The 46,620-nt window shown below is 65.3% G+C and carries 37 protein-coding genes, 1 pseudogene and 1 riboswitch; of the genes and pseudogenes, 27 read left to right on the forward strand and 11 right to left on the reverse strand.

What is annotated here, in order from left to right; genetic code table 11:
* The 5 genes and pseudogenes from FNA46_RS26200 to FNA46_RS21855 form a co-directional block, all read left to right on the forward strand.
* A pseudogene (locus FNA46_RS26200) lies at positions 1–218 on the forward strand (ABC transporter substrate-binding protein); the annotation flags it as partial.
* Positions 219–280: 62 nt separating this feature from the next.
* Positions 281–1,792, forward strand: coding sequence for a polygalacturonase PglA (gene pglA, locus FNA46_RS21840; RefSeq protein WP_246103281.1), 1,512 nt, complete (start codon positions 281–283; stop codon positions 1,790–1,792).
* Positions 1,789–2,910 (forward strand): glycoside hydrolase family 88/105 protein, encoded by a 1,122-nt coding sequence (locus FNA46_RS21845; RefSeq protein WP_143127332.1) that lies wholly within the window; start codon positions 1,789–1,791, stop codon positions 2,908–2,910. The genes pglA and FNA46_RS21845 overlap by 4 nt, the downstream gene beginning before the upstream one ends.
* A 78-nt stretch (positions 2,911–2,988) precedes the next feature.
* Positions 2,989–3,237, forward strand: a complete 249-nt coding sequence (locus FNA46_RS21850; RefSeq protein WP_143127333.1) for a plasmid stabilization protein — start codon at positions 2,989–2,991, stop codon at positions 3,235–3,237.
* Positions 3,234–3,647: a type II toxin-antitoxin system VapC family toxin gene (locus FNA46_RS21855; protein ID WP_143127334.1), complete on the forward strand. Its 414-nt coding sequence runs from the start codon at positions 3,234–3,236 to the stop codon at positions 3,645–3,647. Before FNA46_RS21850 ends, FNA46_RS21855 begins: the two co-directional genes overlap by 4 nt.
* A gap of 117 nt (positions 3,648–3,764) precedes the next feature.
* Here the strand turns inward: FNA46_RS21855 and FNA46_RS21860 are convergent, their stop codons facing one another.
* Together FNA46_RS21860 and FNA46_RS21865 are read right to left on the reverse strand one after the other, a co-directional pair.
* Positions 3,765–7,235, reverse strand: coding sequence for an ATP-binding protein (locus FNA46_RS21860; protein ID WP_143127335.1), 3,471 nt, complete (start codon positions 7,233–7,235; stop codon positions 3,765–3,767).
* Complete coding sequence (locus FNA46_RS21865) at positions 7,235–8,503, reverse strand: metallophosphoesterase family protein (protein WP_143127336.1); 1,269 nt, start codon at positions 8,501–8,503, stop codon at positions 7,235–7,237. The genes FNA46_RS21860 and FNA46_RS21865 overlap by 1 nt, the downstream gene beginning before the upstream one ends.
* A gap of 105 nt (positions 8,504–8,608) precedes the next feature.
* Positions 8,609–8,711, forward strand: a riboswitch (TPP riboswitch).
* A 156-nt stretch (positions 8,712–8,867) separates the two neighbouring features.
* Between FNA46_RS21865 and FNA46_RS21870 the strand changes: the two genes are divergently transcribed.
* From FNA46_RS21870 to FNA46_RS21910, 9 genes are all read left to right on the forward strand, one after another.
* On the forward strand, positions 8,868–9,656 hold the full coding sequence (locus tag FNA46_RS21870) for an ABC transporter permease (RefSeq protein WP_143127337.1): 789 nt from the start codon (positions 8,868–8,870) through the stop codon (positions 9,654–9,656).
* A complete protein-coding gene (locus FNA46_RS21875) occupies positions 9,653–10,597 on the forward strand; it encodes an ABC transporter substrate-binding protein (protein WP_143127338.1) in 945 nt (314 codons plus the stop codon). Before FNA46_RS21870 ends, FNA46_RS21875 begins: the two co-directional genes overlap by 4 nt.
* Positions 10,594–11,340 carry a hydroxyethylthiazole kinase gene (locus FNA46_RS21880; RefSeq protein WP_143127339.1) on the forward strand — a complete coding sequence of 249 codons (747 nt, stop codon included), beginning with the start codon at positions 10,594–10,596 and terminating at the stop codon, positions 11,338–11,340. The genes FNA46_RS21875 and FNA46_RS21880 overlap by 4 nt, the downstream gene beginning before the upstream one ends.
* On the forward strand, positions 11,327–11,989 hold the full coding sequence (gene thiE / locus FNA46_RS21885; RefSeq protein ID WP_143127340.1) for a thiamine phosphate synthase: 663 nt from the start codon (positions 11,327–11,329) through the stop codon (positions 11,987–11,989). The genes FNA46_RS21880 and thiE overlap by 14 nt, the downstream gene beginning before the upstream one ends.
* Entirely contained in the window at positions 11,986–12,786 is an 801-nt protein-coding gene (gene thiD / locus FNA46_RS21890; protein ID WP_143127341.1) for a bifunctional hydroxymethylpyrimidine kinase/phosphomethylpyrimidine kinase, read from the forward strand. The genes thiE and thiD overlap by 4 nt, the downstream gene beginning before the upstream one ends.
* Positions 12,783–14,561 carry a TRAP transporter large permease subunit gene (locus FNA46_RS21895; RefSeq protein WP_143127342.1) on the forward strand — a complete coding sequence of 593 codons (1,779 nt, stop codon included), beginning with the start codon at positions 12,783–12,785 and terminating at the stop codon, positions 14,559–14,561. The genes thiD and FNA46_RS21895 overlap by 4 nt, the downstream gene beginning before the upstream one ends.
* Before the next feature lie 11 nt (positions 14,562–14,572).
* Positions 14,573–15,559, forward strand: a complete 987-nt coding sequence (locus tag FNA46_RS21900; RefSeq protein WP_143127343.1) for a TRAP transporter substrate-binding protein — start codon at positions 14,573–14,575, stop codon at positions 15,557–15,559.
* A 44-nt stretch (positions 15,560–15,603) separates the two neighbouring features.
* On the forward strand, positions 15,604–16,164 hold the full coding sequence (gene recX, locus FNA46_RS21905) for a recombination regulator RecX (protein ID WP_143127344.1): 561 nt from the start codon (positions 15,604–15,606) through the stop codon (positions 16,162–16,164).
* Positions 16,165–16,359: 195 nt separating this feature from the next.
* Positions 16,360–19,380 carry a DNA translocase FtsK gene (locus FNA46_RS21910; RefSeq protein ID WP_143127345.1) on the forward strand — a complete coding sequence of 1,007 codons (3,021 nt, stop codon included), beginning with the start codon at positions 16,360–16,362 and terminating at the stop codon, positions 19,378–19,380.
* Between the two features lie 3 nt (positions 19,381–19,383).
* Here the strand turns inward: FNA46_RS21910 and FNA46_RS21915 are convergent, their stop codons facing one another.
* The 6 genes from FNA46_RS21915 to FNA46_RS21940 all read right to left on the reverse strand — a co-directional run bounded on the left by FNA46_RS21915 (position 19,384) and on the right by FNA46_RS21940 (position 24,577).
* Positions 19,384–20,736 (reverse strand): LLM class flavin-dependent oxidoreductase, encoded by a 1,353-nt coding sequence (locus FNA46_RS21915; protein WP_143127346.1) that lies wholly within the window; start codon positions 20,734–20,736, stop codon positions 19,384–19,386.
* Positions 20,737–20,748: 12 nt separating this feature from the next.
* Complete coding sequence (hutC, locus tag FNA46_RS21920) at positions 20,749–21,537, reverse strand: histidine utilization transcriptional repressor HutC (protein WP_143127347.1); 789 nt, start codon at positions 21,535–21,537, stop codon at positions 20,749–20,751.
* Positions 21,538–21,541: 4 nt separating this feature from the next.
* Entirely contained in the window at positions 21,542–22,333 is a 792-nt protein-coding gene (locus FNA46_RS21925; protein ID WP_143127348.1) for an amino acid ABC transporter ATP-binding protein, read from the reverse strand.
* Positions 22,330–22,998, reverse strand: coding sequence for an amino acid ABC transporter permease (locus FNA46_RS21930; RefSeq protein WP_143127349.1), 669 nt, complete (start codon positions 22,996–22,998; stop codon positions 22,330–22,332). The genes FNA46_RS21925 and FNA46_RS21930 overlap by 4 nt, the downstream gene beginning before the upstream one ends.
* Complete coding sequence (locus FNA46_RS21935) at positions 22,995–23,636, reverse strand: amino acid ABC transporter permease (protein ID WP_143127350.1); 642 nt, start codon at positions 23,634–23,636, stop codon at positions 22,995–22,997. The genes FNA46_RS21930 and FNA46_RS21935 overlap by 4 nt, the downstream gene beginning before the upstream one ends.
* Before the next feature lie 116 nt (positions 23,637–23,752).
* Positions 23,753–24,577 carry a transporter substrate-binding domain-containing protein gene (locus FNA46_RS21940; RefSeq protein ID WP_143127363.1) on the reverse strand — a complete coding sequence of 275 codons (825 nt, stop codon included), beginning with the start codon at positions 24,575–24,577 and terminating at the stop codon, positions 23,753–23,755.
* A 256-nt stretch (positions 24,578–24,833) separates the two neighbouring features.
* Between FNA46_RS21940 and FNA46_RS21945 the strand changes: the two genes are divergently transcribed.
* The 3 genes from FNA46_RS21945 (at position 24,834) to FNA46_RS21955 (ending at position 30,075) form a co-directional block, all read left to right on the forward strand.
* Positions 24,834–26,615: an ABC transporter ATP-binding protein gene (locus FNA46_RS21945; RefSeq protein ID WP_143127351.1), complete on the forward strand. Its 1,782-nt coding sequence runs from the start codon at positions 24,834–24,836 to the stop codon at positions 26,613–26,615.
* 238 nt (positions 26,616–26,853) lie between these two features.
* Complete coding sequence (locus tag FNA46_RS21950) at positions 26,854–29,574, forward strand: ABC transporter transmembrane domain-containing protein (RefSeq protein WP_143127352.1); 2,721 nt, start codon at positions 26,854–26,856, stop codon at positions 29,572–29,574.
* Positions 29,575–29,607: 33 nt separating this feature from the next.
* Complete coding sequence (locus tag FNA46_RS21955; RefSeq protein WP_246103287.1) at positions 29,608–30,075, forward strand: cyclic nucleotide-binding domain-containing protein; 468 nt, start codon at positions 29,608–29,610, stop codon at positions 30,073–30,075.
* Between the two features lie 20 nt (positions 30,076–30,095).
* On the opposite strand, the gene FNA46_RS21960 is transcribed toward FNA46_RS21955, so the two are convergent.
* Positions 30,096–30,578, reverse strand: coding sequence for a class I SAM-dependent methyltransferase (locus FNA46_RS21960; RefSeq protein ID WP_143127353.1), 483 nt, complete (start codon positions 30,576–30,578; stop codon positions 30,096–30,098).
* A gap of 90 nt (positions 30,579–30,668) precedes the next feature.
* Positions 30,669–32,012 carry a nucleotide sugar dehydrogenase gene (locus FNA46_RS21965; RefSeq protein WP_143127354.1) on the reverse strand — a complete coding sequence of 448 codons (1,344 nt, stop codon included), beginning with the start codon at positions 32,010–32,012 and terminating at the stop codon, positions 30,669–30,671.
* A gap of 187 nt (positions 32,013–32,199) precedes the next feature.
* On the opposite strand from FNA46_RS21965, the gene FNA46_RS21970 reads away from it, so the two are divergent.
* Positions 32,200–33,288 carry a glycosyltransferase family 4 protein gene (locus FNA46_RS21970; protein WP_143127365.1) on the forward strand — a complete coding sequence of 363 codons (1,089 nt, stop codon included), beginning with the start codon at positions 32,200–32,202 and terminating at the stop codon, positions 33,286–33,288.
* The gene (locus FNA46_RS21975) at positions 33,285–34,016 is read left to right on the forward strand and encodes a polysaccharide deacetylase family protein (protein ID WP_143127355.1); all 732 of its coding nucleotides are present in this window, start codon (positions 33,285–33,287) and stop codon (positions 34,014–34,016) included. Before FNA46_RS21970 ends, FNA46_RS21975 begins: the two co-directional genes overlap by 4 nt.
* A 4-nt stretch (positions 34,017–34,020) precedes the next feature.
* On the opposite strand, the gene FNA46_RS21980 is transcribed toward FNA46_RS21975, so the two are convergent.
* On the reverse strand, positions 34,021–35,001 hold the full coding sequence (locus FNA46_RS21980) for a glycosyltransferase family 32 protein (protein WP_246103289.1): 981 nt from the start codon (positions 34,999–35,001) through the stop codon (positions 34,021–34,023).
* Positions 35,002–35,265: 264 nt separating this feature from the next.
* Here FNA46_RS21980 and FNA46_RS21985 point away from each other — a divergent pair, with 264 nt between their 5' ends.
* From FNA46_RS21985 to FNA46_RS22020, 8 genes are all read left to right on the forward strand, one after another.
* A complete protein-coding gene (locus tag FNA46_RS21985; RefSeq protein WP_143127356.1) occupies positions 35,266–37,158 on the forward strand; it encodes an ABC transporter ATP-binding protein in 1,893 nt (630 codons plus the stop codon).
* On the forward strand, positions 37,155–39,059 hold the full coding sequence (locus FNA46_RS21990) for an ABC transporter substrate-binding protein (RefSeq protein ID WP_143127357.1): 1,905 nt from the start codon (positions 37,155–37,157) through the stop codon (positions 39,057–39,059). Before FNA46_RS21985 ends, FNA46_RS21990 begins: the two co-directional genes overlap by 4 nt.
* Before the next feature lies 1 nt (position 39,060).
* A complete protein-coding gene (locus FNA46_RS21995) occupies positions 39,061–40,059 on the forward strand; it encodes an ABC transporter permease (RefSeq protein ID WP_143127358.1) in 999 nt (332 codons plus the stop codon).
* On the forward strand, positions 40,056–41,228 hold the full coding sequence (locus FNA46_RS22000) for an ABC transporter permease (protein WP_143127359.1): 1,173 nt from the start codon (positions 40,056–40,058) through the stop codon (positions 41,226–41,228). The genes FNA46_RS21995 and FNA46_RS22000 overlap by 4 nt, the downstream gene beginning before the upstream one ends.
* A gap of 63 nt (positions 41,229–41,291) precedes the next feature.
* Positions 41,292–42,500: a glycosyltransferase family protein gene (locus FNA46_RS22005; protein WP_143127360.1), complete on the forward strand. Its 1,209-nt coding sequence runs from the start codon at positions 41,292–41,294 to the stop codon at positions 42,498–42,500.
* Between the two features lie 7 nt (positions 42,501–42,507).
* Entirely contained in the window at positions 42,508–43,746 is a 1,239-nt protein-coding gene (locus FNA46_RS22010; protein WP_143127361.1) for a glycosyltransferase, read from the forward strand.
* A gap of 14 nt (positions 43,747–43,760) precedes the next feature.
* The gene (locus FNA46_RS22015) at positions 43,761–44,924 is read left to right on the forward strand and encodes a glycosyltransferase family protein (protein ID WP_425468793.1); all 1,164 of its coding nucleotides are present in this window, start codon (positions 43,761–43,763) and stop codon (positions 44,922–44,924) included.
* A gap of 156 nt (positions 44,925–45,080) precedes the next feature.
* Positions 45,081–46,538 carry a sensor domain-containing diguanylate cyclase gene (locus tag FNA46_RS22020; protein WP_185969954.1) on the forward strand — a complete coding sequence of 486 codons (1,458 nt, stop codon included), beginning with the start codon at positions 45,081–45,083 and terminating at the stop codon, positions 46,536–46,538.
* The last annotated feature ends 82 nt before the right edge of the window (positions 46,539–46,620 follow it).

Below are 46,620 nucleotides of genomic sequence, written 5' to 3' on the forward strand. Positions count from 1 at the left end.
TGCTGGCCGATGCCGGCAAGATCGAGGCGCCGATCGCCGCCGCCCATGACCTCATCGTCAAGGGCACCGGCCCGACCGTCTCGCCGCTCAACGAGCATCCGGAAATCCGCGCCGTCTTCCTCGATACGCTGGAAGAGTATGGCTACGAGCAGATCAGCGCCAAGGATGCCGCCGAGCAGATCATCGAAGGCGTCAACGGCGTGCTGAAAAAGTTCTGATGCGACCGGGCGGTCCCCGCAACGCCGGGGACCGCCCTCCCATGACACAAGGAATGACCGGCATGCCCACGCTTGCGCTTCTGGCGGCAACCCCGCGCACGGCGACCTTCAGCCTCGATGCAGCCGAGAACCATTTTGCGCTGACCACCGCAAAGACCTGGCGTCTCGACGACGCAGCGGGAGAGCGCGTGGCCGAGGGGCAGACCGACCGGGTGGTGACGACCCTGCACGGCCTCCTGCCGGGGCAGACCTACCGGCTGGAGGTGGCCGGTGCGCGCCTTGGCTTCACCACGGCGGCGGAAAGCGCCCTCATCGACATTACCGATTGCGGAGCGAGCCCCACGGCCGACGATAATGCGGCGGCGATCCAGGCCGCCATCGACCGGCTGCCGCCGCAGGGCACGCTGAAGATCCCGCGCGGACGCTTTCAGAGCGGACCGATCTTCCTCAAGAGCGACATGACCCTGCTTCTGGAGGACGGGGCGGTGCTGTCTGGCCATCCGGATCGCGCCCGCTATCCGGTGCTTGCGGCCCGCCATGCCGATCACCGCGTGCTCGGCACCTGGGAAGGGGTGGCGGAGCCCTGCTTCGCAAGCCTGGTGACGGCGCTCGACTGCACCGGTTTGACGATCACCGGCGCCGGCACCATCGATGGCGGCGGCGATCGCGGCGACTGGTGGAGCTGGCCCAAGGAAACGCGCTATGGGGCGCGCCGGCCGCGCACCCTGTTTCTCTCGCACGGACAAAATGTCCGCCTGACCGGCATCACCGTGCGCAACTCGCCCTCCTGGACCATTCATCCGGTGTTCTGCAGCGACGTTCTGGCGGCAGATCTCGTCATCGAGAACGATCCTCTCTCGCCCAATACCGACGGCCTGAACCCGGAATGCAGCCGGGATGTGCGCCTCAGCGGCCTGTCTTTCTCCGTCGGCGATGACTGCATCGCCATCAAGGCGGGCAAACGCGATCCGAAGGGCGGGCTGGACCAGCCCTGCGAGCGCATTGTCGTGGAAAACTGCCGCATGCAGCGCGGCCATGGCGGTATCGTGATCGGCAGCGAGATGAGCGGCTCGGTGCGCGATGTGACAGTGCGCCGCTGCGAACTGCGTGAAACCGACCGCGGCCTGCGCGTGAAGACGCGGCGGGGCCGGGGCGGCCGCGTGGAAAGGATCGCGCTGGAAGGCTGCGTGATGGACCGGGTGGCGACACCGCTCGTCATCAACAGCTTCTATTTCTGCGATGCCGACGGCCGCTCCGACTATGTGCAATCCCGCGAGCCGCTACCGGTGACGGATGCCACGCCTGTTGTCACCGACATCACCATCCGTGATGTGGTGGCGGAAAATGTCGCGGTGGCCGCGGCGGCCTTCTACGGCCTGCCGGAAGCGCCGATCACCGGCATCACCATCGAGAATTACCGGGTCGGCTTCGATCCGGAGGCGCAGGCGGATGTACCGGACATGGCCTGCGGTTTCGCGCCGCTGCGTCACGCCGAGATCATCCTCGAGCATGCGAGCCTCACCCGCCCCGCCGGCCTTCATCTTTCCCGTCCGACACAGAGTATTGCCGTATGACCGTGAGCCTGACCGACTATTTCGATGCCTATGCCCGTGACTATGCCTATTACAAGTCGGGCAGCTGGTGCTACGAGGACGGCTGCCTCTATCGCGGCCTGATCGCGCTGCATGAGGCAACCGGTGAACGGCACTGGTTCGAGCACCTGACGCGGCTCGTCAACGGGCAGGTGGATGCGGCCGGGTCCATCGCCGGCTATACGATCACCGAATACAATATCGACAATGTGCTGCCGGGACGGGCGCTGGTCTATCTGGCGCAAAAGACCGGTGAGACGCGCTATCGCACGGCGGTGGACCATCTGGTCAGGCAGTTCCAGACCCATCCGCGCATTGGCGCGGGGCCGCATTGGCACAAGCTGCGCTATCCGCATCAGGTCTGGCTCGACGGGCTCTATATGGCGCTGCCGTTCAAGCTGGAATATGCAGGGCTTTCCGGGCAGGCGGATCTTGCCCACCAGGCGCTCTCCGAAATGCTGACGGCGCTTGATCTCACCTTCGACGCGGCGAGCGGGCTCTACCGTCACGGCTATGACGAGGAACGCCTGCAGGCCTGGGCGGATCCGGTGACCGGGCTTTCGCCGGCGCATTGGGCCCGCTCCATCGGCTGGCTCGCCATGGCCATGGTCGACATGGTGGAGACGCTGCCGGCCGGTGCCGGTCGCGACGATCTTGCTGGACGACTCGCTGCACTGCTGTCGGTGCTTGCGAAGCTGCGCACCGTGGACGGGCGCTGGCTGCAGGTCATCGACCAGCCGGAGCTTGCCGGCAACTATGCCGAAAGCTCGGCCACCGCCATGTTCGCCTATGCGTTCCTCAAGGCTGCGCGCCTTGGCATTCGGGACGCGGCGGGCCGGATCGGCGCCGAAGCGGTGATCAGCCTGACCCGGCATGCGCTGGCCCCTGATGCCAATGGCCGCACAGTGCTGCAGCAGATATGCTGCGTGGCGGGCCTTGGCGGTTTCGACGGTCACTATCGCGACGGAACGCCCGGTTATTATCTGTCGGAAACACTGCGCGACGACGACATCAAGGGCGTGGCACCGCTGATGATGGCGCATGCGGAGAGCGAGATCGCCCGCCGCGCGGCAAACCAGCGGGACGACGCGGTGGCCTGATCAGCCATCTGGCTGGCATCTGCCATCTTGATGGCTCGTGCCGGTTCCCCTATAGTGAGGGCCAGAAGGAGCAACCCGATGGCCGAACCGCAACTCTCTGTCCGCAGCGCCAAGGCGCGTGACCTGGCGCACCGGCTCGCCCGCCGCGAGAACCGGTCGATTGCCGATATCGTCGAACGGGCGCTCGAATCCTACGAGATCCGCGAGGCGGGCCGCGAGCCGGCGCGTGCCTTCTATGCCCGTCTGACCGACCAGTCCGGCACGGAGATCGATCTGGACGCGATCATCCGCGCCGGGCGCGCCCCGCATGCGGGGATCGATCTTTGATCTTCATCGATACCAATGTCCTCTCCGAGACGCTGAAGAAGGCACCGTCGGAGGCGGTGATCGCGTGGCTGGTGCGCCATGATGCGGAAATCGCGCTGTCTTCGGTGGTGATCGGCGAGATTGCCTACGGTATCGCCAAGATCCGGCCGGACCAGCGGGCCGAGCGACTGGAACAGGGGCTGACCGACTGGCGCCGGCGTTTTGCCGACCGCATCTTTGCTTTTACCGAGGAGACGGCGCTGATCTACGGCCTCCTGATGGGCGAGGCTGCACGGCAGGGCCGGGGTATGTCGGCCCCCGACGGCATGATTGCGGCGATTGCACGCGCACATGGCGGGCGGCTTGCCACCCGCAACACCGGCGATTTCCTCACCTGCGGGCTCGATCTCGTCAATCCCTGGGATTTCTAGAGCCTTTCCGGTGAAAACCAGATCACCTGAAATGCTCTATCTCTTTGTTTTCACGCAGTCCGGACGCAAAACCGCTGACGCACTTTTGGCTCGGACGTGGTCTAAGCCGCCACCCCGTCACAGGGTGTGGATGCGCACCTCCGGCACCACGGCCTGGGCAATCTCGCAGAGATGACGGTGGTGGGTCAGGTAGATCACCTGGCCGAGCTGCGCCATCTGGCCGAAAAGCCGGAACACCTCTTCCGAGCGCAATTCATCGAAGGTTTCCATGATGTCATCGGCGATGAAAGGCACCGGCGCGCGCACGGCGGCCAGTTCCTCATAGCCGGCAAGCCGCAGCGCCAGATAGAGCTGGTAGCGCGTGCCGGTCGACATCACCTCGGAGAGCCGCGACGCCCCGTCACGCGCCACCCCGATCAGTACCTCGCGATCCTTGTCCGGCAGGGCGGCAAGGCCGGAATAATCGCCACGGGTGATCTGGCGAAAGGCCTCGGAGGCGCGCTTCATCATCGAGCTGCGGTGGCGTTCGCGGTAGAGCGACAGCGCGCTTTCCGCCGCCAGCGTGCCGGCCCGCAGTTTCAGATAGGACAGCGCGCGCTCCTCGATATCGAGGAGAAGCGTGGAGCGGCGCGCCTCAAGCTTGGCGACGGCATCGTCGCCGCCGACCGCGTCGACCCGGTCCCGGGCGCGCGTCAGCTCCGCAAACAGCATGCGGCTGCGTTCGGCAAGATTGTCGATCCGCTCGGAAAGCTCGTCTGCTTCGCGCGCCACGGCATCGGCATCTGCTTCCGCCAGCAGCGCATCCGCTTCAGGCAGCGTTGCGACCTTCAGTTCGCCGAGCAGGTTCGCCCTGAGTTCGCCGAGCCGTCGCTCCAGATGGTCGCGTTCGGCGGCCCGCTGCAACTGCAGGCTGGCCTCGACCAGCGTCTCCACGCCGAAGAAGTCGAGCAGGTCCTGCCGGCGGGTGCGATGGGCGTCGATTGCACGCTGCAGGTCGGCACGCTCGGCCTGCGCATGCCGCAGATCCTCGGCCTTGGCGCTCTCACGGTCCCGCTCGCGCTCCGCCTCCGCCTTGCGGGCAGCCAGCTGGCCGGCGAGATCGCGTGGCGACAGCCCCTCGTCCGGCCAGTGCAAGGTGTCGCGCAGGGCATCCACCTCTACGGCAAAGGCCTGCATGTCGCGCTCCATCTGCTGGATGCGCTGGAACAGCTGCTCGCGTTCGCGCAGGATCGCCGGCAGGTCGGCGAGCGCATCGAGAATGGCACGCACGGCGGCCGGATCGGTTTCGTGGCCGAACCAGGTGCGGGCAAGTGCGGCGCTCCAATCGGCCGACCAGCGGGCCTCGGCAGCCTCGGCCTCGGCCAGATCGCGCTGCCGTTCCGACAGGTCGCGGCGCAGATCCGCCAGCCGGTTGTCCATCCCCCTGCGCTCGGCAAGCGTGGTCTGCAACTCCGCCAGCCGGTCGGCGGCCCCGTCGATCAGCAGGCGCGGATCGGCACCGTCCTCGACGGGCCAGCCAAGCTCCTCCAGAACGATGCGCAGTCGATCCAGCGCCTCGTCCAGATCATCCTTGCAGGCCCTCCTGCGGGCTTCGGCCTGCCGCAGCGTTTCGGTTAACGAGAGCGCTTCGCTGCGTCTCAGCCGCCACTCGTCCAGCCGGGAGAGCAGGCTTGCCATCTCCACCGTCGCAGAAACCGGGAAGGGGAAGGCGCCCTCCACCGACCGCCGGAGCGCATCCATCTCCGCCGCAGCCTCGTCCACCAGCGCCTCTTCGCGCGCAAGACCGACGCGGCAAAGCTCCGCCTCCTGCTGCAGTTGCCGCAGTTCCGCCAGATCGCTGGCGCGGGCAAGGCGGGCCTCCGCCAGCCGGTCATCCAGCCCGAGCTTCTCCTCGAACTGTTCGGCGCTCTCGCCATCGAGGCGGGCCCGATGAACCTGCCAGGCAGCATCACGGGCTGCGCGCGCAGCGGTGGCCGCGGCATCGTCGATGGCCGGACCGGCACCCTGCACCGCCTTCAGCCGGGCCGTGACCTCCGCCAGACGGGTGGCCAGCTCCCGCTGGCGCTCGCGGCTCCGCTCGGCGCGCCGCTCGATCTCGGCGGCGCGCTGGCGCCAGCTGTCGATCTGCCGGGCATCGGCGCCATCCTGTCCTGCCAGTTCCTCTACATCGCCCTGCCAGGGCTGCAGCCTGTCGAGCGCGCGCTGCAGGTTTTCGGCAACCTCCCGGCTGGAACGGCTTTCGGATCGAAGCCGCGTCTGCAACTCGCCCTTCTGCAAGGCGGCGACCGCACTGTCCAGCCGGCGCATCAGGGCGGCGGAGGGTGTCGTGCCACCGCCTTGCTGGTCCAGCCTTGCCTCCAGATCGCCAAGCGCAAGACGCACCCGCTCCATCTCGCGCGCGGCATTTACCCGGGTTGCCGCAATGCCGGACCGGGTTTCGATAAGGTCGCGCAAGGTTCCGGACAGGGCTGCGGGCAGGACAAGGCCTGCGGCATCGGTGCCGGCCGGCTGGCCGAGTGCGGAGAGCGCCCGTCCCAGAGCGGCATCCTGCTCGGACAGCGCCAGGCGACGCTTGGGCAGGTCGTTTTCCGCCGTCTGGTAGCGGGCACGGCCGTCATCGAGGGCGGCAATGCGGGCAGAGAGCGAAAGAACGGCCGCATCCGGCGTGATGGCGGCAAGGTCCTGCTCCAGCCGGGAGATCGCGGCATCAAGGCCATCGCTTCTGGTCTGCAGCCGGGTTTCGTCGCGCATCAGCTCCGGCAGAAGTGCCGCCCATTCCCGCGGCGGCCGGGGCAGATCGGCATGGGCATCCGCCTCGGCCGAGAGGCGCGCCAGTTCACGCGACAAAGGCAGGGCGCGCTGCAGCGAGACCAGATGCGCCTGCCGGGTTCGCGCGGCGGAAAGCTCGGCCAGTACCTCGGCATAGGCCTTGTCCGCCTGTGCCTGCGTGGCGACGAGGCCCGCATAGGCCGAGGCATAGGTATCGATCGCCTCGCGTTCGGTCTTCAGGGCGGCCAATTGCTGCTTCAGTTCGGCAAGCGCGGTGTTGCGGGCCCGCTTGCGATGAAACTGGTGCGCCTCCTCGCTGGCTGCGGCAAGAACCCGGCTGATATCGGCAAGCCCCGAGCTTGCGGAGAACAGCATCTCGCCCAGATCGCCCTTGCTTTCCAGGATCGCTGCCCCGCCATCGCGCAGCGAGCGGTCGTCCAGCGAGAACATGGTGCGATAGGACTCGCGGCTGATGCCGCCAAGCGCAGACGACAGCAAGGCCTCGTTGACCGGCTGGCCACGCGGATCGACCAGCGCCTGGCTGCGCTGCTTCAACCGCACCAGCGGGTGCTCGGCACCGTCGAATTCCAGCACGGCCCCCACCTGCATGGCGTTGTAGGCATGCAGGAAATTGTAGCCGCTGCGCTCCGGTATGCCGAACAGCAGGTCGAGATAGGCGGAAAAGGCGGTGGACTTGCCCGCCTCGTTGAGGCCGTAGACGATGTGCAGGTCCGGCGCACCGGAAATCGCCGGACCGAAATCGATCGCCTGATCGGTAAACTTGCCGTAGCGGGTAAGGTCGAGACGCCGGAGACGCATCAGCCTTCCTCCCCGGTGGCTGCCGCAAGACGGGCAACGAGATCCTCGCTGCCTTCACGGATCACCGTGTCCACGAAGGCATCGAAGGCAGCGGCATCATGGCCGGCCAGCCGGCGTGCCTCGGGCGGCAGGTCGTCCAGCAGGCCCTGCACCAGATCGCGCACCTCCTGGCGAAAGGCGTGGGCGGGCAGCACCTCCTCGCGCATCAGCACGCCCAGTTCCTGCACCGGATCGCCGGATACGGCCTGACCTGGCAAGGACGGGGTAACGACGGCAAGCTCCAGCTTCTCCACCCAGGTGCGGCCGGTCCGCTCCGCCCGCTGCTCGGCTTCGGCGAGCAGCAGATCGAGGTCGCGCCGAAGTCGGAAAGCGAGCCCGCTTTCCCCCGTCAGCCGCAGTCGCGCCACCAGATGGTCGGAGCGCGTGCGGGCCCGTTCGGTCTCGAGCGCCTGCCCGATCCGGTCCATCAGGCCGCGCCAGTCGGCCGCCGCCGACACGTCCACCGTCACCCGGGCGAACTGGGCAAGGCTGGTCAGCCGCTCCTCCACGGACACCGCGCCATCCTCGCCGATGGTGACCAGCGACACCGTCTTTTCGCCGGCCTCGTTGATGTCGCGCCCCTGCGGCATGCCGGGCATGATCACCATGCGCTCGCCGGCATGATGGGTGCGCTGGTGGATGTGGCCAAGCCCCCAGTAGTGGAAGCCGTGCGCATGCAGGTCTGCGACGGAGCAGGGCGCGTAGGGATCGTGACCAGGCGCGCCGGCGAGGCTGGTATGCATCAGCCCGATATTGACCGCGCCGCCGATCGGCGCCTTGTATTTCGGCAGCAGGCTGTCCGGCGCCTGGGGCCTTGCAAAGCTGATGCCATGAATGGCGACGGCAAGCCCGCCGCGCTTCAGTTCCACCGCCTCGGCCCGGCCGCCGAACACCTTTACCGACGGCGGCAGCACCAGTTCCTGGGTGATCTTCGAGAGCGCATCATGGTTGCCGCGGATCTTGAAGACGGCAATGCCGGCCTCGTGCAGCCGCTGCATCTGGGTTGCCAGAAACCGTGCGGTCTTCATCGAGGTCTGGTCGCCGTCATAGAGATCGCCGGCGATCATCAGCGCATCGACCTGCTCCTCCAGGCACAGATCGACGATGCGCACCAGCGCCTGGCGCGTGGCATCGCCCACCAGCGCGGCAAGCTCCGGATTGCGCAGCGACAGCGAGCGAAGCGGGGAATCGAGGTGAAGATCGGCGGTGTGAACGAACCTGAAAGCCATGGGCCAAGGTCTACCGCCCCGGCACGCGACTGGCAACGTCTTGCACAGCCCTGCAAATCGTCCCGCACAGGCAATTGACATTCGGGGCGAATTCCACAAAGCTTGGGCTATTCCGAGGGGGGCATCGTACGATGCTGAGATGGCGGTGAGCCGGACCCTTGAACCTGATCCGGGTCATGCCGGCGTAGGAACGGAAAACGCGAAAAGCCCGCCCTTGCGGCCCATCTCGCCATTTCTCTTCTCCGCTTCACCTGGGTCTCCCTGCTGTCCGGCTCTGGAGATCGCGATGTCATTCCTGCTTCACCCCCTGAGGGGTCACCCCAGCCTCCGCATCAGGTCCGGTCTGCCGACGGGCTGATTGCTGATGTCGATGGCCCGCACGGGCTCGGCACTCCTCGTCCTGCTGCTTTTGTGGCAGGGCGTCGTCACGCTGTTCGAGCCGCCCCGCTATCTGCTGCCCGCGCCCGAAGCCGTGCTGCAGGTTTTTCTGCGCCAGCCGGCTTTCCTGCTGCACCATACACTGGTGACCGCCGGCGAAATCCTCGTCGGCCTCGTGCTCGGCAGCCTGCTGGGGGCGGCAACTGCGCTGGCGATCGCCGCCTGGCCGAGGCTTGGCGGGCTTGTCTGGCCGCTGGTTCTGATCCTGCAGGCACTGCCGGTCTTCGTGCTGGCCCCGGTTCTCGTCCTCTGGCTGGGCTTCGGGCTCGCCTCGAAGGTGGCGATGACGGTGATCATCATCTTCTTTCCCGTCGCCTCCGCCTTTGCCGACGGGCTGAACCGCACCGATCCCGTGCTGCTCGATGCGGCGGCGCTGACGCCGGCCAGCCATTTTCAGGTGCTCCTGAAGCTGCGCCTGCCGCTGGCGCTGCCGGCGCTCATCTCCGGGCTTCGGGTGGCCGCCCCGCTTGCGCCGCTCGGCGCCGTCGTCGGCGAATGGGTGGGGGCGGCGGCCGGCCTCGGCTTCATCATGATGCAGGCAAATGCCCGCCTGCAAACCGACATCCTGTTTGCGGCCGTGGCGGTGCTCGCCCTCTTCACCCTTCTCCTGCGGCTTGCCGTCGATCGTCTGACGGCCGGCCTCGTGCCCTGGGCACCGGAGAAGACCGACATCTCCTCCCATCACGTCTCCCTCAGAAGGAAAACCAACGGATGAAACGATCGATCCGCGCGCTCACAACGGCGCTTCTGCTGGCGCTCGCTCCCGCCTCCTCGCAGGCTGCCGACAAGCTCAGCGTTCTCCTCGAATGGTTCGTCAATCCCGACCATGCGCCGATGGTGATTGCCGCCCAGAAGGGCTATTTCGCCGAGGAAGGGCTGGATGTGGAGCTGATCGCGCCCTCCGATGCCTCGGCGGTGCCGCGTCTGGTCGCCACCCGGCAGGCCGATATCGGCATCCACTACCAGCCCAATCTCTACCTCGACCATGCCGCCGGCCTGCCGCTGATGCGTTTCGGAACGCTGGTCGAGACGCCGCTCAACACCGTGACCGTGCTGGCGGACGGCCCGATCAAGAGCCTGAAGGACCTGAAGGGCAAGAAGATCGGCTTTTCCGTCGCGGGCTTCGAAGAGGCGATGCTGAAGCGCATGCTGGCCTCCGAAGGCGTGGAACTGACCGATGCCGAGCTGATCAACGTCAACTTCTCGCTCTCGCCCTCGCTGATCGGCGGCAAGGTGGATGCAACGGTCGGCAGCTTCCGCAATTTCGAGCTGACCCAGATGAAGCTCGAAGGGCATCCTGGGCTTGCCTTCTTTCCCGAGGAGCATGGCGTTCCGGCCTATGACGAGCTGATCTTCGTCACCCGCCCGGATCTTGTGACGGACAGCCGGCTGCCGCGCTTCCTGCATGCGGTGGAGAAGGCCGCCATCTTCATCACCAACCATCCGCAGGAGGGCTGGGACCTGTTCGTGAAGGCCTATCCGAACCTCAATGACGAGCTCAACCACACGGCCTTCCTCGACACGCTGCCGCGCTTTGCCAAGCGCCCCGCAGCGCTCGATCGCGCCCGCTACGCCCGCTTCGGCGCCTTCATGGCCGACAGCAAGCTGATCCCCTCGGCTCCGGCCGTCGAAGACATTGCGGTGGAGCTGAAATGAACGAGAGCGTTTCCCGCCCGACCGCCGCGGATGCGGCCGAGCTTCTGGCACGGGTGCGCGCAAGGCGGCCGCGCGTGCATTGCCTGATGAATTCGGTGGTGCAGAAGTTCACGGCCGACGGCATCACCGCCGTCGGCGCCATTCCCTCGATGACATCGTCGCTGGACGAGATCGCCGACTTCGTGGCCCGCGCCGACGTGCTGACCGTCAATCTCGGCACGCTGGATGCCGAGCGCCGTCACGTCATCCGCATCGCCGTCGACATGGCGAATGCCGGCGGCAAGCCCTGGATCCTCGATCCCGTGCATTGCGATTACTCGCCGGGCCGGCTCGCCTTTGCCCGCGATCTGATCGCGCTCGGCCCCACCGTCGTGCGCGGCAACCGGGCGGAAATGGCCCTGATCGGCGAGGTGCGCGCCAGCCTCGCCATCGAGACCGGACCGGTCGACCATCTCAGCGATGGAAGCGTCCAGGTCACCGTCGAGAACGGCCATGTCTGGATGGCGGGCGTCACAGGCACGGGCTGCCTGTCGGGCGGCGTCATTGCGGCGTTTCTGGCGGTCGAGGGCAATGCGCTGAAGGCGGCGGCGGCGGCGCTTGCGACGACCGGCGTTGCGGCGGAGCTTGCCGCGCCCGAGGCGCGCGGCCCCGGCAGCTTCGGCATCGCCTTCCTCGACACGCTCGCCTCGCTCAGCGCCGATGACCTCCTGAAACACGCAAGGATCCGCCATGCGACCGCTTGATTACCGTCTGATTGCCATCGTCGATGCCGCGCTTGCCGATGTGGCGCCGCTGCCGGATCTGGCGGCCCGCGCCGCCCGCGCCGGCGCAACCCTCATCCAGTATCGCGACAAGACAGCCTCGACACGCCTGATGATCGAACGCGCCGGCGCGATCCGGGCAGCGCTCGCCGACACCGGCATTGCCTTCGTCGTCAACGACCGGGTGGATGTGGCGCTGGCGGCCGGCGCCGACGGCGTGCATCTCGGCGCAGAGGACATGGAGGCCGAGCAGGCGCGCGCGCTTCTCGGCCCCCGCGCGATCATCGGCCTGACCGTGAAGACACCGGAGGATGCGACCCGCGCCGGCACGGCACCCGTCGATTATGCCTGCATCGGCGGAGTGTTCGAGACGCTCTCCAAGGTCAACCCGAACCCGCCGGTCGGTCTCGACGGACTGAAGGCGCTGCGCCGGCAGATCCGCGCTATCAACCCCGCGCTTCCCGTCGGCGCCATTGCCGGCATCACGCTGACGCGCATCCCCGACGTGATCGCCGCAGGCGCCGATGGCGTGGCGGCGATTTCCGCGCTGTTTCGCGCCGATGACATCGAGGCCGCCATCCGCGGCTTCCGCACCACCATCGACCACGGCCTGAAGGAGAGACAGGCATGACTGCGATTGCTCTCACCATTGCCGGATCCGACAGCGGCGCCGGCGCCGGCATCCAGGCCGACATCAAGACCTTTTCCGCGCTCGGCGCCTATGCCGCAAGCGTGCTGACGGCGGTGACGGCCCAGAACACCCGCGGCGTGACGGCCGTCGAGGACATCTCGCCCTCCATCATCGCCGCGCAGCTCGATGCGGTGCTCGGCGATCTCGCCGTCGATGCGGTGAAGATCGGCATGGTGTCGCGGGCCGAAACCATCGGCGTGATCGCCGGGCGTCTCGCGCCCTTTGCCGGCCCGATCGTGGTCGATCCGGTGATGGTGGCCACCTCCGGCGACCGCCTGCTGCGCGAGGATGCAATGGCGGCGCTGGTGGGAGAGCTGCTGCCGCTCGCCCATGTGGTCACGCCGAATCTTGCGGAGGCAGCCCTTCTGACCGGCCGCCCCATGGCGGCGACGCCGGAGGAGATGATCGGTCAGGCCCGCATCATCCTCGGTTTCGGGGCGAAGGCCGTGCTGATGAAGGGCGGGCACGGAACGGGCGAGACGAGTACCGATCTGCTGGTGACGGACACCGATGTCTCGGAATTTGCAGCGCCCCGCATCGACACCCGCAATGACCATGGCACCGGCTGCACGCTGGCCGCCGCCGTTACCGCCCATCTCGCAAGGGGCCTGACACTGACGGAGGCCTGCCGGGCGGCGAAGATCTATCTGCATGCGGCGCTTACGGCCGGTCGCGCCCTGCGTGTCGGGCAGGGCAGGGGGCCGGTGCATCATTTTCACGCCTGGTGGACCGCATGATCCGGTATTGCCTCGGCGGGCTGGAGAAGCTCCTCGGCACGCTGGCCGCGCTGCTGCTCTTTGCGCTGATGGCGCTGGTGCTGGTCAACGTCACGCTGCGCTACGTCTTCCAGGCAGGCTTCATCGGGGCAGAGGACCTGGGCATCTGGCTGAATCTGGCGCTGATTTCGGTTGCCGCACCCTTGTCGCTGACGGGGCCGCTGTCGATGCGCTTTGATGTGGGGCGTCGGCTGCTGGGAAAAAATGCCGGCGCGGCCGTCGATATCCTCGCCGACGCCATCAGCATGGTGGCGGCGCTGGCCCTGATCGGCGGCGCTGCGGCAACCATCGGCATGCTCGGCGGCACCTCGCCGACGCTCGGCCTGCCGGAATGGGTGCGCTATGCCTTCGTCACCACCGGAGGCGGGCTGCTGCTTCTGATGCTCGGTCTCCGGCGGCTCTCCGAGGGCAGGGCGGCCGGCCTCGGCCTCTCGCTCGCCCTCGGGCTTGCGCTCCAGTTTGCCGCCGCCCGTTTCGATCTTGGCGGCGACTGGCCGCCCAGCCTTTGGCTGGCGCTGATGGCGGGTCTCGGCCTCATCTGCGCCGCGCCGCTGGCGCATGCCTTCCTTGCCGCCGCCTCGCTGGCGCGCCTGTTCGGCAGCAGCCTGCCGGAACCGGCGCTGGTGGCGGCTGCGGTCAACGGCATGTCGAAATTCCTGCTGCTCGCCATTCCCTTCTTCCTGCTGGCCGGCGGGTTGCTGACGGCATCCGGCGCCGCCGACCGGCTGGTGCGCTTTGCCGCAACCCTCGTCGGCCACCGGCGCGCCGGCCTTGCCCAGACCGTGCTGCTGACCAGCGTGATCTTTTCCGGCGCGTCCGGATCCTCGGTCGCCAATGCCGCCTTCGGCGCCGCGACCTTCCAGCCGCAGCTGGTGCGCAACGGCTATCCGCCGGCGCAGGCCGGCGCGATCATTGCCGCGGCCTCCGTGCTCGACAACGTCATACCGCCCTCGATCGCCTTCCTGCTGCTGGCCGCCGCCACCAATCTGTCCGTCGGTTCGCTGCTCTCCGGCGGCTTCGTGGCGGGCGGGCTGATGGCGCTGTGTCTTGCCGTCGCCATTCACCTCTCGGTGCGGGCGCGTCCGGAAGGACGTCCCGCCACGGCGGCAGAGCGCGGCAGGGCCGCCCTTTCGGCGCTGCCCGCCTTCGGTCTCGGCATCATCGTCGTCGTCGGCATCCGCTTCGGCGTGGTCACGACCACGGAGGCGGCGGCGCTGGCGGCCGGCTACACGCTGTGCCTTGCGCTTGGCGCACGGCTCGACCGCCGGCACCTGCTGGCAAGCTTTCGACAGACGGCAACAGAGGCCGGCGCCATCGGCCTTTTGATCGGCTCGGCCGGCCCCTTCGCCTTCCTGCTGGCGGTGGACGATGTCGGCAACCTGATTGCCGGGGCGGTGCATTCCTTCGGAAGCAGCCCTTGGCTCGTGCTTCTGATGGCCAATCTGGTGCTACTTCTGGCCGGACTGGTGCTGGATATCGGCGCGGCGATCCTGCTGCTCGGCCCGATCCTGCTGCCGGTCGCGACAGCGGCCGGGATCGATCCGATCCATTTCGGGGTCATTCTGGTGGTCAACCTGATGATCCACGGGCTGACGCCGCCGCTCGGCATGCTGATCTTCGTCGTCTCCGGCGTCACCGGCGTTCAGGCGGCGCAGCTGTTCCGGGCCGTGCTGCCCTATCTGTTTGCGCTCCTGGTCGCGCTGCTCATCCTCTCCCTTGCAACCCTGATGTTCTGACGAGGTTTCCGATGGTGCTCCTCTCCCGCCGTTCCCTGCTTGCCGCCTCGGCCATTCTGGCAGCGCCCGCCCTGTGGCGGCCGGCAGAGGCCCGCACCACCACCATCACGGTGGCCTCGCTGCTTGGCGAGGACAAGCCGGAAACCCTGATCTGGCGCCGCATCGCCGAACAGGTGGAACAGGCACTGCCCGGCCGCTTCCGCTTCAACATCGTTGCCAATGGCGCGCTCGGTGGCGAAAAGGAGGTGGCGGAAGCCACGAGGCTCGGCTCCGTCCAGGCCAGCCTCTCCACGGTCTCGGCGCTGACCGGCTGGGTGCCGGACCTGCAGGTGCTCGATCTTCCGTTCCTGTATCGCGATGCCGATCATGTGCGCCGCGTGGTGACGGGAGCGGTCGGCGCGGACCTGACGGCAAAGCTTGCCGCGCAGAATTTCATCGCCTGCAGCTTCATCGATTACGGCGCCCGCCATCTCTTGACCAAAGAGCCGGTGACGCGCCCGGACCAGCTGGCCGGCAAGCGCATCCGGGTGATCCAGAGCCCGCTGCACACCAGGCTGTGGAGCGCCTATGGCGCGGCCCCGGTCGGCATCCCGATCACCGAAACCTATAATGCGCTCTCCACCGGCGTCGTCGATGCGATGGATCTCACCAAATCCGCCTATGCCGGTTTCAAGCTGTATGAGGTCGTGCCCTATCTGACGCAGACCGGCCATATCCGCGCCTCGGGCGTCGTCTTCTTCGCCGCCTCCTTCTGGCAGGGGCTGTCCGATCAAGACCGCGCCGTGCTGCGTCAGGCGGCCGAGGCGGGCGCCCAGACCTTCAACCGTCTGATCGCCGAGGACGAGGCGCGCTCGATGGAGGTCGCACGGGCGCATGGCGGTCAGGTGCTGGCGCCGGAGGTCCCGGAAGCCTGGCAGGCGGGAGCCAGAACCGTCTGGCAGGATGTCGCCGTGCAGGTCGGCGGCATGGCGCGCATCGAAACCATCCGCAGCGCCTGAGCCGCCTCTGGCGGGCAGGGCGGTTTCGGGTTACCAGAACGACGATGACCGACGAGACCGACCCGCCCGATTCCGCGCCCCCGACGGCCCGCATGCTGAGCTGGGCCCGCAATTCCGCCGCCTACCGGCTGTCGAAGCGGATGATGACCGAACGGCAGCTGGCGGATGCGATACGCCGCAGGGCGCGCGAAAAGTTCGAGGGCATCAGCGAGACACAATTGCAGGCGCTGGCAGACAGCGCCGTCGCCTTCGGCCTCGACATGAAGGCGCTGGACGATCAGGCCTATGCCGAGATCCGCACCCGCTCTGCCGGACGGGCCGGCAAGTCGAAGCGGGCGATTGCCCAGACGCTGGTGCAGAAGGGCGTCGATCGTACGATCGTCGCCGAGGCGGTGCAGGCGACGGACGATCTGGCGGCAGGCGTCGCCTATGCCCGCCGCCGCGCCTTCGGCCCCTTCCGCCGGGCCGACCTCGATGAGAAGCAGAAGGCAAAGGAAATCTCCGCCTTCGCCAGACAGGGTTTCGGCTACGAGATCGGTGCCCGGATCGTCGCCATGGAGCGCGAGGAGGCCGACGAGATCCTTTCCGGCCAGCCCTTCGGGTGAGAACGCATCCTCAACCTTGTCACGGCGCCGTGAATTTTTATTTTTTCCAAAACTTTTCAAAAGGATAAATATCGACAACACCGGTGGAAACAGGCTCCACAGGGACCGCGTCGCAGCTCTCGTCCGTTCCGGCGAAAGGAGCCATTAACCTTTATTTTCTATTCATACACTGCCATCTAGTACGCGGTCGGTGTCATGCATTTTTACAGAACGAACTTCCCCAAATCCGAGTCCACGCAGTCCGAGGACGGGTCGTACGATCCGGCAGGCACTGCGGAGGATCGCAGGACGCCGGCGGTCGACCCGACGCAGGTCGTGGAGGAGCAGGCACCCTGGCAGGCCGCCTTCCGTCTGGCCCCGAATGTTCGCTTCACCCGCACGCCGGAAGCCGTGATCGCCCGTCCGCGAACGCGCGATCCGATCGCCCCCGTTGCGCCCGAAGAACGGATGCCCGCCGCCAATGGCCGTCTGATGGAGCCGGTCGAGATGGCCGGCAGCGTGCGTTCCGGCGAGGAAACGCTGGCACCCGAACTGCTGGTCAATGCCCTGCAGGGCGTAGCGTCTGCCATGCAGCAGCCGGCCACACCACCGGCCCCGAAGGTAAAGCCCGAACCTTCGCCGCGCGCGCTCATTTTCAAGCGGCCGAAGAAGCCGGACCCTGTCGCGGAAACGCCGGTGCCCGACATGCCGCAACCGGCTGCCGCGCAGGCGGAACCGCAGGCAATGGCGAACACTGTTTCTCCGGCGCCGGTCGAGACGGCTGCCCCGGCAGCCGCAGGCATGAACGGCGCGGCAACCGCAAGCCCCGTGCTGCAGGCCGCAGGCTTGGCACCCATTTTTGCCGAATCCGCCTCGGTCGTCTCCGTCATTTCAGCCGTTTCCGTGCCGCTGACGGCCACCGTGCCGGCTGGCCCCGCCGTGGAACCGCTTGCCACTGCAGAGCCGGTCGCGGCCGCCTTGCCTGAAAACCCCATGACCGCAACCGTGAAGCCAGCCCTGCCGGAACAGGACATGCCGGCTGCCGAGACCGCATCGGCAATGGCCTCCGCGCCGGTCACTCCCAAACTGTGGCTGTCCGATTTCGCTTTCTTCGAAGCAGGCTTCGACGGCGAGATGCCGCTGTCGCCGGCCACGCCCGCCCGCAAGCCCGCGGCCGCCGTGATCGTTCCGCAGGCGGTACTGCCGCGCCGTCCGGCCGAGGTCGTGCGCCTGCAACATCCGCTGGTGCCGAACAGCGTGACGGCGCTTTACCGCGAAGTCCGCCCCGGCACCCGCTATCCGCGACCGGTCGCGAGCGCCCTGATGCCGAAAATGGTGATGCCGAGCCTTCAGCCGGCGGCGGCCGTCGCGGCAGCTGTCTCCGCACCGGTCCCGGCACCGGTCGAAACGCCCGTGTCGATGATCGCTCCCGTCGCCGCCGAACCGCTGCCCGCGGCCGCACCGGAACCGGTGGTGCCCGTCATGTCGCCGGTCGCTCCCGTCCTCGAAACGCCGGCCTGCGCGCCCGAAGCACCGGCACCGGCTATCGAGCCGCAGCCGGTCGCCCTGGCGGCAGAGCCGGTTGCGCCCATCGCACCGGCGCAGACCGTGCGCACCATCGTGCCGATGTCGCGCCGTCGTCCCGAAGGTCTTCCGGGCCTTTCCGGCGCCCTGAGCGTGCGCGACAGCGACGACGCCTACGAATTCCCGCCGATCTCGCTGCTGCAGGAGCCCTATGGCCAGCAGGCCGAAGCCATGCAGCCGGACATGCTGCAGCAGAGCGCGGGCCTTCTCGAAAGCATTCTCGAAGATTTCGGCGTCAAGGGCGAGATCATCGACGTGCGCCCCGGCCCGGTGGTAACGCTTTACGAATTCGAGCCGGCACCGGGGGTCAAGTCCTCGCGCGTCATCGGCCTGGCAGACGATATCGCCCGCTCCATGTCGGCGCTCTCCGCCCGTGTTGCGGTGGTTCCCGGCCGCAATGTGATCGGCATCGAACTGCCGAATGCGGTCCGCGAAATGGTGTTCTTCCGCGAACTCATCGAATGCGAGGATTACTGGGAAACCAAGCATCGCCTGCCGCTTTGCCTCGGCAAGACGATCGGCGGCGAACCTGTCATCGCGGAACTTGCCAAGATGCCGCATCTTCTCGTCGCCGGCACCACCGGTTCCGGCAAGTCGGTCGCCATCAACACCATGATCCTGTCGCTGCTCTACCGGTTGCGCCCGGAAGAATGCCGGCTGATCATGATCGATCCGAAGATGCTGGAACTGTCCGTCTATGACGGCATCCCGCATCTGCTGACCCCTGTCGTGACCGATCCCAAGAAGGCCGTGCTGGCGCTGAAATGGGCCGTGCGCGAGATGGAAGACCGCTACCGCAAGATGTCGCGGCTTGGCGTGCGCAATATCGACGGCTATAACGCCCGCGCAGCGCAAGCCCGCGAAAAGGGCGAGACGATCACCGTCAGCGTCCAGACCGGCTTCGACCGCAACACCGGGGAAATTGTCTACGAGGATCAGGAACTCGACCTCTCGCCCATGCCCTATATCGTCGTCGTCGTCGACGAGATGGCCGACCTGATGATGGTGGCCGGCAAGGAGATCGAAGGGGCGATCCAGCGTCTGGCGCAGATGGCACGTGCCGCCGGCATCCACCTGATCATGGCGACCCAGCGTCCGTCCGTCGATGTCATCACCGGCACGATCAAGGCGAACTTCCCGACGCGCATCTCTTTCCAGGTGACGTCGAAGATCGACAGCCGCACCATTCTCGGCGAGCAGGGCGCCGAACATCTGCTCGGCCAGGGCGACATGCTGCATATGGCCGGCGGCGGCCGCATCATGCGCGTCCACGGCCCCTTCGTCTCGGATGCCGAGGTGGAGCATGTCGTCACGCATCTGAAGGCGCAGGGACGCCCGGATTACCTCGGCAATGTGACCGAGGACGAGAGCGATGCCGAGGACGAGGCGGAAAGCGACGCCGCCGTGTTCGACCGCACCCCGATGGGGGCAGCCGACGACAGCGACGACCTTTACGAAAAGGCCGTCAAGGTGGTGATGAAGGATCGCAAGTGCTCGACCTCCTACATCCAGCGGCGGCTCTCGATCGGCTATAACCGTGCCGCCTCCCTGGTGGAGCGGATGGAGCAGGAAGGCCTTGTCGGCCCGGCAAACCATGTCGGCAAGCGCGAGATCATCTCGGGCAAGGGCACAGGCGGCCAGGGCGACGAGTGATCGTCACCCCGGCTGCCGGGCCGCCGCATAACGGTTTGCCGGCAGCGACAGGCCGAGGTTTTCGCGCAGCGTGGACCCTTCGTAGTCGTCGCGGAACAGGCCGCGACGGCGCAGTTCCGGCACCACGAGCCGGATAAAATCGGCAAGGCTTGCCGGCAGCGTCGGGCACATCAGGATGAAACCGTCGGCGGCGCCCGCCTCGAACCATTCCTCCATGAAATCGGCAATCTCCGTCGGCGTGCCGGTGATGCCGTTGCCGGTGCTCTTTTCCGCGTAATGGCGGATGAGGTGGCCAAGCGTGTGGCCCTTGCGGATGTAATCGGTCAGTTCCTCGAACAGCGCCTTGGAGCCCTTCGGCTCGGCCGGCAGCCGCTCCATCGGGAAGGGTTCGTCAAGCGCTGCGCCGGAGAGATCGGTCTCGAGGAATTCGCCCAGCATCCAGCGGCCGACATCCGGGTGCAGGTTGTCGATCAGGAAATTCACCTTGGCCTGTGCCTCGGCCTTCGTCTCGCCGACATTGATGACGACGCCCGGCATCATCTTGAGGTCGCTCGTCTGGCGGCCGAACTTCGCCATGCGGCCCTTGACGTTCTCGGCAAAGGCCTTGTTGCGCTCCAGGCTGGAGGCAAGGCTGAAGACGATCTCGGCGGTGCGGGCGGCAAGCTCCATACCCGGTTCGGATCCGCCGGCCTGCGCAATCACCGGACGCCCCTGCGGCGAGGCGGCGATGTTAAGCGGCCCGCGCACCTGGAAATGTGTGCCCTTGTGGTTCAGCGTGTGCAGCTTGTCCTTGTCGTAGTAGAGCCCGGAGGCCTTGTCGAGGATCAGGGCATCGGGCTCGTAGCTGTCCCAGAGACCGAAAACGACATCGACGAATTCCGCGCCGCGTTCATAGCGCCAGCTGTGCGGCGGCAGCCCGTCGAAATTGTAGTTGTAGCCGGTCTCGTCATGGTCGGAGGTCACCACGTTCCAGCAGGCGCGGCCGCCGCTCAGGTGATCGATCGAGGCAAAGATGCGGGCGAGATTGAAGGGCTCGTAGAAACTGGTGGACGCCGTGGCGACGAAGCCGATCCTCTCCGTCAGCACCGAGAGCGCCGAAATCAGCGACAGAGGTTCGAAGCGGTTCATCTTGGTCGGCGAGCGCGACAGGGCCTCCGGATCGCCGATGGCAGCCGCCGGCGAATCCGCCAGGAACATGAAGTCGAATTTTGCCGCCTCCGACATCTTCGCCACGTTCAGCAGGTGGTCGATGCGGTTGGCGCCGTTGACGTCCACATCCGGATGGCGCCAGGCAGCCGGGTTGAAACCGAAGGTATAGACGAAGGTGCCGAGTTTCAGCTTGTCGGGGCGCGCCATGGCGGCTTCCTTTCAGGAGGGTTCGATCGGGAACTGGCGGCCCTGCACGGGCGTGAAACGGGCGGTCAGCGCGTGCTGGCTGCCGGGATAGGTAAGCCGCACCCTGGTCACCGTTTCCTCCAGCCGCCAGGTCTGCCGCTCGACGACCAGCACAGGGGCCGCGCGAAAAAGGCCAAGCGCGGCGGCAGCACTGGCGGTGGCGGCATCGGCTGAGATGCGGTGCTCGGCTGCACTCCATGGCACATGCTTCAGCAGCCATTGGCCAGGCGCCAGCGCCTCGAAGGCCTCTGCCTCGGCCTCCGGTGCAATGGCAAGGTTGATGATGCGCTCTTCCAGGCAGAACGGTTCCTCGCCGGCGAAATGCAGGACCGAGACCGCCAGCACCTTGCCGCGCGCCGGGAGTGTGGAGAGCGCCTGTTCGGACTTGCTTGGACGGCGCACCGTGCGGGAGAGCACCCTGTGGCAATAGGCAAGGTTGAGAGCACGCACCTCCTCGCCGATATCGTAAATCTCCAGAATGGCGCTCTGCCCGTCCTGCGGCATCACCACGCTGCCGGTCTTGCGCCGCCGCAGCACCAGTCCGGCGCGGGCAAGCTCGGTCAGCACCTTGTTGACCGTCATTCGCGAGCAGCCATAGGTGTCGGTCAGCGCCTGTTCGGAGGGAATGCGATGCCCGGGCGGCCAGCGGCCGGAGAGAATATTGCCCTCGATGTCACGGCGAATGCGCTGGTGCAGGGAGAGCGGTCGTCTGACATGCGCGACGTCCCCCTGCGGACCTGACGTGCTTGCATCGCCGGCCATGACATCAGGCCAGCATGGAAGCACCCCGATCCAGATAGGTATCGAGGAACTGTTCGAGACGCGGATGGCGCGGCTTGGCAAAAATCTCCGAGGGGGCGCCGGTAAACAGCAGCCTGCCCTGATCAAGGAAACTGATCTGGTGACCGACAGTCGCGGCAAAGCCGATCTCGTGGCTGACGACGACCATGGTCATGCCTTCGGCGGCAAGTTCGCGCATCACGTTCAGCACTTCGCCGGTCAGTTCCGGATCGAGCGCCGAGGTCGGCTCGTCGAACAGCATGATCTTCGGGGAGAGCGCCAGCGCGCGCGCAATTGCCACACGCTGCTGCTGGCCGCCGGAGAGCTGCGAGGGATAGTGCCCGGCGCGGTTGGCGAGGCCGACCTTTGCGAGTTGCACCATGGCGCGCTCCTCGGCCTCGGCCTTCGGCACCTTGTGCACGGTCTTCAGCGCTTCCGAGACATTGCCGAGCGCCGTCATGTGCGGCCAGAGATTGAACTGCTGGAAGACCATGCCGATTTGTGCGCGTACCGCACGGATCTGGCCGGCCGGCAACCGCTCACGCTCGCCCTTCGCATTCTCGAAGAAGCCGAGCGCCTCGCCGTTGACGGTGATCATGCCCTCGCTCGCCTCTTCCAGGAAGGCGAGGCAGCGCAGCAGCGTGCTCTTGCCGGAGCCGGAGGGGCCGATCAGGCAGGACACCTTGCCTTCCGGGACGTCGAGATCGATGTCCTGCAGCACGGTCGCGGTGCCGAAACGCTTGACGAGGCTGCGAACGGAAATGGCGGGAAGCGTCATGATGCGGCAAACCTGAAGGTGGACAGACGGGTTTCGGCGAGGCGTCCGAGGCGGGCGGCGGCCTCGACGATCACCCAGTAGATGACGGCAAGCAGGAAGATCGCTTCAAGGAAGGCATATTCCTGGGAGCCGATGGCGCTGACGGTGGTCGTCAGTTCCGGCACGGTGATGATCGACAGCACGGCCGATTCCTTGAGCAGGATCACCGCGAGATTGACCGAGGGCGGCAGCACGATCAGCGCCATTTCCGGCAGGAGGATGCGGCGGATGATCTGCAGGCGCGAGAGGCCAAGGCACTCGCCGGCCTCCACATGGCCATGCGGCACGGAGGCATAGCCGGCACGAAAGATTTCCGAATAGTAGGCAGCTGCATAGACACTGAGGCCGAGCAGGCCGCAAGGCACCGGGTCGAGCGAGAGGCCGACGAAGGGGCCGCCGTAATAGACGAGGAAGATCTGGATCAGAAAGGGCGTGCCGCGCAGCACCTCCACGACGAAGCCCAGCGGCAGGTCGACCGCACGACCGCCATAGCGGCGCAGCGTCGCCACGATGAAGCCGATGAGGATGCCGAGCAGCATGCCGGCAATCCACAGCGCGAGCGTGACGCCGGTGCCGCTGATGATCTCCGGCAGGTGCTTCAGGATGACATTGGGATCGAAGATCATTTGGCCGCTCCCGGCAGGGACCGTTCACCGAACCGGCCGGCCAGCGCGACGGCCCAGCAGATGACGAGATAGATCAGCGCGGCCGAGGAAAAGATCTCGATCGGCATGTAGGTGGAGGAGGCAAGGTCCTGCGCCATGCGGGTGATCTCCACGATGCCGACGACGGAGACCAGCGAGGAGGATTTCAGGATCATGATCGCCTCGTTGACCAGCGCTGGGAAGGTGAGGCGCAGCGCGATCGGCACCTTGACCCGCACGAACACCTGCCTCGGCGAAAAGCCCACCATGTCGGCGGCCTCGATCAGGCCCTTCGGCACGCTTTCGAAACCGCCGCGCAGGTTTTCTGCCTGATAGGCCGCGGTGCAGAGCGACATGCCGATGATCGCGGCGACGATGCTCGGCACGTTTAGGCCGATGAAGGGCAGGAGGTTGTAGATGAGCAGCAGCTGCACCAGAAGCGGCACGCCGCGAAAGAAGCTGATGAAGAATTCCGCGGGCTTGCGGTAGAGCGCCTTGCCGGACAGCAGCGCGGCAGAAAGACCGAGCGCGATCAGGAAACCGATCGCGATGGAGATGGCACTGATGCCGATCGTCCAGACAGAGGCCTGGACCAGCAGGGAAAACAGCTTGAACGACATGGCTTGATCCGTCGCGGCGGAAGAGGGCCGGACACACAAGCCCGGCCGGGCAGGGGATGACGCCGGTACGCATGCCGCCTGCCTCAATGGGACAGGCGGCAAGCGCATCGGGCGGATCAGATGGCCGGATCCTTCACGGCATCCGGTGTGTCGAACTTGGTGCCGAACCACTTGTCCTGCAGCTTGCCCATGCGGCCGTCACCCTTCATCTTGATGAGGGCGGCGTCGATCGCATCCATCAGCGAGGCATAGTCGGCATCCTTGCGGCCAACGAAACCGAAATAGGTCTTCTTGCCGAAAGGCGGCAGTACCACTTCGAACATGCCGGCGCGCTGCTTGGCGACGAAGGCGATGTTCGGAAGCGAATTGGCGACAGCCACGATGCGGCCGGCTGCCATGTCGGCATAGGCGTCGTTGAAGGCCGGATATTCGCGGATGTCCACCTTGGAGGGCAACGTGGCCGAGAATTCCGTCAGCTGGGCCAGCTGTGCAGTGGCCTTGCCGACGCCGACGGCCTTGCCGGCAATGTCTTCCGGCTTGCTGATCGGAGCGCCGGCCTTCTTGAGGATGGCAACGGTCGCCTCGGCGATCGGCGCGGTGAAGCGGTAGCGCTCCATGCGGGCCTTGGTGATGGTGGCGGGGCCGGCGACGACCTCGAACTTGCCGGCCTCAAGACCCGGAAGAACGCCTTCCCACGGCAGCGTGACCCATTCGATCTTCACGCCGAGTTCCTTGCCCACTTCGTCGAACAGGTCGACGTTGAGGCCCACATGCGCACCCGCATCGATGAAATCGAAGGGGGCAAAGGCGGTTTCCGTGCCGACCTTCAGCACGCCGGCGGCCTTGACCTTGGCCAGCACGTCTTCCGCATGGGCGGCAAGCGAAGTGCCGAGCAACATGGCGGCACCGACGACCGCCTTGAGGAAAAATCTCTTCTGCATCATGATGACTCCCGTTCCAGATCCGGACTGCGTGCTGTTCCCCACAGGTCGCCGGTGTTCCGGCTTCTTTTGACTATACAAATAGAGCCAGCCGCGAACCCGCTGTCAATCGGGTTGTTCAATTTTTTTGCATGCATAATTTGTCAGCAATTGCGGCGTGTGGGAACTTTGCGCTCCGCGGGTTTGCAAATGCCATCCGGGACGTCTATTCCAGTGCGCGTATCTCCAGTTTAAGCCACCTCTCCGGACCTTCGCCATGCCCCAGATCCTTCGGCGCTTTGCCGCCTACTATCGCCCGCATACGCGCCTGTTCCTGCTGGATTTCTGCTGTGCGGTGGCTTCCGGCCTGCTGGAGCTTGCCTTCCCGCTGGCGGTGACTCTGTTCATCGACCGCCTGCTGCCGACGGGACAGTTCGGCATGATCGCGCTCGCGGCCGTCGGCCTTCTCCTGATCTATCTTGTGAATGCCGGCCTGCAGGTGATCGTTACCTACTGGGGCCACATGCTCGGCATCAACATCGAGACGGAGATGCGGCGCAAGGCCTTCGACCATCTGCAGACGCTCTCCTTCGGCTACTTCGACAACCAGCGCACGGGCAAGCTGGTGGCGCGGCTGACGAAGGATCTGGAAGAGATCGGCGAGGTGGCGCATCACGGCCCGGAAGATCTGTTCATCGCGGTGATGACGCTGATCGGCGCCTTCTGCATCATGCTGTGGGTGCACATGCCGCTTGCGCTGATGGCGGCGATCATCGTGCCGCTGACGGCCTTCCTCACCACCCATTACGGGCAGAAGATGACGGAGACCTGGCAGGCGCTCTATGGTCGCGTCGCCGACTTCAACACGCGCATCGAGGCCAATGTCGGCGGCATCCGCGTGGTGCAGGCATTCGCCAACGAGGAGCATGAGCGCCGCCTGTTTGCCCGCGACAACAGCCAGTACCGCACGACGAAGCTTCAGGCCTATCGCTACATGGCCGCCTCCATGTCGCTGACCTATCTCTCCATGCGCTTCGTGCAGGTCATCATCATGCTGGCAGGCGCCTGGTTCGTCACCCAGGGTTCGCTGAGCGCCGGCGGCTTCGTCGGCTTCCTGCTGCTGGTCAACGTCTTCCTGCGGCCGATCGAGAAGATCAATTCGGTGATCGAGACCTATCCGAAAGGCATTGCCGGCTTCCAGCGCTACCTCAACTTCCTCGACCAGCAGCCCGACATCGTCGACCGGCCGACGGCCCGCCCCATCGGCCGGCTGGACGGCGACATCCTCTACCGTCAGGTGGGCTTCCGCTACGGCTCCGGCCGCTCCGTGCTGGACGGACTGAACCTCACGATCCGCGCCGGCGAGATGGCCGCCTTCGTCGGCCCCTCCGGTGCGGGCAAGACCACGCTCTGCTCGCTTTTGCCGCGCTTTTACGACGTCACCGCCGGCGCGATCTCGATCGGCGGCGTCGATATCCGGGACATGACGCTCAAATCGCTGCGCGGCAACATCGGCATCGTGCAGCAGGACGTGTTCCTGTTTGCCGGCTCAATCCGCGAAAACATCGCCTATGGGCGTCTGGATGCGACCGAAGCCGAGATCCGCGAGGCAGCAAGACGGGCCCGTCTGGAAGAGGTCATCGACGCCATGCCGCAGGGGCTGGATACGGTGATCGGCGAGCGCGGCGTCAAACTGTCAGGCGGACAGAAGCAACGCCTGGCGATTGCCCGAATCTTCCTGAAGAACCCGCCGATCCTCATTCTCGACGAGGCGACCTCGGCGCTGGACACCGAGACCGAACGTGCGATCCAGGCTTCGCTCGCCGAACTGTCGGTCGGGCGCACCACGCTGGTCATCGCCCATCGGCTGGCCACGATCACCCGTGCCGACCGCATTTTCGTCGTCGATCGGGGCCGAATCGTCGAGGAAGGCAGCCATGCGGCACTGATTACCCGCGAGGGCGGCCTCTACCGCAGGCTGCACCAGGTGCAGGTGGAGGGTATGGCGAGTCTGCTGGAGGGAACGGCGGCGGTACCGGCAAGTCAGGAAACCGCCTGACGCCGTCTCCCGGTGCGCTCTGGCATTTCCATCGGCCAATGCCTCCGTCTTGCCGCAATGCGACCCGAATTTGTTGGTTTGACGTGGCGCTTCCGCCGCAGGGTCAAGCTTTTGGCAAGAATGTCGCGCCAAGATCGGCACCGGATTTGCGAAGCCCCGTGGTCGGCAATATATAATGATCCCCTCAAGATCCGCATGACTGGCCGGCCATGCGCGGAATGCCGAAGACAAGCACCGGATGGAAAAGAACCTACTACGCTATATCTGGCGGCATACGCGCACGCAGCAGATCTGGATTCTGGCCATCGTGCTGTTGTCCATGGTCCCCTATTTCGCGGCCTTTGACCTGCCCAAGCAGATCATCAACGGCCCGATCCAGGGGCAGGGCTTCGAATCACCGGATGCACGTGCGCCCTTCATGGCCTTCGATTTCACCATTCCGCTGACGGGGTGGGATCTGTCCTTCGATGGATTCGCGCTGGATCGCATGTCGATGCTGATGGGGCTGAGCGCGGTCTTCCTGCTGCTCGTCATCGTCAACGGACTCTTCAAGTTCTACATCAATACCTACAAAGGCCGGCTTGGCGAGCGCCTGCTGCGGCGCATACGCTACGAACTGGTCGATCGGGTGCTGCGCTTTCCGCCGAGCACCATGAAGCAGGTCAACGGTGCGGAAATCTCCACCATGGTGAAGGACGAGGTGGAGCCGTTCGGCGGTTTCACCGGCGATGCCTTCGTGCAGCCGGCGCTGCTGGGAGGACAGGCTTCCGCCGCGCTGTTCTTCATCTTCCTGCAGAATGTCTGGCTCGGCATGATCGCCGCCGTGATGGTGGCGATCCAGGTCGGCATCATTCCGAAGATGCGTCGCCGCCTGATCGATCTCGGCCGCCAGCGGCAGATCACCGCGCGCCATCTGGCCGGCAAGGTCGGCGAAATCGTCGAGGGCATCGATACGATCCATGCCTATGACACCACCAATTTCGAGCGGGCCGACATTGCCCACCGGCTCGGGCAGATCTACCGCATTCGCTTCGAGCTCTACCAGTGGAAGTTCATCGTCAAGTTCTTCAACAACTTCCTCTCGCAGCTCACCCCCTTCCTGTTCTATTCGATCGGCGGCTATTTCGCGCTGCGAGGCAGCCTCGACGTCGGCCAGCTGGTTGCCGTCATCAACGCCTACAAGGATCTGCCCGGCCCGCTGAAGGAGCTGATCGACTGGGATCAGGCGCGCCAGGACGTGCAGGTGAAATACGAACAGGTGCTGGAACAGTTCGAGCTGCCGCATCTGATCGAGGCGGACCGGCACGGGCTGTCGGCCGCCACGCCCACCTTCGGCCTCGGCCCGCTTGCCGCCACCAATATCACGGTGGCGGATGGCGCTGGCGCCAAGGTGATCGAAGGTGTCTCGGTCAAGATCGAGCGCGGCGAGACGGTTGCGGTGATCGACAACATGGGCAGCGGCGGCGAGGCGCTGGCGGAAGCCTTCGGCCGTCTCGTCTGGCCGCTCTCCGGCAAGGTGACGCTGGGCGAGAACGACCTCCTCGAACTACCGGAATCCGTTACCGGCCGCGCGATTACCTATGTCTCTGCCAGCAGCTATTTTTTCCACGGAAGCCTGAAGGACAACCTGCTCTACGGCCTCAAGCACGCGCCGACCAGCACGGTCAGCTACAGCGGCCGCGATGCCGCCAACCGCCGCTGGGAAATCCAGGAGGCGCAGCTCGCCGGCAATGCCACCTTCGACCTCAATGCCGACTGGATCGACCGGCGATCCACCTCGATCATGCGCGGCTTCAGCGACGACCTGAAGCAATCGGTGCTGCGTGCACTCGATGCCGTTCAGCTGACCTCCGACGTCATGGAACTTGCGCTGCATTCGCATGTGGACCCGGAGGACAATCCGGTCATCACGGAGCGCATCGTCAAGATGCGCCATGCGCTGCGCGAGGAGCTGCAGCGTGAAGGGCTTGGTCACATCGTCGCGCATTTCGATCCGACGGCCTACAACCCGGAAGCGACGGTGGCCGAAAACCTGCTGTTTGCCGCGACCAAGCGCAGCACACCGCACGAAATCGAAGTCGCCGAGACGCCATACGTGCATGAGGTGCTGCGCCGCGCGGGGCTTTCCGCGCTTCTGTTCGACATGGGCCTGACGATCGCGGAAAACCTGGTGGAAATTTTCGCAGACCTGCCGCCGGAACATCCCTTCTTCCAGCAGCTCGACCGGCTGAGCGCGGAAGACATCCTCATCTACCAGCAGCTGCTTCAGAAACGAAAGACGCGCGCCGGCCAGACCCTCACCGAAGACGAGCGCCGCAGCATCGTGCGGCTCAGCCTGCACTATATCGAGCCGCGCTACCGCTTCGGCGTGCTGACGCCGCAGATCATGGATCAGGTGGTGGCGGCCCGCGACCTCTTCTATGAAAATCTGCCGGCAGACCTTCGAGACCGCGTCGAGCGCTACGACCCGCACCGCTACATGGCGGCCGCGACGCTGCGGGAAAACGTGCTGTTCGGCAAACCGTCGCACCGTGTGCCGGATGCCGTTGCCAATATCCGCCGCATCGCCGCCCGCATCATGGACGAGATGGGGATGCGCGACAGCCTGATGGGGCTTGGCCTGGAATTCGACGTCGGCAGCGGCGGACGCCGGCTGACGGTCACGCAGCGGCACAAGCTGAGCCTCGCCCGCGCACTCGTGCGCCGCTCGGATTATTACATCTTCAACCGGGCCCTGCCGGGACTCGACCGCCGCGTACAGGAGGAGATCGTGCGCGACGTCATCGACTTCCTGCGCGAGCAGGACAACAATCCGTCCGTCATCTGGGTGCTTTCCAACACCTCGCTGTCACGCCTGTTTCACAGAGTCATCGTATTCGACCGCGGCGTGGTGGTCGAGGACGGTACGTTCGAGGCCCTTGACAAGGAAAGTGGCATTTTCAAATCGCTGGTGGCGTAACCTGGCGTGCCTTGCCACGACAGGGTGAATGAGATGATCTCGCTGAACGACGAAGTGATGCTCCTGCGGCAGGTTCCGTATTTCGGAAGGATAGACGCCTGCAAGCTGAAGCTTCTGGCCTTCACCTCGAGCCGGGTCTGCTACGAACCGGGCCAGACGATCTTTCACCAAGGCGATGCCAGCGAGGCGGCCTATGTGGTTCTGCGCGGAACCGCCGATATCGTGGCAACCGCGCCGGGCGGCGAGATGATCATCGGCGAAGCCTCCGCCGGAACGATGATCGGCGAGATGTGCCTTGTCAGCGATGCACCGCGCGTGTCGACGGTACGCGCGACCAGCGTGCTCGAACTCCTGCGCATCCCCCGTGACAGCTTCCTGCGCCTCATCGCCGACAATCCGCGCATGAGCTTCGAATTCAGCCGGGCTCTGGCCGAAACCATCCGCGACAAGGCGGCTGGCCTGGCCCGCCAGCTGGCAAGGCGCCCGGAACGGATTGTCTGAGACAACGGTCGCAGAGGTTGTCAGCGCCGCCGATAGTGAAAATAGCGGCCTTCCCGGATCGTTTCCACGCGCGGCAGAGGTTCCAGACCGGCATGGTCGAGCGGCAGACCGCTGACCGCAATGCCCCCCGTCGCCAGCATGCCGGCCACCATGTCCGGCAGCCAGGTCAGCGTGACCGCATCCTTGTCGTCATAGCCGGTGCCGATATCGGCATGCACCAGCGCTGCGGTCCCCTTGACAAAGGACTGACCCGTCTCGCGGATCTCGCCCTCGACGAAATCCTGCGGCGCCGGCGCCGACGAGGCATGGGCGGCGAGCTTGCGGTCGAAGGCCACGATGCGCCTGTCGGGAAAGCATTCCCGCAAATGGCTGTAGGTGCGCCCGTTGCCGAGCCCGATCTCGAAGATCGGCCCTTCGGGCGGCAGCGGATAGTGGTCGCGCACATGGTTCAGAATGTCGCGCTGCGCGCTCATGCGGTTGATGAAGCTGTCGAGCCTGCTCATGGTCTTTCCGGTCTTGGTCTTTCCGGTTTCGGCACCCGCGGAGGATGCCCTCGGCATGGAGATGAAGGGCGGGTGTCCTGACACTCTCGGTCAGGCCTTGACGATGGTCGAGGCGGCAACGCCCTTTCGTGCGAATACGTTGCGGGTATCGACGATCAGCGACGCGGTCTGGCCGATCATCGCGTAATCGACGGCATCATGATCGGTCGCCACCACCACCGCGTCGAAGCCTGCCACGCTCGCAGCCGTCAGGTCCACCGAGCGGCGTCCCTTCAGATGGCTGTATTCGCGGGTGCGCGGCACTTCCTCGATGAAGGGGTCGTGGTAGCAGACGTCCGCGCCGCGTTCGATCATCAGTTCCATCAGCTTCAGCGAGGGGCTTTCGCGGATGTCCGGCACGTTCTTCTTGTAGGCAAGGCCGAGGATCAGCACCCGCGAGCGGCTGAGCGCGCGCCCGAGCCGGCGGTCGAGCGCTTCGGCAAGCCGCTCCACCACATGGCGGGGCATGGCCGTGTTGATCTCGCCCGCGAGTTCGATGAAGCGGGTCGGCTGCTCCACCTCGCGCGATTTCCAGGTGAGGTAGAAGGGATCGATCGGGATGCAGTGGCCGCCAAGGCCGGGTCCCGGATAGAAGGGCATGTAGCCGAAAGGTTTTGTCTTGGCCGCATCGATCACGTCCCAGACATCGATGCCCATGGCCTCGTAGACGATCTTCAGCTCGTTCACGAGGGCGATGTTGACGGCGCGAAAGATGTTTTCCGTCAGCTTCACCGCCTCGGCGGTCCGCAGCGTCGAGACCGGCACGACGGTCGCGACGACCGCGCCATAGAAGGCCTGCATCATCGCGGCCGCCAGCTCCCCGTCACCGGCCACCACCTTCGGAATGGTCGAGGTCTGGAAATCGCGATTGCCGGGGTCCTCGCGCTCGGGCGAATAGCCGAGGAAGAAGTCGACGCCGGAGGCAAGCCCGCCTGCCTCCAGGATCGGCTTCATCACCTCTTCGGTCGTGCCGGGATAGGTCGTTGATTCCAGTACGATCAACTGGCCGGGACGCAGGCGCCTGGCGATATCGCGGCAGGTATTCTCGACATAGGAGAGGTCCGGGTCGCGGTAGCGCGTGAGGGGGGTCGGCACGCAGATGGCAATCACATCGCATTCGGCAAGACGATCGAAATCGGTCGTTGCGGCAAAACGGCCAGCCGCATGTTCCTCCGCCAGCACGGCGTCGGGAACCGCATCAATATAGCTTCGATGCGCATCGATGCGGGTGATCTTGTCCGGATCGATGTCGAAGCCGAGAACGGAGAAGCCGCCACGCGCCATGCTGATCGCCAACGGCAGGCCGACATAGCCCAGTCCGATCACACCTGCCTTGGCCCTCTTGTCGTGGATGGCCGAAAGAAGGTTTTCGCCATGACCCTGCGTCGCACTCACCCTGGCATCTCCACATCATGCACCTGTTCAGGCTGCTCAAGTGCGGCTGCCGATGGCCGGTGTCAAGATCACGGCGGATCACGGAGGGACAAGAGGCGGCGTGTGCGGTGTGATTGCGCAGGCCACGCGCCAAAAAAAGCGCAGGTGCTGCTTGCCAAGCGAGCACAGCCTGCGCCATCTGGAGCGTATGAAGATCGCATTCTATGCTCCGCTCAAATCCCCGGATCATCCGGTGCCCTCCGGTGACCGCCTGATGGCGCGGCAACTGGTCCGGACGCTGCAGATGGCGGGGCACGACGTGGAGCTGGTCTCCGGCCTTCGTTCGTTTTCGGCAACACCGGAGGTTCCGGAGGATCAGGAAAACCTTGCCGCCGGCGAGCGGCAGAGGATTGCCGATCACTGGCATCAGCAGGGCGTGCCGGATCTCTGGTTCTGCTACCATCCCTATTACAAGGCACCGGACCTGCTGGGGCCGGATCTCTGCCGGCAGTTCTCGCGTCCCTATGTCACGGCGGAATGCTCCTATTCCGGCCGGCGCAATATCGGCGGCTGGGCGCAGTCCCAGGACAAGGTGCTGGCCGGCATCCACCAGGCCGCGGTGAACATTGCCCTGACGGCAAGGGATGAAGCCGGCCTTCTGCAGGCCGCACCGGAGGCGCGGGTAGAGCGTCTGCCGCCCTTCATCGACGCCTCGATCTTCCTTGCCCGCACGCCCAGGCCCGAAGCCGGCCATCTGGTGACCGTCGCCATGATGCGGCCGGGCGACAAGCTCGGCAGCTACCGGGCGCTCGCGGCGGCGCTGGCAAGAGTGACTTCCCTCGACTGGCGGCTCAGCATTCTCGGCGACGGGCCGGCGCGGGCCGAGGTGGAATCGGTGTTTTCCACGCTGCCATCCAGCCGCATCCGCTGGCTGGGGCAGGGGGGACCGCAGGAGGTTGCGGATCTTCTCTCCTCCGGCACGCTCTATCTGTGGCCGGGCCACGGCGAGGCCTATGGCCTTGCCTATCTCGAAGCGCAGGCCGCCGGCCTTCCGGTCATTGCCGAACAGGTGGCAGGCGTGCCGGAAGTGGTGGAGCAGGGCAGGACAGGTCTCCTGACCGAGCCCGGCAATGACCAAGCCTATGCCGAAGCCATCGCGCATCTGCTGTCGAACCGGACGGAGCGGGACCGGCTGGCTGCGGGAGCGCGCCGTTTCGTGGCCGAAACCCGCACCATCGAAGCCGCGGCAGACCGTCTTGATGCAATCCTGCGCCGCGCCCTGGAGACTGCAGCATGAGCCGAGCCCTCGTTCAACAGCATCTCGATGATCTGGCCGGGCAGGGAAGGCGCGTCGATTTCTGGCTGCGCGACGACGATGCGGTGCGCCCGACGCCTGCGCTGGAAAGGCTTCTTTCGCTTGCGGCACGGCATGCGGTGCCCTTGACGCTTGCCGTCATTCCCGAGGAAACGGACGAAGACCTCGCGGATCGTCTTGCAGCGGAGCCGGACGTCACGGTCGCCGTCCATGGCTGGTCGCATCGCAGCTATTCCAAGCCCCCCGCCAAGAAGCAGGAGCTTGGCCTCGATCGCCCGCTGAACATGGTTCTCGATGAACTGGCCGCCGGCTTTCGCAAGCTGGAAGCCCTGCACGGGCCACGTTTCCAGCCGATGCTGGTACCACCGTGGAACCGGATCGCGGCGGAGATCGTCGAAGCCCTGCCGGATCTCGGTTTCCGGTCGCTCTCGGTGTTCGGGCGCGAAAAGCCGGCTGCCCTGCCGCTCCTCAACACCCATCTCGACATCATGGACTGGCATGGCACCTATGGCGGACGCCCGTCAGACAGCCTTTATGCCGAGCTTCTGGAACATCTGCATGCAGAACCGGCGCTTTCGGCGATCGGTGTCCTCACCCATCACCTGGTCCATGACGCAGCAGCCTGGGACTTTCTGGAGGACCTGCTGGCACTGACCGCCCGGCACCCCGCCTGCCGCTGGCGCGCGGCACCCGATCTCCTGGCCGGCTGACGCTCTACCAGGATTTCCAGGCGATCAGCAGGCCACCGTCGCGGGCAAGCGCCTGCTGGCGGGCTTCCGCGACCGCCTCCATCGGTGCACCGCGTGCAAGGTTCGCCGCAACGATTGAGGCATCCGGCACCTGTACGGTCGTCTGGCGAAACAGCAGCGACAGGATCAGTGGCCCGGTCGACCACCAGGCTGGCCCCTCCGGCAACAGCCGCACGACCTCCGGCAGGATGTCGAGCAGGCGGGCAAAGACAGGATGGCCGGCCGGGGCCGCGATAAAGGAATTGGTGAACAGCAGGCTGCCCGCACCAGTTTCGCGTGGCGTGTCCTCGGCAAGGGCGGCAAGCCCGGTCAGCGGCAACACGTCGGCAAAACTCACATCGTCGCGGGCCGGATACCAGTCGCAATCGAGGTAGAGGCCGCCTGCGGCATGCAGCACAAAATAACGGGCAATGTCGACCGCACCCGGATAGTCCCCGGCATCGAGCATCTGCAGGTAGGCGGGATGCAGCGGCACGCCGAGTTCTTCCAGGTCGGCCTCGCGCCACAGCCGGTATTCAAGACCGTTCGCCTCGGCATGACGGCGCCAGGCCTCTGTCGCCGGTGGCAAGGGCAGGTCACCGAGCCAGATCTGGTGCAGGATCAATGGCACCGGCTGGCGGTTGACGGCATTCATGGCGCGCCGCATCTGACCGTCGAACGCTGTCAGCGGCGCCAGAAGCGCAGGCGGCGGCACCAGCGTGTGCTGCAGGCCGATCCGGTCAACGATATTGCCTTCCGCCTTGGCAAGCTTCAGCCAGGCCGAATGCAGCTTGCGGGGATAGCCGAGCACGGTTGCCGTCCCGAGCGAGGGATCCCCGCGCACCGCAGGATCACGGCTCATCGCTTCCAGGCCAGCTCTCGGTTCGCTGAGAAGCCCCGCCTCGATCATCGTGCGGATTCGCTTCAGTCTCTGGCGCGGTGTTTCGGGGCCTGTCGGCTGTATCATGCGGCACCTCCGGCGGACGGGGGTTGTAATGCGTCAGCAGCAAAATCGCATTTCAGGAGAAACATACAAGCCAACCGGTCTTTCATCAGGAACTGTCATTCTTCGGCAATGATTTATCAGGCAAATGCACGACTTGTCAGCAGCTGTTGCTCTTGCGGGTCTTCCTCATAGACACAAACAATAGGCTGCGATACGGTTGACGGAAAAGACAAGGGAACTGGCTCGGGCGAACACATGCCCCGAGGCCTCCGGGGTTGGGATTGCATGAACGACAGGACGGATCTGCTGCGCGTGGAAGGACTATCCGTATCCTTTCCGCTGATGTCCGGCAGCATCGATGCCATCAAGGGCATCAGCATGCGCATCCGTCCGGGCAAGGTCACCGCGCTCGTGGGGGAATCCGGCTCGGGAAAATCCGTGCTCGGCCGCTCGGTCATGGGCATCGAGACGAGCATCGCCCGCATCGGTGGCCGTGTGATCTTCAACGATCCCGCAACCGGAGAGAGCATCGACCTGCTCTCCCTTCCGCATGACGGACGCCAGATCCGCGCCATTCGCGGCAATCGCATCGGCATGATCTTTCAGGAGCCGATGACCTCGTTTTCGCCCATGCACACGGTGGGCAACCAGATCGAGGAAGTGCTGAAGATCCACACGGTCCTGTCGCCTGCAGAGCGGCGCGAGCGGTGTCTGGACATGCTGGGCCTCGTCGGCTTTGCAGAGCCGGCACGAGCCTTCGACATGTATCCCTTCGAACTCTCCGGCGGCATGCGACAGCGCGCCATGATCGCCATGGCGCTGGTCTGTCGCCCGTCGCTTCTGATCGCCGACGAGCCGACCACCGCGCTCGACGTGACCATCCAGGCCCAGATCCTCAAGCTTCTGCGGGAACTGCAGTCGAAGCTCGGCATGGCCATGCTGCTGATCACCCACGACCTCGGCGTCGTCGCCAGCATGGCGGACGAAGTGGTGGTGGTCTATCGCGGCGAGGTGATGGAAGCAGGCTCCGTCGAGGCAATCTTCCGGCATCCGAGTCATGCCTACACGAGGGGCCTTATGGCCGCCGTGCCGGATTTCGACAGTCCACGGGATGCCCGGCTGAAACCGTTGCGTGAAATCCGCGTGGAAACGGCCGGCCTGCTCGACAAGGCGCGCAGTACGGCTGCGCTGCCGGAGGTGCTGCTGCGCGTCGAGGGCGTCTCCAAGACCTTCCAGACCAAGCGTGCTGCAGGCTTCGGCCTCAGCCAGCCGCAGGGCACGCTCGCTGTCAACGATGTCAGCTTCGACATCCGTCGCGGCGAAACGCTCGGCCTCGTCGGCGAAAGCGGCTGCGGCAAGACCACGCTCAGCAAGATCCTGATGCGCGGCGTCACCCCTGACAGCGGTGCGATCACCTTCCACGGCGAGGGCAAGCCGCTTGACGTGCTGGGCGCGCGCGGCGCCGACCTCGATCTCTTGCGCACGCGCATCCAGATGGTTTTTCAGGACCCGGTCTCGTCGCTCTCGCCGCGCATGACGGTGCGCAACATCATCAGTGAGCCGCTGGAGATCCATGGCCGTGGCACGCCGCTGGCGCGGCTTGAGGCAACGCGCCGGCTGCTTTCGGCCATCGGCCTGCCGGACGGGGCGATCAACCGTTACCCGCACAGCTTTTCCGGCGGCCAGCGCCAGCGCATCGGCATTGCCCGCGCACTCGCCCTCGGCCCCGATCTGCTGATCTGCGATGAGCCGGTTTCGGCGCTCGACGTGTCGATCCAGGCCCAGATCCTCAATCTGATGAAGGATTTGAAGGCGGATCTCGGGCTCACCTATCTGTTCATTTCCCACAACCTCGCGGTGGTCAACTACATGGCTGACCGCGTGGCCGTGATGTATGCGGGCCGCATCGTGGAGATCGCGCCCTGCGAGGTGATCATGCGCGAGCCCGTGCACCCCTATACCAAGAAACTTCTGGCGGCCGTACCGGTGCCGAATCTCGATCGCCCGCTGGACTTCGAGGCGATCGGCCAGCCAAGTGCCGCAGCCCGCAAGCTGTGGGCGCGCCAGTTCAAGGCCGATGACGACGGCAGCGACGACGATCTGACCCATGTCGATCTCGGCAATGGCCATCTGGTCCTGGCGCGCCGCAATATCGACTGGCGGGAGCTGCGCCCATGATCACGCGCAGACAGGCGCTGGCACTGCTGGCCGGAACGATGATGCCGAAGACCGTTCTCGGCGCCTATGTCGATTCGGCCTATCTGTCCGACAACGCGGCCGGCACCAGCCTGCCCCCGCTTGCGGAGCGCCTGCCACGCAATCCGCGCGTGATCCGGCTCGGCGGCGACAACGGCACCCGGATCGGCAAGCATGGCGGCACGCTGCGCATGCTGATCGGCGGGCAGCGCGACATCCGCTACATCCCGATCATCTCCTATTCGCGACTCCTCGGCTACAACGAGAAGCTTGAGCTTGAGCCGGATCTGCTCGAACGCTTCGAGGTGGAGGACGAGCGCATCTTCACCTTTCACCTGCGCGAGGGGCATCGCTGGTCGGATGGGTCGCTCTTCACCTCGGAAGATTTCCGCTATGTCTGGGAGGACATGTTCCTCAACAAGGACCTCTATCGCGGCGGCATCCCCTCGAGCCTCATCATCAACGGCACCAAGCCGCGCTTCGAGGTGCTGGACACGCTCACGGTCCGATACAGCTGGGACGTGCCGAACCCGGACTTTCTCACCGACATCGCCTCGCCGTCGCCGCTTCGCCTGATGATGCCGGCCGCCTATCTCAAGCAGTTCCATCGCAAGTACCAGACGCCGGAAAAACTGAAGGAACTGATCGCCAAGGCCCGCGTCGAGGACTGGAAATCCCTGCACCAGATGCAGTCGCGCACGGTGCGGCCCGAAAACCCGGATCTGCCGACACTGGATGCCTGGCGCAACATGACGGCACCGCCATCGGGACGCTTCGTCTTCGAACGCAATCCCTACTATCACCGCGTGGACGAAGAGGGGCGGCAGCTTCCCTACATCGACAAGGTCTATCTCGACGTCAGTTCATCGGACCTGATCGCCGCCAAGACCGGCACGGGAGAAAGCGACCTCCAGTTCACCAATCTCGATTTCGCCGACTACACCTTCCTGAAGAATGCGGAGGAGCGCTACCCGATCAAGGTCGACCTGTGGCGGCGCATCCAGGGGTCGCGCACGGCACTGTTTCCCAACCTGAACTGCAAGGATCCGGTCTGGAACAGACTGTGGCGCGACGTCCGGGTCCGGCGGGCCCTGTCGCTGGCGATCAACCGCCACGAGATCAACATGGCAGTGTTCTTCGGCCTTGCGAAGGAAAGCGCCAACACCATCCTGCCCAAAAGCCCGCTGTTCAAGCCGCAATACCGCAATGCCTGGGCGCATCACGATCCCGAACAGGCCAACCGCCTGCTCGATGAAGCCGGCCTCGACAAGCGTGGGCCGGGCGATATCCGCCTTCTGCCGGATGGTCGTCCCGCCCGCGTGATCGTCGAGGTCAACGGCGAGAACAGCAACGAGACGGACATTCTCGAACTGATCCACGACCACTGGATGGACGTGGGCATCAAGATCTTCGTTCGCACCTCGCAGCGCGAGCTTTTGCGCCGGCGCGTCAAGGGCGGAGAGGCGATGATGACCGTCTTCCACGGGCTCGACAACGGCGTGCCGACCGCCGACATGTCGCCCGAGGAACTGGCACCGACGAGCGACGACCAGATGCAATGGCCGCTCTGGGGCCTCCACGCCTATTCGGGCGGCAGCGATGGCAAGCCGGTCGACATGCCGGAGGCGATCCGGCTCGCGGCACTGCTCGACGAGTGGCGCCTGTCGAAAAGCAGCAGCGAGCGCGAAACCATCTGGCACCACATGCTGGAGCTTTACACCGATCAGGTCTTCACCATCGGCACCGTGAACGAAACACTGCAGCCGGTGGTGCACGCCCGCAGCCTGCGCAACGTGCCACAGGATGGCCTCTACGGCTACGATCCCATGTCCTATCTCGGCGTCTACAGGCCCGACACATTCTGGTACGACAAAGATGCGTGAGATGCTCCGTTACATCCTCTGGCGTTTCCTCGTCATGATCCCGACGCTGGTGCTGATCTCCATGCTGATCTTCACCATCATCCAGCTGCCGCCGGGCGATTACTTCGAAAGCTATGTGGAGGAACTGAAGGCGATCGGCGAAAAGGCCGACATGCAGCAGATCGACGAGCTGCGCGCGCGCTACGGCTTCGACCAGCCGATGCCGATCCAGTATCTGCGCTGGGCAGGCGGCATGCTGTATGGGGATTTCGGCTATTCCTTCGAATACCGCCTGCCGGTCTCCGATGTCGTGGGCGACCGGCTGTGGCTGACGATCCTCGTCTCCACCGTCACGATCGCGCTTACCTGGTTGATCGCCTTTCCGATCGGAATCTACTCGGCAACGCATCAGTACAGCTGGGGCGATTACGGCCTGACGCTGCTCGGCCTGATCGGGCTTGCGGTGCCGAACTTCGTGCTGGCGCTGGTGCTGATGTATCTCGCCAACATCTGGTTCGGCACCTCCATCGGCCACCTGATGGACCAGAAATATCTGGCCGAACCGATGAGCTGGGCCAAGGTCAAGTCGATCCTCGAGCATATCTGGATCCCGGTCATCATCATCGGCACGGCGGGGACCGCAGCCATGGTGCGGCGCGTGCGCGCCAACCTCTTGGACGAGTTGCACAAGCAGTATGTGATGACGGCGCGCGCCAAGGGCCTGCATCCCTTCAAGGTGCTGGTGAAATATCCGCTGCGCATGTCGCTGAACTTCTTCATCTCGGATATCGGCTCCGTGCTGCCGGCGATCATTTCCGGCGCCGAGATCACCGCCGTCGTGCTGTCGCTCGAGACGACGGGCCCGATGCTGATCCGCGCCCTGCAGAGCCAGGACATGTATCTGGCCGGCTCCTTCCTGATGTTCCTCGCCTTCCTGACGGTGATCGGGGTTCTCGTCTCTGACATCGCGCTTGCCCTTCTCGATCCCCGGATCCGTCTGCGCGGAGGAAGCACCAAGTGAGCGCCACGACCCACGCCCAGACGGACGAACTGCCGCATTTCGTCAGCACCGCGCCCTTCGACCCCTATGCCGACGACAAGGCGGATGCAGGGGGCGACGGCGCGCAGGCCTCCCAGCTTCGCCTGATGTGGTGGCGCTTCCGCCGGCACCGCCTCGCGCTGATCTCCGGCATCGCGCTGCTGCTCGCCTATGTGATGATCCTGTTCGTGGAGTTCCTGGCGCCCTACAAGGTGCACACGCGCAACGTCGATTACATCTTCGCGCCGCCGCAGGGCGTGCATCTGTTCCATGAGGGCCGCTTCGTCGGTCCCTTCGTCTACGGGCAGAAGATGACGCTCGACATGCGGAACCTGCGCCGCGTCTATACCGATGACACGAACGATATCCAGCCGCTTCGCTTCTTCTGCCACGGCGAGCCCTATCGCTTCTGGGGTCTGGTGGAGACCGACCGGCACTTCGTCTGCCCCGCCAAGGACGGCCAGTTCTTCCTGCTCGGCACCGACCGGCTGGGGCGCGACATCTTCTCGCGCATCCTGCACGGCGCTCGCATCTCGCTCACCATCGGCCTGTTCGGGGTGATGACCAGCTTCGTTCTCGGCATCGTGATCGGCGGTCTTGCCGGCTACTGGGGCGGTTGGTTCGATCTCGTCGTGCAGCGCGTCATCGAGGTGCTGCAGTCGATCCCCAGCATCCCGCTCTGGCTGGCGCTCGCCGCCATCCTGCCGGTGGACTGGAGCCCGCTGCTCGTCTATCTCGGCATCACCGTCATCCTCGGCCTTCTCGACTGGACGGGGCTTGCGCGCGCCGTACGCTCCAAGCTTCTCGCGTTGCGCGAGGAAGATTATGTGCTTGCCGCGCAATTGATGGGGGCGGGCAGTGCCCGCGTCATCGGCCGCCACCTCATTCCCGGCTTCATGTCGCACCTGATTGCGAGTGCGACACTGACCATTCCCGGCATGATCCTCGGCGAAACGGCGCTGAGCTTCCTCGGGCTCGGTCTGCGCCCGCCGATCACGAGTTGGGGCGTGCTGCTCACGGAAGCGCGAACAGTGAGTGTTCTGGCGCTTTATCCGTGGCTGCTCTTCCCCGTCCTGCCGGTCATTTTCGTGATCCTCGCCTTCAATTTCCTCGGCGATGGTCTTAGAGATGCGGCTGACCCATATAAATGATCGACCTTCGGATCGCGCGGGGAGGCGTTGTCCGGCACATGAATTCTACGGAGAAGACAGAGTATGCCGAGACGTCTGGGAAACGCGCGTATCCTGATGTACAGCCATGACACGTTCGGACTCGGCCACCTCAGGCGGTGTCGCACCATCGCCCATTCGCTGGTCGAGGATTACCGGGGCCTGAATGTGCTCATCGTCTCGGGCGCGACGATTGCAGGGGCTTTCGACTATCGGGCCCGCGTCGACTTCGTGAAGATCCCCAGTGTCATCAAGCTGCGCAACGGCGAATACACCTCCATGGACCGGCACATCGACCTGCAGGAAACCATGAAGATGCGCCAGTCGATCATCCGCCATACGGCGGAAAGTTTTGAACCGGATATCTTCATCATCGACAAGGAACCGCTCGGCCTGCGCAACGAGGTGGAAGACACGCTCGCCTATCTGAAGACACGCGGCACCACGCTGATCCTCGGCCTTCGTGACGTGATGGATGCGCCACACCTGCTCGAGGCCGAGTGGAAGCGCAACGACGTGCTGCGCAAGATCGGCAATCTCTATGACGATGTGTGGATCTACGGCCCGCCGGATTTCTACGATCCGCTGACCGGCATCGACGTGCCGCCTTCGGTGCGCGCCAAGATGAACTTCGTCGGCTTCCTGCAGCGCAAGGCCTCGATTGAGGCCAGCAGCAGCCAGGCCGGCAAGGAGGATTATCTGCTGGTCACCACGGGCGGTGGCGGCGATGGTGCCGATCTGGTGCGCGACGTGATCGGCGCCTACAAGGCAGATCCGACGCTCACCCACAAGGCGGTGATCGTGCTCGGACCCTACATGCCGGCAGAGCAGCGCAGCCACTTCCGCGAGGCCTGCGAGGCGCACCCGCATCTGGAGATCCTTGAATTCGACAACCGGATGGAAGACAGGATCGCCGGCGCCCGCGCGGTGATCGCCATGGGCGGCTACAACACCTATTGTGAGATCCTCTCCTTCGACAAGCCAGCGCTGATCGTACCGCGCACACAGCCGCGCGAAGAGCAGCTGATCCGCGCCACACGCGCCAGCGAACTCGGTCTGGTCAGCATGATTTCCGGCGAGGAATCCGCCGACAGCCTGCGCTTTGCCGGCGCGATCAAGGATCTCCTGAAGCGCGATCCGCCCTCGATCAGCGCGCCCGGCATGCAACTGGAAGGACTCCCGACCATTTCACGCATCGTTGCGGACTGGTTCCAGCGCAAGGGGGAGCGGCATCTGTCGCTCGTCCAGGGCTGAAACCCGCATGAAGACGATCCTGGTCCTGCTGAAGGGCTATCCGCGCCTCTCGGAAACCTTCATCGCGCAGGAATTGCTGGGGCTGGAACGCGCCGGCTTTTCGCTCATTCTGGTCGCGATGCGCCGGCCAACCGACAAGAAGCGCCACCCGGTCCATGACGAGATCCGCGCCCCGGTCTGGTATCTTCCGGAATATCTGCACGAGGAGCCGGTTCGGGTTCTGCGGGCGCTGTGGAAAGTGCGCCGTTTTCCGGGTTTCAACCGGGCGCTGAAAGCCTTCCTGAAGGATCTTCCGCGGGATGTGTCGCGCAACCGCTTTCGTCGTTTCGGGCAGGCGGTCGTCCTGGCCGCGGAATGGCCGAAGGACGCCGGCTGGCTGCATGTGCATTTCATCCACACGCCCGCCTCCGTCGCCCGCTATGCCAGCATGATGAACGGCATGGCATGGACCGTCTCAGCCCATGCCAAGGACATCTGGACCTCGCCGGACTGGGAACTGCGGGAAAAGCTTGCCGATGCCGACTGGGCCGTGACCTGCACCCGCGTCGGCTACGACCAGTTGACCATGCTGTCCGGCGCGCGCCGCAACGTGCATCTCAGCTATCACGGCCTCGATCTCGACCGCTTCCCACCCTTCACCGGCGCCCGGTCGGCGCGTGACGGAAGCAATCCTGCCGATCCGGTCCGGCTCCTCAGCGTCGGCCGCGCCGTGCCCAAGAAGGGCTACGACGTGCTGTTGGAAGCGCTGGCCCGTCTGCCCACCGATCTTGCCTGGAACTTCGTCCATATCGGCGGCGGCGACGTGCTGTCGCGATTGAAAGAGCAGGCGGAACGGCTGGGCATTGCGGGGCGCATCACCTGGAAGGGAGCGCTCGACCAGCGCGACGTGCTGCAGCATTACCGCGACAGCGATCTCTTCACGCTCGCCTGCCGCATCACCGAAGACGGCGACCGCGACGGCCTGCCGAACGTGATGGTGGAGGCGGCAAGCCAGGGCCTGCCGGTGGTCTCCACCACGGTCTCCGGCATCACCGAGCTGTTCGCCGATGGCGAGAACAGCCTGCTGGTGGCGCCGGAGAACGCGGAGGCGCTGGCGGCGGCGCTTACCCGGATGATCCGGGAGCCGGACCTGCGTCGAAACCTGGCGGCCCGCGCAGAACACAAGGTTCGCACAGAATTCGACCACAAGAATAGCATCGCCGATCTCGAACGGCTCTTCACCGCCAGCTGGAACAGGGAAAACTGAGCGTGTCCGACATCATCCTCTCCGGTCCGGAAGCCCCGAAGCGCATCTTTTTCTATGTGCAGCATCTGCTTGGCATCGGGCATCTGGTCAGGGCAAGCCGTATCGCCGCGGCAATGAAGGCCGCCGGCATGGAGGTGACGCTGGTGACCGGCGGCAACGCCATCGACGGCTTTCCAGCCCCCGGCGTGCAGCATGTGCAGCTGCCGGCAGTGCTGTCCTCCACGACAGGGTTTTCCGGCCTGGTCGACGAAAAGGGCCGCAAGGTGGACGAGACGATGGAGAAGAAGCGCACCGCGCTGCTGCTGGAGGCCTTCCACGTCGCGGCACCGGATGCCGTGCTGATCGAGGCCTTTCCCTTCGGCCGCCGGCAGATGCGCTTCGAGCTGCTGCCGCTGCTGGAGGCGATCCGCGCCCGGCAGCCGAAGCCGCTGCTGTTCAGTTCCGTGCGCGACATCCTGCAGCAGAACCGCAAACCGGGCAGGGACCAGGAAACTGCCGATCTGGTTCTTGAGCATTTTGACGGCGTTCTCATGCATGGGGATGCACAGTTCGTGCGGCTGGAGGATACGTTCCCGCTGGCCGCCGACATTGCCGGCAAGGTGTTTTACACCGGCCTCGTGGCGCCGGATGCGCCAGAACCCTCCGCCGAGCGGTTCGAGGTGGTGGTGTCGGCAGGCGGCGGCGCTGTCGGTGCTGCCCTGATCGAGGCCGCCATCGACGCCCGCGCGCGTCTGAAGGATACACGCCACTGGTGCCTGATCGCCGGCCCCAACATGCCGGCAGAGAGTTTCAACCGCCTGTCGGCCCGGGCAGGTGAGGGGATTACCCTCGTCCGCTTCCGCAAGGATTTCCCGAGCCTGCTGATGAATGCCGAGCTTTCGGTATCTCAGGCCGGCTACAACACGGTCTGTGATCTGCTGCGGGCACGCTGTGCGGCGGTGCTGGTGCCGTTTGCCTCCGGCGGTGAAACCGAACAGACGACGCGGGCCGAGAAGCTCGAGGCGCTCGGTCTTGCGCGCATGGTGCCGGAGGACAGACTGTCCGGGGAAACGCTGGCCACTGCAATCACCGCCGCAACAGCCTCCGGCGAGACAGCCCCGCTGTCCCTGTCTCTCGATGGCGCAGCCGAGACGGCCCGCATCATTCTCGACAGGCTGGAAAACAGGTCGCTCGCCTGACGGCGTAGACGCAAGCGGCACGCACGCCTCGCAGGTAAGGTTATTTCGACATGCATAAAATGCAATGTGCTCCCTTATGGGAGTCTCATGATTGACAGGGCATGTCGTTTCACGTCCTCAATTCACACAGGCGCAAGCCGAAGGAGACACGTGCGCATGAACGAAATGGCTGACATCTTCCATCTGGCACCGATTGCGATGTGGATCGAAGATTTCAGTGCCGTGGCCGACCAGTTCGAGCGCTGGCGGCAGATGGGCGTGACGGACATCCGGCGCTTCCTGCAGGAAGACCGATCGCGGATCGCTGCCTGTACCTCGCTGATCCGGGTCGTCAGCGTCAATCGCAGGACGCTGGAAATGTTCGAGGCGGACAGCCTGGAGCAGCTGACGGCGCATCTCTCCTGCATCTTCCGCGACGAGATGGTGGACCGTGCGGTCGACGAATTGTCGGCCCTGTTCGAGGGCGCCACCGAATTCGTCGGCTGCACAGTCAATTACTCCCTGTCCGGCCGGCGCATGGACATCCGGCTGCGATCGGCGGTGATGCCGGGCCACGAACAGAACCTCGACCGGATCCTGCTGACGACGGAGGACGTAACCGAGCGGGAGGATGCGCATCGCGGCGAACTGCTGCAGCGGCGCTATGCGGAGGGGCTGTTCCAGCATTCGCCCGTCTCCCTGTGGGTGGAGGATTTCAGCAGCCTGAAGGCAAGGCTTGACGGACTGCGTGCGGACGGCGTCAGCGATATCCGCGCCCACATGGAGGCGAATCCGGACTTCGTTCGAGACGGCCTGCGGCAAGTCCGCGTCATCGACGTCAACCGCGCCACGCTCGAACTGTTCGGCGCAAGCAGCATCGACATGCTGATGGAGCACGTGACCGAGATCTTTGGCGATGACCTGGAACGGCCGTTTCGAGAACGCCTGATGGAGTTGTGGAACGACCAGTTTTCCGGCCAGCGCGAGGTGCGCGCCTATGCGCTCGACGGTTCGGAACGCTATCTCGTCATGCAGTTTTCGGTTCTGCCCGGCTATGAACATGACTGGTCGCGGGTCCAGATGGCGCTGACCGACATCACGGCGCGCAAACAGGCCGAGGCGCGTCTCGAATATCTCGGCCGCTACGATGTGCTGACCGGCCTCAACAACCGCGCCTTCTACATCGAGGAGCTCAGCCGCATCGACCGGCAGCCGGAGGCGCCGGTATCCGCCGTGATGATCGATCTCAACGGGCTGAAAGAAACCAATGACCAGTTTGGCCATGATGCGGGCGATACCCTGCTGCGCCGGCTGGGAGAGGTGCTCGGCAACACGGTCCGCCCGCCATGTCACGCCGCACGCATCGGCGGCGACGAATTCGCGATCCTGATGCCGGGCGCCGACGAACCGTCCGCCAGCGTGATGCTGGAAACCGTTCTCGATCAGCTGGCACTCAACAATGAACGCCATGCCGGCCCGCCCCTCAGCATCGCAATCGGCGCTGCAACCCGCGAGCAAGGTGAGCCGATCGATTCCCTCCTGCGACGTGCCGATGCCGCCATGTACCACCAGAAACGGATCGTCCGAACCACCCGGGCTCGTCTGCCACGCGAGATGCGCAGCCTCGTTCCCTGAGGGCAGGGGAGAGCGCCAGGATCAAGCGCAAGTCGCGCTTAATAATGGAATCTGCCCCAATGTGTGGCGGAGGAGTTGGAAT

Origin of the sequence: Affinirhizobium straminoryzae (genome assembly GCF_007004135.1) — a bacterium.
Classification (GTDB): domain Bacteria; phylum Pseudomonadota; class Alphaproteobacteria; order Rhizobiales; family Rhizobiaceae; genus Neorhizobium; species Neorhizobium straminoryzae.

Bases quoted from the DNA above. Each gene is read 5' to 3' on its own strand.
- pglA (WP_246103281.1), top strand. From the start codon at position 281: ATGCCCACGCTTGCGCTTCTGGCGGCAACCCCGCGCACGGCGACCTTC.
- FNA46_RS21845 (WP_143127332.1), top strand. From the start codon at position 1,789: ATGACCGTGAGCCTGACCGACTATTTCGATGCCTATGCCCGTGACTAT.
- FNA46_RS21850 (WP_143127333.1), top strand. From the start codon at position 2,989: ATGGCCGAACCGCAACTCTCTGTCCGCAGCGCCAAGGCGCGTGACCTG.
- FNA46_RS21860 (WP_143127335.1), bottom strand. From the start codon at position 7,235: ATGCGTCTCCGGCGTCTCGACCTTACCCGCTACGGCAAGTTTACCGAT.
- FNA46_RS21865 (WP_143127336.1), bottom strand. From the start codon at position 8,503: ATGGCTTTCAGGTTCGTTCACACCGCCGATCTTCACCTCGATTCCCCG.
- FNA46_RS21870 (WP_143127337.1), top strand. From the start codon at position 8,868: ATGTCGATGGCCCGCACGGGCTCGGCACTCCTCGTCCTGCTGCTTTTG.
- FNA46_RS21875 (WP_143127338.1), top strand. From the start codon at position 9,653: ATGAAACGATCGATCCGCGCGCTCACAACGGCGCTTCTGCTGGCGCTC.
- FNA46_RS21880 (WP_143127339.1), top strand. From the start codon at position 10,594: ATGAACGAGAGCGTTTCCCGCCCGACCGCCGCGGATGCGGCCGAGCTT.
- thiE (WP_143127340.1), top strand. From the start codon at position 11,327: ATGCGACCGCTTGATTACCGTCTGATTGCCATCGTCGATGCCGCGCTT.
- thiD (WP_143127341.1), top strand. From the start codon at position 11,986: ATGACTGCGATTGCTCTCACCATTGCCGGATCCGACAGCGGCGCCGGC.
- FNA46_RS21895 (WP_143127342.1), top strand. From the start codon at position 12,783: ATGATCCGGTATTGCCTCGGCGGGCTGGAGAAGCTCCTCGGCACGCTG.
- FNA46_RS21900 (WP_143127343.1), top strand. From the start codon at position 14,573: ATGGTGCTCCTCTCCCGCCGTTCCCTGCTTGCCGCCTCGGCCATTCTG.
- recX (WP_143127344.1), top strand. From the start codon at position 15,604: ATGACCGACGAGACCGACCCGCCCGATTCCGCGCCCCCGACGGCCCGC.
- FNA46_RS21910 (WP_143127345.1), top strand. From the start codon at position 16,360: ATGCATTTTTACAGAACGAACTTCCCCAAATCCGAGTCCACGCAGTCC.
- FNA46_RS21915 (WP_143127346.1), bottom strand. From the start codon at position 20,736: ATGGCGCGCCCCGACAAGCTGAAACTCGGCACCTTCGTCTATACCTTC.
- hutC (WP_143127347.1), bottom strand. From the start codon at position 21,537: ATGGCCGGCGATGCAAGCACGTCAGGTCCGCAGGGGGACGTCGCGCAT.
- FNA46_RS21925 (WP_143127348.1), bottom strand. From the start codon at position 22,333: ATGACGCTTCCCGCCATTTCCGTTCGCAGCCTCGTCAAGCGTTTCGGC.
- FNA46_RS21930 (WP_143127349.1), bottom strand. From the start codon at position 22,998: ATGATCTTCGATCCCAATGTCATCCTGAAGCACCTGCCGGAGATCATC.
- FNA46_RS21935 (WP_143127350.1), bottom strand. From the start codon at position 23,636: ATGTCGTTCAAGCTGTTTTCCCTGCTGGTCCAGGCCTCTGTCTGGACG.
- FNA46_RS21940 (WP_143127363.1), bottom strand. From the start codon at position 24,577: ATGCAGAAGAGATTTTTCCTCAAGGCGGTCGTCGGTGCCGCCATGTTG.
- FNA46_RS21945 (WP_143127351.1), top strand. From the start codon at position 24,834: ATGCCCCAGATCCTTCGGCGCTTTGCCGCCTACTATCGCCCGCATACG.
- FNA46_RS21950 (WP_143127352.1), top strand. From the start codon at position 26,854: ATGGAAAAGAACCTACTACGCTATATCTGGCGGCATACGCGCACGCAG.
- FNA46_RS21955 (WP_246103287.1), top strand. From the start codon at position 29,608: ATGATCTCGCTGAACGACGAAGTGATGCTCCTGCGGCAGGTTCCGTAT.
- FNA46_RS21960 (WP_143127353.1), bottom strand. From the start codon at position 30,578: ATGAGCAGGCTCGACAGCTTCATCAACCGCATGAGCGCGCAGCGCGAC.
- FNA46_RS21970 (WP_143127365.1), top strand. From the start codon at position 32,200: ATGAAGATCGCATTCTATGCTCCGCTCAAATCCCCGGATCATCCGGTG.
- FNA46_RS21975 (WP_143127355.1), top strand. From the start codon at position 33,285: ATGAGCCGAGCCCTCGTTCAACAGCATCTCGATGATCTGGCCGGGCAG.
- FNA46_RS21980 (WP_246103289.1), bottom strand. From the start codon at position 35,001: ATGATACAGCCGACAGGCCCCGAAACACCGCGCCAGAGACTGAAGCGA.
- FNA46_RS21985 (WP_143127356.1), top strand. From the start codon at position 35,266: ATGAACGACAGGACGGATCTGCTGCGCGTGGAAGGACTATCCGTATCC.
- FNA46_RS21990 (WP_143127357.1), top strand. From the start codon at position 37,155: ATGATCACGCGCAGACAGGCGCTGGCACTGCTGGCCGGAACGATGATG.
- FNA46_RS21995 (WP_143127358.1), top strand. From the start codon at position 39,061: ATGCTCCGTTACATCCTCTGGCGTTTCCTCGTCATGATCCCGACGCTG.
- FNA46_RS22005 (WP_143127360.1), top strand. From the start codon at position 41,292: ATGCCGAGACGTCTGGGAAACGCGCGTATCCTGATGTACAGCCATGAC.
- FNA46_RS22010 (WP_143127361.1), top strand. From the start codon at position 42,508: ATGAAGACGATCCTGGTCCTGCTGAAGGGCTATCCGCGCCTCTCGGAA.
- FNA46_RS22020 (WP_185969954.1), top strand. From the start codon at position 45,081: ATGAACGAAATGGCTGACATCTTCCATCTGGCACCGATTGCGATGTGG.